Origin of the sequence: Streptomyces sp. NPDC091280, assembly GCF_044768565.1 — a bacterium.
Taxonomy (GTDB): Bacteria; Actinomycetota; Actinomycetes; order Streptomycetales; family Streptomycetaceae; genus Streptomyces.
In genome coordinates, this window is record NZ_JBIVUZ010000001.1 from 337,283 (window position 1) to 392,945 (window position 55,663).

The following is a 55,663-nucleotide window of genomic DNA, read 5'->3' on the forward strand; positions in this document are numbered from 1 at the left end:
GTCGGCGCTCTGCACCGCCTCCGTGACCTCGGCCATCTCCTTCTTCAGATCGAAGCCGTTGCGGATCTCCTTGAGCCCCAGCTCGTCGTTGTCCAGCTGCTTGCGCAGGAACGTCTTGGGGTTGAGGTCCTCGAAGTCGAAGTCCTTGAAGTCCGGGCCGAGTTCCTCGCGGATGTCCGCCTTGGCGCTCTCCGAGAACTCACGGATCTTCCGGATCGTGCGCATGACGTCCTGGATGACCTTGGGGAGCTTGTCCGGACCGAAGACGAGCACGGCGAGGACGACGATCGTCACCAGCTCTAGCGGTCCTATGTCATTGAACACCTGAAGCTCCTTGCGATCCTCGGTCCGCGGCCCTCGGTGGTCGGTGCGCGTCTTCCGTGGTCCGGGCCGGGTCCACGGTACCCGGCGATCCCACCCGACCGGTACTGTCCCGTGGGCTACGAGTGGGTGTACAGCACCGGTTTTCCGGGTTGTTTGCCTAGTGGGACCGGGCGTGGGCCTCTCACCTGTGACGTTTCTGTCAATCGCCGGTCGAGGAGCCCAGAACGAGCGACACGGTCATGCTTCTGCCGCCCCTCAGGAGGGTCAGGCGCAGGTGGTCGCCGGGTCGGTGGGCCCGGGTCCTGACGATGAGTTCGTCGCCGGAGTGCACCCGCTCGCCGTCCACCTCGGTGATCACGTCGCCCGCCCTGAGGCCGGCCCGGGCGCCGGGGCCGCCGGTGGTGACGGCGGGGTCGCCGTCGCTGCCCTTCGTGGCGACGCGGGCGCCGTCCCCGGTGTAGTCCATGTCCAGGGTGACGCCGATGACCGGGTGGGTGGCCTTCCCGGTGTTGATCAGTTCCTCGGCGACCCGCCTGGCCTGGTTGACCGGGATGGCGAAGCCGAGCCCGATGGAACCGGCCTGGCCGTCGCCCGTGTCGATCCCGTCGTCGGCGGACCGGATCGCCGAGTTGATCCCCACGACCCGCCCCTGGGCGTCGAGCAGCGGGCCGCCGGAGTTGCCCGGGTTGATGGGCGCGTCGGTCTGGAGGGCGTCGACGTACGAGACGTCGCTCCCGTCCGCCGCGTCGCCGCCGGCCGTGATGGGCCGGTCCTTGGCGCTGATGATCCCGGCGGTCACGGTGTTGTCGAGGTCGAAGGGCGCGCCGATCGCCACGACGGGGTCGCCGACCCGCACGTTGTCGGAGTTGCCGAGCGGCATCGGCCGGAGCCCGCGCACTCCGGTCACCTGCACCACGGCGAGGTCGTACCCGGTGTCGTGTCCGACGACCTTCGCCCTGGCGGTCTGTCCCCCGCTGAAGCTCACGGATATCCGGCCGTCGCTTCCGGCCGGCCGCACGACATGGTTGTTGGTGAGGATGTGCCCCCGCGTGTCCAGCACGATCCCGGTGCCCGTCCCCGACTCCTCGTCCCCGGTCACATGCAGCGTCACCACACTGGGCAGGGCCCGAGCGGCGATCCCGGCCACACTCCCGGCCGCCCGCGCGCCGTCCTCCGCACCGGCCTGCGGCAGCACGACGTCCCCACCACCGACCCCGTCCCGCTCCAGATACGCCCCTACGACCCCGCCGACGCCCCCGGAGACCAGCGCGAGCACGAGCCCCGAGACGACGAGGAGTCGCCGGGTGCGGGCGCGCCGCTGTTCGTGGGTGAGGCTGGCGGCGCCGGTCTGCTGGAGGGGTGCGGGGAGCGCGGGCGCCCAGGGGTCGTAGCGGTGCCAGGGATCGGCGTCGGGGGCGGTGTCGCGGGCGGTAGCGGTATCGGGGTCGGCGTCGGAGGCGGGGGCGGGGGCGGTGACGGAGGCGGTGACGGGGTCAAGTGGAGCGGGAGTGCCGGAAGTTGCCTCAGGGGCCTGTGAGGCAGGTGTCCCGGAAGGCGTTGTAGGGGCCTGTGGGGCGGCGGCGGGCTCGGAGGTGGCCGCCGGGTGCCGGAGCGGCTGCGTCGGCGCCCAGGGGCCCGGCTCGCCGTGCGGCGGGGTGCCGTCGGGGTCGAGGTCGTCGGGGTCGGCGGCATACAGAGGCTCGGGACGTGGTCGGGGGACGGGACGGTCCGCTGTGCCGTCGCCGGAGTCGTCCACGGCCGTGCCGCCGACCGGAGCGGCCTGCGCGGGGATTCCCGGTGCGAAGTCGCCGTCCGCGCAGGCCACTTCACCGCTGCCGCTGCCGCCGTCGTCACCGCGACCCGGCGTCGCCGGCCGGGCTCGGTTCCACCACTTCGGCTTCGTGGGTTCCGGTTCCGGTGTCCGCTCGTCCATGTGCTCCCCACCGCCCGCCGTGCCACCCCGTACGCCCCGGATTCAACCAGGTCGGCGGGGTGTTGCGCAGGGGCAGGTCAGCGGTGGGGGCGGGAGGAGGCGGAGGGGGCCGGAGTGGGGGACGAGGTGGCGTCGGGTGCGCGCAGCAGACCGGGGGCCGTGACCTCGGGGGCCGTGGACCAGGCCGTGAGGGCGACCGGCGGGGTGGTGGTGAGCGGGCGTATCAGCGGGGACATGACCGCCGCGCCGGCCACCACGGGTGCCGTCAGCGAATGCATGACCTCGTCGTCGCCCCGGACGGCCGCCGGGGACGGCACCCCGGGCAGCAGCGGCGCGGAGACGGAGGTCGGGACGACCGCGGTGTCACCGAGCATGGACCGCTGGCTCGCGCCCTGGGCGAGCAGGGGCCCGACGCCCCGGCGGCGCCCGGAGTCGGCGGTCGCGGCGCCCGTGCCCTGGGTGCGCGCCGGAGTCACGCCGGTGCCACCGCGCGCCTCCGCGGCGGTGTCGCCCGGAGTGACCGTGGCCACCCCGCCCAGGGCGATGGCGGCCAGTGAGACCGCTCCGGCGGCGACGAACGCGAACCGCATGCCGCGCGAGGCGGAGCGGTCGCTGTCGTGCCGGCTGACGTCATGGATGCGGAAGCCCTCGCGGGCGGACCGGGACGGGGACGAAGGGGTCAGCGCCGTGGCCGCGTGCGGGCGCGCGGGGACGTAGCCGAACTCGAAGGCGTCGAGCGGGCCGTCTCTTTTGACGCCGAAGACGCCGATCCCGGCGAAGAGTTCGCCGCCGGGCGGCTCCTCGCCATCGGTGTCGCCGTCTCCCCCGGGAAGGCCCTGGAGGCGGGCCAGGAAGCTCTCGGAGGGCGGCGGCGGGGCCATTTCCGCGAACACGTTCTTCAGTCGGCGCTGCGCGTCGGCCTCGGCCTTGCACTTCGTACAGGTGGCCAGGTGCGCCAGTACGCGCTCGCGCGACTCATGACCGAGCTCCCCGTCCACCAGGGCGGAAAGTCGGTCTCCCAGATGCTGCTCCGCAGGCGTAGGACGTGATCCACTCACGCGGTCGCGCCCCCTCCCCCCAGCGCGGGCACACGCGCCACGAAGGAGCGGCGCTCGGCCCGTGCTTCCGGCGAGCGGTGCGCGAGGGCCTTGCGCAGCTGGGAACGGCCGCGGTGGATCCGGGACCGGACGGTGCCGAGCTTGACGCCCAGGGTCGCGGCGATCTCCTCGTAGGAGAGGCCCTCGATGTCGCACAGGACGACGGCCGCGCGGAACTCCGGCGCGAGGGTGTCCAGGGCCTGCTGGACGTCGGCGTCGAAGTGCGCGTCGTTGAAGACCTGCTGCGGCGAGGGCTCGCGGCTGGGCAGGCGCTCGGCCGCGTCCTCCCCCAGCGCGTCGAAACGGATGCGCTGCTTGCGACGGACCATGTCCAGGAAGAGGTTGGTGGTGATGCGGTGCAGCCAGCCCTCGAAGGTGCCGGGCGTGTAGGTCGACAGGGAACGGAAGACCCGGACGAAGACCTCCTGGGTGAGGTCCTCGGCGTCGTGCTGGTTCCCCGTCAGGCGGTACGCGAGCCGGTACACACGGCCGCTGTGGGTGCTGACGATCTCCTCCCAGGTGGGCGGAGTCCACGCCTGCCCGTCCGCGTCGGTGGAGAAGGTCGCGGTCTGGGCGTGGTCAGCGGCGTGGCTGTGGTCAGCAGCGGTGTCGTTCACGGATTTCGGCCTGCCCGCCGATCCGAGAAAGCGCCGGAGCACTCCTCCCCGATCCACGGGTACAGCCGCACCTCCCCTGTCGGCTCTGGTGGTGTCCAGTGGAGCACCTACCATAGCCACCTCGCCCGTTAGCTCCGGATAAGGGGTTTTACGAGAATTTGATACATGCTCATACCGACCCTCCGCCGGTACGAGCCGATGCTCGGGCACCCGCTCCCGCCGCTGCTCGGCGTCCTGATCCATCCTCATCCCCCGCTCTCCCCTCCGGCCGCGTCCCCCAGTGCATTCCTGCCTCTCTAAACGCCCGGTCCCATCAGCAGGTTCCCGGCACCAACGGATACAGTCACGCCCAGGCAACCACGGGGACAGGAGAGGGTCATTACCGGCAACCGGCAGACGAGCTGGGCGTTCGCCGACGCCTATGTCGCCGAGGACGAAGCACTGCGCTGGGCCCGGGACCGGGCCCGCGAGGCAGGGCTGCGCTCGGTGTCGCCCGGCACGGGAGCCGCGCTGCGGATGCTGGCCGCCACCGTGGACGCGAAGGCGGTGGCGGAGATCGGCACCGGGACCGGCGTGTCCGGAATGCATCTTCTGCACGGCATGCGGCCCGACGGGGTGCTGACCACCGTCGACCAGGAGCCGGACCACCAGCAGTTCGCCCGCCAGGCCTTCCGCGCCTGCGGCTTCGCCAGCAACCGGGCCCGCTTCATCCCGGGCCGCGCCCTGGACGTGCTGCCCCGGCTCGCGGACGCCGGCTACGACCTGGTGTTCTGCGACGGCGACCGGCAGGAGTTCCTGGACTATCTCGCTGAATCGTTGCGCCTGCTGCGTCCGGGTGGCCTGGTGGTCTTCGAGGGCGTCTTCGCCAACGGCCGGACCGTGGACTCGGGCCCGCAGCCGACCGAGGTGCTGCGGCTGCGCGAGGTGCTGCGCGCGGTGCGCGAGAGCGCGGAGCTGGTGCCGTCGCTGCTCCCGGTGGGCGACGGCCTGCTGTGCGCGGTCAAGCGGTAGGGAACCGTGGCAACGCGGGAAAGCAGCGGCCCCGGCACCATCGCGGATGCCGGGGCGGCTGAAGGGGTATGGGCGCGTTCCGCCGCGTCAGCCGACGACCTTCTTGAGGGCGTCGCCCAGGGCGTCGGCCTCGTCAGGGGTCAGCTCGACGACGAGCCGACCGCCGCCTTCGAGCGGAACGCGCATGACGATGCCCCGCCCCTCCTTGGTCACCTCGAGCGGGCCATCGCCCGTCCGCGGCTTCATGGCCGCCATGCTCGTTCCCCTTCCTGAAACCAGCTCATCGTCGCCGACGGCCCCATGGAGGGCACGCGCGGCCCCCAATGAGACACGCGTCACCGGCATCGAACACATTGCTTCCAAGCCATTATCCCGCATCTCAGGACCCGATGACCAACATCAGTCGGCATCGCTTGGGCAACGCGCGCGAGCAAAACCACCCAATTCGCCGATGTGACTGCGATACTGCGCCACCGCGCGGACCCCCGCCGACCGAAACCGGCCCGGAATTCTTTGACGCAGGTCACACGTCCGGTCCGGTGCTCGGACGGCGATCTCCGCCATGCTGTCCTACGGACGTTGGGCGTACCGACCGGTACGCCCGAGCGGCGACACCGGAGGGGACACACCATGGCCGACACCGTGCTCTACGAGGTGAGCGACGGACTCGCGACGATCACGCTGAACCGCCCGGAGGCGATGAACGCGCTGAACATCGCGACCAAGGTCGCCCTCCGGGAGGCGGTAGAGGCCGCGGCGGGCGACGACGCCGTACGGGCGGTGCTGCTGACCGCGGCCGGGGAGCGGGCGTTCTGCGTAGGCCAGGACCTCAAGGAGCACATCACGCTCCTGGCCTCCGACCGGGAGGCCGGGACCGGGGCCACCATGACCACGGTCAAGGAGCACTACAACCCCATCGTGCGGGCGCTGACCGGCATGGCCAAGCCCGTGGTCGCCGGGGTCAACGGGGTCGCGGCCGGGGCCGGCTTCGGGCTCGCGCTGGCCGCGGACTACCGCGTGGTGGCGGACACCGCCGGCTTCAACACGTCCTTCGCGGGCGTGGCGCTGACCGCGGACTCCGGCATCTCCTGGACGCTGCCCCGGGTCGTCGGCCCCGGGCGCGCCTCCGACCTGCTGCTCTTCCCCCGCACGATCACCGCCCAGGACGCGCACGACCTCGGGATCGCCAACCGTCTCGTGCCCGCGGCCGAGCTGCACGCGGAGGCCGCGAAGGTGGCGCGGGCCCTGGCGGACGGCCCGACGGTGGCGTACGCGGCGATCAAGGAGGCCGTCGCCTACGGCTTCTCGCACACCCTTGAGGAGACGCTGGAGAAGGAGGACGAACTCCAGGCCCGCGCGGGCGCGTCGGAGGACCACGCCATCGCCGTGCAGGCCTTCGTCAACAAGGAGACCCCGAAGTACCTGGGCCGCTGAGCCGGCTCAGGTGCGGCGGGCCACACAGTCCGCCAGGTGGTCGTCCACCAGGCCGCAGGCCTGCATCAGGGCGTACGCCGTCGTCGGCCCGACGAATCTCAGGCCCCGCTTCTTCAGGGCCTTCGACAGGGCCGTCGACGCGTCGGTGACGGCCGGGACGTCCCCGAGTGTCTTCGGGGCCGGGCCCGGCTCCGGGGCGTGGGACCAGATGAACTCGTCCAGCTCGCCCGGCGCCCAGTCGGCCAGCACGCGCGCGTTGGCGATCGTGGCGTCCACCTTGGCGCGGTTGCGGATGATGCCCGCGTCGGCGAGGAGGCGTTCGCGGTCGGCGTCCGTGAAGGTCGCCACCTCGGCGATCCGGAAGCCCGCGAAGGCGGCCCGGAAGCCCTCGCGGCGGCGCAGGATGGTGATCCAGGACAGGCCCGACTGGAAGGCCTCAAGGGAGAGCCGTTCGTAGAGGGCGTCGTCGCCGTGGACCGGGCGGCCCCACTCCTCGTCGTGGTAGGTGACGTAGTCGTCGGTGGACAGCGCCCAGGGGCAGCGCAGGGCGCCGTCCGGACCGGCCACGGCGTCGCTCACTGGTGGTCGCCTTCGACGGGCTTCTCGATCGAGACGCGGTGGCTGCGCGCGCCCGCGAGCGCGGACTCCAGGTCGGCGATCCGGGCGTCCCGCTCGGCGAGTTCGGCGCCGATGCGGTTGAGCGCGTCGTCCACCTCGGCCATGCGGTAGCCCCGCGCGGCGAGCGGGAAGCGCAGGGTCTCCACGTCGGCCTGGTCGACGGGCCGGTCCTGGGGCAGGGCGTCGTCGAGGCGCTCGGGGGCGACGTCGGGCAGCGGGGCGTTCTCACCGCCGCCGATCACCGAGAGGGTCACGGCGCCGACCACGACGGCGAGCCCGACGACCAGGAACAGGAACATGAACATCTCTGAGGTCTCCACGGGCGTCGATGTCGGACGTGCCGAAGCCGAATGTGTCAGGGTCCGATCGTGCCATGCGACGCTGACAGTTAGGGTCACAGGCGGCTGAAGACCGGTAGGTACCAGGAAAGGTCACAGGGGATGCTCAGGCTGGGCAGGCGTGAATTCGGCGCGCACGAGCCGGTGATCATGGCGATCGTGAACCGGACCCCGGACTCCTTCTACGACCAGGGGGCGACGTTCCGCGACGAACCCGCCCTCGCGCGCGTGGAGCAGGCGGTGGCCGAAGGGGCCGCCATCATCGACATCGGCGGGGTGAAGGCGGGCCCCGGCGAGGAGGTCACCGCCGAGGAGGAGGCGCGGCGCACGGTCGGTTTCGTGGCCGAGGTGCGGCGCCGCTTCCCGGACGTGGTCATCAGCGTCGACACCTGGCGGCACGAGGTCGGCGAGGCCGTCTGCGAGGCCGGCGCGGATCTCCTGAACGACGCGTGGGGCGGTGTCGACCTCCGGCTCGCGGAGGTCGCCGCGCGGTACGGCGTCGGGCTGGTGTGCACGCACGCGGGCGGCGCCGAGCCGCGGACGCGTCCGCACCGGGTGGCCTACGACGACGTCATGGCGGACGTCCTGCGGGTGACCCTGGGGCTCGCCGAGCGGGCCGTGGCCCTGGGGGTGCCCAGGGAGTCGGTGCTGATCGATCCCGGGCACGACTTCGGGAAGAGCACGCGGCACAGCCTGGAGGCGACCCGGCGGCTCGGGGAGATGGTCGAGACGGGGTGGCCCGTACTGGTCTCGCTGTCCAACAAGGACTTCGTGGGCGAGACGCTCGACAAGCCGGTCAAGGAGCGGGTCGTCGGCACGCTCGCGACCACTGCCGTGTCCGCGTGGCTGGGGGCCCAGGTGTACCGGGTGCACGAGGTCGCGGAGACCCGGCAGGTGCTGGACATGGTGGCGTCGATCGCGGGGCATCGGCCCCCGGCGGTGGCCCGCCGGGGGCTCGCGTAGCGGGGAGCCGTCAGCGGCCGGCTTCCTTCGACACCAGCGCGACCGCCTCGTCCACGTCGTCCGTCACGTGGAACAGGAGGAGGTCCTTCTCCGACGCCTTGCCCTGGGCGACCAGGGTGTTCGTCAGCCAGTCGACCAGGCCGCCCCAGTACGCGCTGCCGAAGAGGACGATCGGGAAGCGGGTGACCTTCTGGGTCTGCACGAGGGTGAGGGCCTCGAAGAGCTCGTCGAGGGTGCCGAGGCCGCCGGGCAGGACCACGAAGCCCTGGGCGTACTTGACGAACATCATCTTGCGGACGAAGAAGTAACGGAAGTTCAGGCCGATGTCGACGTAGGGGTTGAGCCCCTGTTCGAAGGGCAGCTCGATGCCCAGGCCGACGGAGACGCCCTTGGCCTCCAGGGCGCCCTTGTTGGCCGCCTCCATGGCTCCGGGGCCGCCGCCGGTGATCACGGCCCACCCGGCCTCCACGAGGGCGTGTCCGAGCCGTACGCCCGCTTCGTACTCCGGTGAGTCCGGCTTGGTCCGGGCCGAGCCGAACACGCTGATCGCGGGCGGCAGTTCGGCCAGGGTGCCGAAGCCCTCGATGAACTCCGACTGGATGCGCAGAACGCGCCACGGGTCGGTGTGGACCCAGTCCGAGGGGCCGCCCGCGTCCAGGAGACGCTGGTCGGTCGTGCTCGCGGTCACCTGGCCGCGCCTCCGGAGGACCGGTCCCAGGCGCTGTTCCTCCGGTGGCTGCTGCTTGCCCTCGGGGTTGCCTGTAGCCATGTGCGCTCCCTCCACTTGCAGGTGTTTCGTACCTCAGCGTAGGTCTACGCGGGTTACGGAGGGGGGACATACGGATGTCAGGCGGTGAGCCAGTCCCGAAGTCGGCGCTCCGCCTCGGGGACGAGGGCCGCCTCGACCCTCTCGTCGACCTTGTGGGCGAGGAGTTGGGCTCCGGGGCCGTAGTTCACCGCGGGCACTCCGAGGGCGCTGAAGCGGGCCACGTCGGTCCAGCCGAACTTGGGGCGGGCCTCGCCGCCGACGGCCGCCATGAAGGCCGCGGCGGCCGGGTGGGTCAGGCCGGGGCGGGCCCCTCCGGTGTGGTCGTCCACGACGAACTCGTCGACCCCGCAGTCGGCGAAGTACTCGCGCACGAAGGCCTCCGCCTCGGCCTCGCTGCGGTCGGGCGCGTAGCGGAAGTTGACGACCAGGGTGCACTCGTCGGGGATGACGTTCGTGGCCACTCCCCCTTCCACGCGGACCGCGTTGAGGCCCTCGTGGAACCGGAGGCCGTCCACGACCGGTGTGCGGGCCTCGTAGGCGGCGAGTCTGGCCAGTGCCCGGGAGGCCGCGTGGATCGCGTTGGAGCCCATCCACGCGCGCGCGGAGTGCGCTCGTTCTCCCTTGAACTTCAGGAACATGCGCAGCGTGCCCTGGCAGCCTCCCTCGACCTGACCGTCCGTCGGCTCCAGGAGGACCGCGAAGTCGCCCTCCAGCCACTCGGGATGGGCTTCGGAGACGTGCTTGAGGCCGTTGAGCGGGGCGGCGACCTCCTCGTTGTCGTAGAAGACGAACGTCAGGTCGCGGTTGGGGGCGGGGACCGTGGCCGCGAGGCGGAGCTGGACGGCGACGCCGGACTTCATGTCGCAGGTGCCGCAGCCCCACAGGACGCCGTTCTCGTCGAGGCGCGAGGGGATGTTGCCGGCGATCGGGACCGTGTCGATGTGGCCGGCCAGAATGACGCGTTCCGTTCGGCCCAGGTCGGTGCGCGCGACGATGTTGTTGCCGTACCGGTCGACCGTCAGATGGGGCAGCGCGCGCAGCGCGGTCTCCACGGCGTCCGCGAGAGGCTTCTCGCTGCCGCTCTCCGAGGGGAAGTCGACGAGTTGCGCGGTGAGGCGTGCGGCGTCCAGCGTGAGGTCAAGTGGGGTATCGGCCATGCCGTCGACCCTAACGCGAAGGGCGTCTCCACCGTTTGTCCACACCCGGCGCAGCGGCAACAGGAGCCTCCAGTACCTTGTGGGGATGCCTGAGCAGTCCCCCACCCCAAAGAAGCGTCGACGCGGTCGCCTCTTCCGGTTCTCGGCCGCCTTCGTGGTGCTGCTCGCGGTCGCGGGCTACCTGGTGATCCAGTACGTCACCGGCGGCCGGGGCGGCCCCGGTTGCAAGGTGGTCTCCGGCAAGGACGACGGCCAGGAGTTCGACTTCACGCAGGAGCAGACGATGAACGCGGCGACGATCGCCGCCGTCGGCACCGGACGCGGGATGCCCGAGCGGGCCGTGACGATCGCGCTGGCGACCGCCATCCAGGAGTCACAGCTCGTCAACATCACCCACGGGGACCGGGATTCGCTCGGTCTGTTCCAGCAGCGGCCCTCGCAGGGCTGGGGCACCGAGAAGCAGATCATGGACCCGACGTACGCGGCGAGCGTCTTCTACGAGCACCTGGCCAAGGTGGAGGACTACGAGAAGCTCCCTCTCACTGTCGCCGCGCAGCGCGTGCAGCGCAGCGGTTACCCGGAGGCGTACGCCAAGCACGAGCCCGACGCGGCGCTGCTGTCCGCCGCCCTCACCGGGCGGACGGCGGCCACGCTGACCTGTCAGGGCCTCCCGGACACCACCGTGACCGCCACCGGCCCGGACGCCGTACGGGCCGCGCTGGTACGGGACTTCGGGCGCGCGGTGCTCAAGGAGACGGGCGCGGAGGTGACGGGCGACGGGACCTCGTCCAAGGGCACGTCCGGGTCGACGTCGAAGGGCGGGGCCACGGCCACGCCGTCGCCGAGCGGTGGTGCCACGGGCGGGAGCAGCACGGTGACCCTGCCGGTGCGGTCGGGCAGCACGAAGACCGGCTGGCAGCTCGCGCACTGGGCGGTGGCCAACTCCTCGGTGCTGCACATCGACCGCGTGTCGTACGCGGGCCGCGAGTGGGCCGCGGGCAGCGCGAACGACCCGTGGCACGCGACCGGTGCCAAAGCCGCGGGCGGGGTCCGCATCGAGACCGTGAAGCCCACCGGGCAGTAGCCGGGCAGCAGTACGGGTCCTCACCCGTAGGGGTCACGCGCGGTCGATCCGGGTCCGGGGGTGCTCAGGTTTTCGCGTGGTCACCCCGGGGTGTGCCGGAGTCCTTGGAAACAAAGGGCTGCGAGCATGCGGAGGCCTTTCGGGCCGGGCGCTCTTTGTCCGTTTTTATCCGTAACTGATAATGCGACGCATTGCCAACTCTTTACTTTGGCGCTCCGCAACCTTCGCGCGCTTCGAGCGGTAGTCACTGCGTCCGAGCCCGGAGATCAACACAAGGAGCATCATGTCCCTCCCCCTGACCCGCCGGATCGCCCGTGCCGCGCTGCTCGTCGCAGCGGGAGCGGCAGCCGGGGTCGGTGCGGCCGGCTCCGCCAGTGCGGCCCCCTCCCTGCCGGCCACCCCGAACCTGGGCGCGCTGACCGCGCTCGACGGGGCGAGCGTCGGCAACACGGTCGACGGCGCGAGCCAGAACGTCACGGGGGTCGCCGGCAAGTCCGGTGGCCAGACGCTGGAGAAGGCGGTGCCGGCCGCCGGGAAGACCGGCGGGAAGGTCGCCAAGACGGTGGCTCCGGCCGCGCAGCAGGTCGCCGGGGACACGGCGGGCCAGGCCGGCGGCCTGCTCGGCGAGACGGCGAAGACGGCCACGGCGGGTGGCGGGCTGCCGACCGACGCGGTCACCAAGGGCGGTCTGCCCACGGCCCAGGAGCTGCCCCTGAAGGGTCTGCCGCTCGGCTAGCCCACCCGCTGTCCGCCCGCGCGAGAAGGGGTCCGGGGAGTGTTCCCCGGACCCCTTCTCGTGTCGTACGTAGAACCCCGGGCGGGGCGGAGGCGGCGCCTCAGCGCAGCCTGTCCACGGCCGCCCTGACCCGCTCGTCCGTGGCCGTCAGCGCCACGCGGACGAAGTTCTCGCCCGCCGCTCCGTAGAAGTCGCCCGGCGCCACCAGGATGCCCAGGTCGGCCAAGTGGGCCACCGTGGTCCAGCAGGACTCGTCGCGGGTCGCCCACAGGTAGAGGCTGGCCTCGCTGTGCTCGATGCGGAAGCCGTGGGCGGTCAGCGCCTCGCGCAGGAGGCCGCGGCGGGCCTTGTAGCGCTCGCGCTGCTCCTGGACGTGGGTGTCGTCGCCCAGGGCCGCCACGACCGCCGCCTGGGTCGGGGCCGAGGTCATCATGCCGCCGTGCTTGCGGATCTCCAGCAGGGGGCCGAGGACCGCCGGGTCGCCGGCCAGGAAGGCGGCGCGGTAGCCGGCGAGGTTCGAGCGCTTGGAGAGGGAGTGGACGGCGACGAGCCCGTCGTAGGAGCCGCCGTTGACGTCCGGGTGCAGGACCGAGACCGGGTCGGCCTCCCAGCCCAGTTCGAGGTAGCACTCGTCGGAGAAGACGAGGACGCCGTGCTTGCGGGCCCAGGCGACGGTCTCGGTGAGCTCCCGCTTCGAGAGGACCTTGCCGGTCGGGTTGGACGGGGAGTTCAGCCACAGCAGCTTGAGGCCGGCCGGGTCCAGGTCGCGCGGGTCGTCGTAGACCTCGTACTCGGCGCGGGCCAGGCGGGCGCCCACCTCGTACGTCGGGTAGGCGAGGCGCGGGTACGCGACGCGGTCGCCCGGGCCGAGTCCCAGCTGCGTGGGGAGCCAGGCGACCAGTTCCTTGGAGCCGACGATCGGCAGCACGTGGCGGTGGGTGACGTCCCGGGCGCCGAGGCGGCGTTCGACCCAGCCGGTGAGCGCGTCGCGGAGGGCCGGGGTGCCCCAGACCGTGGGGTAGCCGGGCGAGTCGGCCGCGTCGATCAGGGCCTTCTGGATCAGATCGGGGACCGGGTCCACCGGGGTGCCGACCGACAGGTCGACGATGCCGCCCGGGTGCGCCGTCGCCGTCTTCTTGTACGGCTCCAGCTTGTCCCAGGGGAAGGTGGGCAGACGGTCGGAGACTGCGGACACGGTTCCTCGCTCACTTTCTTCGGTACGACCGGTACACCCGGTGAGGCCGGTACACCCGGCACGGCAAATGCCTCGGTCCCGTAGGGCGCTGATCCGGTGTGATCAGGCCGTACGGGACCGAGGCGGCGCGGCTGCGCGGGCCGCTCCTACTGGTTCTGCGGCGGCAGCCCGGCGACGAAGGGGTGGTCGCGCTCGATCAGGCCCAGCTTGCTGGCACCGCCCGGGGAGCCGAGCTCGTCGAAGAACTCGACGTTCGCCTTGTAGTAGTCCTTCCACTCCTCAGGAGTGTCGTCCTCGTAGAAGATGGCCTCGACCGGGCACACCGGCTCACAGGCACCACAGTCGACGCATTCGTCCGGGTGGATGTACAAGGACCGTGAGCCCTCGTAGATGCAGTCGACCGGGCACTCCTCGATGCACGCCTTGTCCTTGACGTCGACACAAGGCTGCGCGATGACGTAGGTCACGCTGTCGTTCCTCCTCGATAGGGCGCTGGCGGGCCTCTGTAGGCTCCGCCGCCAGGCGCGCTGGAGCGCGGCGTCGTCCATGCCCGCACCTAGTATCTCCGTTCCGGGGCGTGATCCATACAGGAGGGGTGAAGTGACCTGTGGAAATCTCTGCGGCCGGACGGCTCGAGGTCCGCATCAACGCGGCTGACGTGGGCAAACGGGTGTCCGTGCGGCGTTCGACCGAGGGTGAAGACACGGCCGAGAAGTTCACCGACACGGTGGGTGTTCTCACATCATGGGACGACGGTGTGGTCACCATCACACGGAAGCGCGGCGAAACCATCCTTATTCCTGAATCCTCGCTGGTGGCGGGCAAGGTCGTGCCGGCCGCCCCGGCCCGCCGTCGGGGACCCGCCGCGAGCTACCGGGAGCTGGCGCTCGTCTCCTCGCGGGGCTGGCGCCCGGTGGAGAGCGAGCGGCTCGGCGAGTGGGAGCTGCGCGCCGCCGCCGGATTCACCCGCCGCGCCAACTCCGTGCTCCCGCTGGGCGATCCCGGTCTGCCTCTCGACGCGGCCCTGACCGCCGTACGACGGTGGTACGGCGACCGCGGCCTGCCCGCGTACGTCCAGACCGCGACCGGCGCCGAGGGCACGCAGGAGCTGCTCTGCGCCGAGCTGGAGCGGCGCGGCTGGACCCGGGCGGTGACGGCCGAGCTGTGGGTCGGGGCGCTGGCCCCGGTCGCCGACCGGGCGGACCCGGCCGGGGTCGTCCTGAGCCGGACGGCCGACGACGCGTGGCTGGCCCGCTACCAGCGCAAGGGGGTGAGCGAGGTGGCCCTGAAGGTGCTGGGCGGCGGACCCTCGGTGTGGTTCGCGACGGTTCCCGGCGAGGGCGCCGAGCCCGCCGCGATCGGGCGCTGCGTCGTCGACGGCCGGTGGGCCGGCTTCGCCGCCGTCGAGGTGGATCCGGCGCTACGGCGACAGGGACTCGCCTCGCTCGTGATGGCCGCGCTGGCCTCGCGGGCGCTGGAGGAGGGCGCGTCGGCCGCGTGGTTGCAGGTCGAGACGGACAACACGGGAGCGCGGGCGCTGTACTCCGGGATGGGGTTCGCGGCGCATCACGCCTACCACCACTACCGCGAGCCGGACTCGACCGGTGACGCGGGTGACACCCGTGATGCCGGTGACGGCGCTCGTGACGGTCGCGACGGTTCGTCGTGAGGGGGTTCGAGTTCGCCATGCCCGGTCCCTGTCCCTCTCCCCCGTCGCCCGAACGGTCGGCGGACGTCCGTGCCCGGTTCGCCGAGGAGGCCCGGTCCGAGCGGCCCGATCTCGCCACGCTGTGCCTGCTGGTGGGGGCGACGGCGGACGGCGCCCTGGACGACCCGGGCCTCGACGCCGCGCAGGTCGAACTCGACGGGCTGGCCGGGCAGTTGCCCTACCGTCCCGGCGGGCCCGCGGCGTGGGCCGACGCGGTGCGTCAACTCCTCGGCGTCCGCTTCGAGTTCCGCGGTACGCCCGGCGACTACCAGCGGCTGGGGTCCTCGCTGCTGCACGAGGTGCTGCGGCGGCGGCGCGGGCTGCCCATCCTGTTGTCCGTGGTGTGGATGGAGGTCGCGCGGCGGGCCGGGGCGCCGGTGTACGGGGTCGCGCTGCCGGGGCACTTCGTGGTGGGGTTCGGGCCGGCGGAGGAACAGGTGCTGGCCGATCCGTTCGACGGCGGGCGGCTGTTGTCGGGCGGCGACGCGGAGTTGCTGGTCGCGGGCGCGACGGGCGCCTCGCTGGAGCCCTCGATGCTGGTGCCCGCGGCGCCGCTGGAGGTCGTCTCCCGGGTCCTGAACAACATCCGGGCGTGGGCCGCGGCCCGGCCGGAGCGGTCCGATGTCGCGTTGTGGGCGGTCGAGTTGGCGCTGCTGCTGCCCTCGCATCCGGCGCGGCTGCGCTACGAGCGGGCCCAACTGCTGGTGCAGCGCGGGGACTACGTCACGGGGGCGGCCGAACTGGAGTCGTACGCCGAGGTGGTGGCCGCGGTGGACGAGCCGACCGCCGACCAGGTCCGGCGCCAGGCCCACTCGGCCCGCTCGATGCTGAACTGACCTACAGCCAGCCCTTCTCCCTGGCCGCCCGCACCGCCTCCGCACGGTTCCGCACCGCGAGCTTCTGGATCGCCGTGGACAGGTAGTTGCGGACCGTCCCCTGCGACAGGTGCAGTGCCGTGGCCAGTTCGGCGTTGGTCGAACCGTCGGCCGCCGCCCGCAGGACCTCGCGCTCCCGGTCGGTCAGCGGGTTGGCGCCCTCGGCGAGGGCCGCCGCCGCCAGGGTCGGGTCGATGACCCGTTCGCCGGCGAGCACCTTCCGTACCGCTTCGGCCAGTTGGGCCGCCGGGGCGTCCTTCACCAGGAAGGCGTCGGCGCCCGCCTCCATCGCGCTGCGGAGGTAGCCGGGCCGGCCGAAGGTCGTCAGGACCACCAGCTTCACCCCGGGCAGCGCTCTGTGGACCTGCGCCGCCGCCTCGATGCCGGTGCAGCCGGGCATCTCGATGTCGAGGAGGGCCACGTCCACGCCGTGGTCCCGGGCCGCCGCCAACACCTCGTCGCCGCGCGCCACTTGGGCGACGACCTCGATGTCGTCCTCCAGGCCGAGCAGTGCGGCCAGCGCCTCGCGGACCATCGACTGGTCCTCGGCGAGCAGGACCTTGATCGTACGGCTCATGCGGGCGATCCTACGTCCGCCGAGGCGACCGGAACGCCTGCGGGCACCCGTGCGACCAGCCGGAAGCCGTGCTTGAGGCGGGTCGTCTCCAGGGAGCCGCCGACCTTCGCGAGGCGCTCGGTGAGACCGGTCAGGCCGTTGCCGGGGCCCTGTCCTGAACCGGCGGAGCCGTTGTCCTCGACGGAGAGTTCGAGCATCGGGCCGTCGAGGGTCTGGCGCCGGACCAGTTCGACGACGCAGCGCTGGGCGCCGCTGTGCCGCACCACGTTGGTGGTCGCCTCGCGCAGGGCCCAGGCGAGGGCGGACTCGCTGTCCTCGGGGACGCCGGTGAGGTCCGGCTCGGCGGGGAGGTCGGCGGTGACGCCGGCGGCCGTCAACGCGACCTGGGCGCCCGCGAGTTCGCCGGGGAGGCGGGGGCGGCGGTAGCCGGTGACCGCCTCGCGGACGTCCACCAGGGCCTGGCGGCTGACCTGTTCGATGTCGGCGACCTGCTGGGCCGCCTTGTCGGGATGGTCGGGGAGCATCCGGCCGGCCAGCTCGCTCTTCAGGGTGATCAGGGACAGGGAGTGGCCGAGCAGGTCGTGCAGGTCGCGGGCCAGGCGCAACCGCTCCTCGTTGGCCGCCAGTTGGGCGACCGTGGCGCGCGCCTTGCGCAACTCGACCGTCGTGCGCACCAGTTGCCGTACGCCCGTCATGGAGTAGCCGATGAGCAGGACCACCAGGAACAGGCCCCAGGCGTCGTCCAGGTCGTGGGCGTGCCAGCCGGCCAGCATCATGGCGACGGTGGTCAGCGGGATCGTCCAGTACGCGGCGCGCAGCGGGAGGGCCACCCCGCAGGACACGGAGACGTAGACGAACAGGCCGATCCAGGAACCGCCGAGGGTGAAGGCCAGGGTGACGGCGAGGACGCCGAGCAGGGCGACCAGGGCGGCGACGGTCCAGCCGGCGTAGGGGCGGCCCATGGTGCGGAAGACGACCGCCAGGTAGGCCGCGACGAAGGCGGTCCAGCCGACCCAGCCGGCCGCCGTGGCCAGGGTGGTGTGGTGGCCCGAGGTCAGGTCGTGCACCGGGGCGCTGAGGAAGACCAGCCACGGCACCACCCACACCAGCTTGCGCATCGCCTCGGAGCGGTTGCGGGGCGGCTGGCCGATCCGCACCAGCCGGTCCGCCTGGGCCTCCTCCTCGGACCGCGGGTCCTGCGTCATCGCGCTCACGCCTTCAGCGTGTCCTTCCGGTACAGCCAGGCCGCCCCGCCCGCGAAGAGCGCGAAGTAGACGACGAGGAGGGTGATGTCCTTGGCGTGGGGCGACTGGCTCTGCTCGATGGCCTGCCCCAGGGCAGCGTACGCGTGCGTGGGCAGCCACTTCGCGATGTCCTGGAGCCAGGTCGGGAAGGTCGTGGACGGGAACCAGAGGCCGCCGAGGATGGACAGTCCGAAGTAGACGATCATCGTGATCGGGCGGACCGCGTCCCCTGAGGCGAGGTAGCCGATGGCGACGCCGAGCGCGGCGAAGACCAGGCTGCCGGCCCAGATCGCGCCGGTCAGCGCGAGCCACTGCCAGGCGTCCAGCCGTACGTCCTTCACCAGGGCGGCGACGAGGAAGACGACCACGATGGACGGCAGGCTGACCACGGCGGCGCTGGCGGTCTTGGCGAGGACGTAGCCGCGCCCGGGCAGGGTGGTCAGCCGCAGCTGCCGTACCCAGCCGTTCTCCCGTTCCTTGGCGATGCGTTCGCTGTTGCCCATCAGGACGGCGGTCAGGGCGCCGAAGGAGGCCATGGAGACCATGACGTACTTGGCGACGCTCAGGCCTGTGCCGTCGACCTTCCCGGTCTGGTTGGAGACCAGCAGGAAGATCACCGAGGGATAGATCACCGAGAAGAACAGGAACTTGCGGTTGCGCAGGGCGCGGGTGAGTTCCAGTTTGATCAGGCTGTTCATGACTGCTTGGCCTCCTCGGCGGTGGTGATGGCGACGAAGGCCTGCTCCAGGCCGAGCCCGGCGACTTCGAGGTTGCGGGGGTAGACACCGAGGCCGTAGAGCGCGTGGACGGTCGCGTCGGCGTCGGTGGACTGGATGCGGATCGTGGAGCCGCCGCCCGCGCCGGAGCCGCTGTGGGACACGGTGACGGAGGTCAGGAAGGGCAGGGCCCTGATCGCCGCCTCGTCGATCTCGCCCTCCAGGTCGAAGGCGATCCTGCGGGCGCCCGCCTTCGCCTTGATCTCGGCGGAGGTGCCGTCGGCGAGCAGCCGGCCGCGGTGCAGGACCAGGACGCGGTCCGCGATGGCGTCGGCCTCTTCGAGGTAGTGGGTGGCGAAGAGGACCGTACGGCCCTGGTCGGCCTGTTCGCGCATGGTGGCCCAGAAGGCCTGCCGGGCGGAGACGTCCATGCCGGTGGTCGGCTCGTCGAGGACGATCAGGTCACTGTCGCCCGCGGTCGCGAGGGCGAAGCGGACGCGCTGCGCCTGGCCGCCGGAGAGCTTGTTGACCTTGCGGTCGGCGATCTGGGCGATGCCCGCGCGGGCGATCACATCGCCGACCTTGTACGGCCGGGGGTGCAGCGCGCAGGCCAGTTTGACCAGTTCACCGACCGTCACCTCGTCCATCAGGCCACCGCTCTGGAGCATCGCGCCGACCCGCCCGGCGACGATCGCCTCGCGCGGGCTGGTGCCGAACACGCTGACCGTGCCGCTGTCGGCGTGCTTGAGCCCGAGCAGCAGATCGAGCGCGGTGGACTTGCCGGCCCCGTTGGGCCCGAGCAGGGCCACCGTCTCCCCCGGGTGCAGCGCGAGCGACAGCCCGTCGACGGCCCGGACACTGCCGTAACTCTTGCTCACCTGGTCGAACCCGACCACCGGGGTGGCGGTGGTCGCCGCTGTTGTCGTCATGGCACCCATCGTCGCCGCCGGGGGGTGCCGCCCGGCAGTGTCGGGGGTCCGGTGTGGCGCATGACAGATGTCATGCGTCCGGCCTGACGTCGCACGACGACGACCGGTGCCGTACGACGAAGGGGGCATCCGGCGTGCTGCCGGGTGCCCCCTTCGTGCGGTCGGGCGCGGTCTAGCTGGGGGTCGTGTCGATGATCCCCACCCGGTCGGTCGTGCTGAGCAGGGCCTGGCGCAGGGCGACGTAGACGTCCTGGGGGGTGACGGCCGTCTTCTGGCCGGTGGCCCGGGTGATCTTGACGTTGTCGAAGACGCTGCCGTAGAGGCCCTTGAGGGCGGTCAGGTCGGGGCTGTCGGTGAGCTTGCCGTTGACCGCCTTGACCCTGAGGAACTTCCACAGGGAGTTCTTCGGGCTCAGCAGGAGCGTGACACCGGTGTCCGTCTTGACCGTGGCGAGGCCGGACATCGCCGGTTCCGCGAAGGCCTTCATCTCGCGGTCGACCTCGGCGTTCGTGACCGTCGGCTGCTTGGTGGTGGTGGGGACCGTCACCGTGGTGGCCGTGTCGGTCTCCACCTCGGTGCGGTAGGCCTCCTCGACGGCGTCGACGGACCCGGAGGCGTCGATGGCCTTGCCCGCCTTGCCGTAGACGGCGACCGCCTTGCCCGACTCGAACTGGATCGTGCCCTCGGTCACCGTGCCGGAGCCGGAGCCGCCGAGGTTCGCCAGGGCCGCCTGGAGCTTCTCCTCGTCGGTCGGCATGTCGGGCTGGATCACCCGGTGCCGGCCGAAGAGCGAGCCGATCACGGAGACCGGGTTGTAGTCGCTGGTGGCGGCCTTGCTGACGGTGGACGCGAAGTCGAACTGGAGGCCCGCCTGGTCCGGCTTCAGCGAGACCGTCCGGCCGCCCACCGACAGCTTCAGCGGCTTGTTCACCCGGGCGCCGAACGCGTCGTCGAGCTTCTTGACGGCGTCGTCACGGGTGCCGCCGCCGATGTCGACGCCGAGCACGGTGGTGCCCTTGGGCACGTCCGTGTGGTTCATGAGCAGCCCGGCGCCGTAGACACCGCCCGCGACGACGACCACGCCGACGGCGAGCAGGACCAGCTTGCTGCGGCCCTTCTTCTTTTTCTTCGCGGCGCCCTTGCCCGCGTTCTTCCCGGCGGGCGCGCTCTGCGACGCGCCGGACTCGGGCAGCTTCGGAGGCGTGTGCGGCAGCGGTCCGTCGGGGTGGGTGCCCGTACCGAACGGCGCGGTGCCGCCGCCCGGGACGACGGGCATACCGCTGGTGACGGTGTGTCCGGAGACCTGGTCGGCGGGGGCGCCGTAGCCGGGCATGCCGGGCTGGGCCAGCTTCTGCGGGGTGAGGATCGCGGTGTCGTCGCTGAGACCGCCGCCGGGGATCGTGCCGGGGAGACTCGCGCCACCGGCCGTGCCGGGACCGGCGAGGCCCATGGCGGGACCGCCGGGGCCCGCGCCCGGACCACCGGGACCGCCCGGACCCGCGGGACCGCCCCGGCCCCTGCCGCGACCGCCCTGTCGGCCGGGAGCCGCGTCGCCGGGGCCGCCGGCTCCGCCTCCCGGGCCGCCCGGTCCGTCCGCGTAGCCGCTGGGCGCGCCGCCCATGGCACCGGGCGGCAGCATCAGGCCGTCGCCGGTGACCGGGCCGCCGGTCGGGCCCGCGGGGCCCTGGGGGCCGCCCTGGCCGCCGAGCCCGTTCGGGCCGTTGAAGCCGCTGGCTCCGCCGGGACCGCCCGGGGCGCCGGGGCCCATGCCCTGCCCGTCGGGTCCGGGGAACTGCTCGATGTGCGCGCCGTGGCCGTTGGTCCCGGTGAAAGCTCCCGGCCCGCCCTGGCCGTTGGGCTCGGGGTAACCGCCCTGGACGCCGGGCCCGGGGAAGCCGCCCTGCTCGCCGCCCTGGCCGTTGGCACCGGGATAGCCGCCCTGCACGCCCTGCACGCCTTGGCCGCCCTGCACGCCTTGGCCGCCGCCGGGGATGCCCCCCTGGTCGCCCCGCCCGTTCTCCGAGAAGTACGGCAGGTCGTCGCGGCGCGGTTCGCCGGAGCCGCCGTTCGGGCGGGAGCCGTTGGCCAGGGCGCTCGCGGCGAGCGCCTCGGTCACGTCGAAGGAACCGGTGCCGCCGCCGTGCCCGGGGGCCACGGGTCCGCCGCCGGTGGCGCCGGCGAACCCGGCACCGTTCGTGGAGCCGTTGGCGCCGCCCGGCCGGGAGGCGCTCGGCAGGCCCATCGCACCGACCACACCGCCGGGCCGGCCACCGGTCGGCCGCGCGGTCCCGGGCGCTCCGGCGGCCGGAGCGGCGGCACTCGGGGTTCCGGCGGCCGAACCGCCCGGAATGCCCGCGCCGTTGGTGCTACCACCGCCCTGACCGCCCTTCGCGGGGCCGGACTTGCGCGGCGCGAACCAGTCGCTGGTCTTCTCCTCGGCCGCGGGCAGGGCGATTTCGGCGGTCGGTTCGACGACGCCCGTGGGCAGCGCGGAACTCGGCAGCTGCGTCTCGGCGGTCGTGGACCCGTCGGCGGGCTCGGTGTCCGTGACGGGGGTGCGCACGACGACCGGCGGAATGGGCCGCGATCCGGGGATGTTGATCCGGATCCGGGTCGTCAGCGTCGTCTCGGTCTTGCGTTCCTCCGGCTGCGCGGCCGAACGCCCCGCGTCCGTACGGTCGTCGGAAGCCGCGGGCGTCCCGTACGGCGGGGTCCCCGAGGGGTACGCGGCTCCGCCGCGCCCGTCGGGCCCGGAGGACGGAGTGTCAGTTTCACGACTCAAGGCAGGTTCTCCCGGTTGGCTCCGCCGCCCGACACCCACGGGCGACTCGGCGGCGCGCACCACCATACTGGCCACTTCTTGGCGGTATCCCACGGCCGCTGGGGAAACCCACACCGGACTCGCACGCGCGCGTCACCGCGAAGTGGTACGTCACTTGCCAAGTCGGACGTCAGGGCCGCTTGGTTGCCGCCCCAAACCCAACGTGGCGCAGATCACAGCAACGGCCATACCGCCGAGCAGGAAGAGGTAGGAACCGACTCCCGCGCCGAAGAGGAAGTCGCCCTCGGGACGGCTGGCGGTGAGCAGGACGACGGTGACCATCCAGCCGGCCGCGGGCGCCACGGCCCCGCCCCGGCCGCCGGCCGCTCTCGCCCCGCCGAGGAAGAGCCCGCCCGCTCCGGCGAGCGCGAGCAGCAGCCCGCCGGGGAACCAGCCGCCCTGCACCAGCGCCCCGGCCGCCCCGACGACCGCGCCGAGCACGAACAGCCCGAGGTAGGCCAACACCCGTAGTGCGGAAGGCCGTTGCAGCGGCTGGGCGAGCAGGCTGCCGCCGCCCTGGTTGGCGCTCGTCACAGTCCCAGCCCTTCGAAGAGGTCGGTCTCGGGCGCCGGACCGCCGGGTTCGCCCTTGGCCAACTCGTAGTACTCGGTGGTGAGGATCGGCTGCGCGAGATGGTTGGAGAGCGCGAAGTAGGGCTCGTCCGGGGCGACTTCGAGCTGGGTGGCGTGCGCGCGCATCGCGGCGGTCTTGGCGGCGGTGTACGCGGTGCCGTCGATCGCGGTGGTGATCCGTCCGTCGTCCACGACACCCGGTACGTCGTCGAGGGTGGCGCTCGCGGTGAAGGGAAGCTCCGGCAGCGCGTCGCGCAGCCGGGCGAAGCCGTCCCGCACGACGGTCCGGGGCGCGCGGTTCCAGTAGACCTTGGCGATCGACTGCCCCGCGTCGGCGGCGAGTTCGGCGGCGCGCAGGGCGACGCGGTGGGCCTGGATGTGGTCCGGGTGGCCGTAGCCGCCGTCCGGGTCGTAGGTGACCAGGACCTGCGGGCGCACCTCGCGGATCACCTCGACGAGGTGGCCGGCGGCCTCGTCGACGTCGGCCCGCCAGAAGCAGTCCGGGTCGTCGTTGTCCGGGGTGTCCATCATCCCGGAGTCGCGGTAGCGGCCCGCGCCGCCGAGGAGACGGAAGTCACCGACTCCCAGCTCGCCCATGGCAGCCGCCAGCTCGCCCGCCCGGTGGTCGCCGAGCGCGGCACCCGTCAGCTGCCGCAGCGCGGGCGGAATGACCTCGCCGCGTTCACCGAGGGTGCAGGTGACGAGCGTCACCAGGGCACCCTCGGCCGCGTACTTGGCCATGGTCGCGCCGTTGTTGATCGACTCGTCGTCCGGATGCGCGTGCACCAGCAGCAGACGACGAGCGGGCAGTTCCGTCATGTGCCCACCCTAAAGGTGAGCCGTCAGAACTTGATGCTGCCGATCATGCTCGCGATGTTCGTCGTGAGATCGCTGATCGTGGGCGCGATGGTCGAGGAGGCCAGATAGAACCCGAGGAGGACACAGACGACCGCGTGCCCGCCCTTCAGCCCTGATTTCTTGACCAGAAGGAAGACGACGATCGCCAGCAGCACCACCGCCGAAATCGAGAGTGCCACGGCGGCTCACCTCCAATGATCCCAGGGACTCGGGGGGTCGGACTATGGGGGCAATGGATCCATGGCTCGGATCCGTAGAGCAAATCCATACAGCAGCCAGCGGGTTCATACCCACACAGCGCTAGTGATCATAACTATCCGCGCTCGCGCATCGCTCGGCGCACAGCCGCACAAGGGGGCGCATGGCCAATATGGTCGGGGCATGACGACCCAGAGCGACTCCTTCCCCCGGCGGCACGCCCGCACCCAACGGTTCACACTCGGCGCGCCGCGCGCGTTCAGCGTGGCACCCGACGGTTCGCGCGTCGTGTTCCTGCGCTCCTCCTCCGGCACGGACCGGGCGAACGCGCTGTGGGTCCTTGATCCGGCGGACGGCGCCGAGCGGGTCGCGGCCGACCCGGGCGCCCTCCTGGGCGGTGCCTCGGAGCGTCTGTCGGCCGAGGAGCGGGCGCGGCGCGAGCGCGCCCGCGAGGGCGGTGCGGGGATCGTCGGCTACGCCACCGACAGCGAGGTCGAGTTGGCGTCTTTCGCCTTGTCAGGGCGGCTTTTCACGGTCGACCTGCGGGCCGGCTCGGCACGTGAACTCGCCGTCCCCGGGCCGGTGATCGACCCCCGGCCGGCCCCCGACGGACGGCACATCGCCTACGTCGCCGACGGTGTCCTGCGGGTCGTGGAGAGCGGGGGCGAGGGCGACCGGGCGCTCGCCGAGCCGGAGTCGGAACAAGTCACCTACGGGCTGGCCGAGTTCATCGCGGCCGAGGAGATGCACCGCACGCGCGGCTTCTGGTGGTCGCCGGAGTCGGACCGGCTGCTGGTCGCGCGGGTGGACGACACGCCGGTGGAGCGCTGGTGGATCGCCGACCCGGCCCACCCGGAGCGCGAGCCGCGGCGGGTCGCGTACCCGGCGGCGGGCACGGCCAACGCGGAGGTACGGCTGTATGTGATCGCGCTGAACGGGGTGCGCACGGAGGTGGTCTGGGACCGGGCGCGGTACCCGTATCTGGCGCGAGTGCACTGGTCAGCGGCGGGTGCGCCGCTGCTGCTGGTCCAGGCCCGGGACCAGCGTGGCCAGCTGTTCCTGGCCGTGGACCCGGACACCGGGGCGACCCGGATGGTGCATGCCGACGAAGATCCAGTTTGGCTTGATCTTTTCCCTGGTGTGCCATGCTGGAGCCCCTCCGGACGGCTGGTGCGGATCGCCGACGAGGGGGGTGCCCGGGTCCTCGCGGTCGGTGAACGCCCGCTCACCGGACCGCAGTTGCACGTCCGCGCGGTGCTGGACGTCTCGGACGACAACGTGCTGGTCACGGCCTCGGCCGGCGAGGCGGCGCCGGTCCCGGAGATCGGCGAGGTGCACGTCTACCGGGTGAACGAACTCGGCCTGGAGCGCGTCTCGCAGGAGCCCGGCGTGCACTCGGCGGTGCGCGCCGGGGGCGTGACCGTACTGCTGTCGGCGGTGCCGGACCGGCCGGGCACGCAGGTCCAGGTGCTGCGCGAGGGCAGGAAGCCGGTGCCGGTCCCGTCGTACGCCGAAGATCCGGGTATGTCCCCGCGCATCACCTTCACCGAGGGGGGCGCACGCCGCGTCCCGTGCGCCCTGCTTATGCCACGGGACTACGACGGCACCGAACCGCTGCCCGTTCTGCTGGACCCCTACGGCGGTCCGCACGGCCAGCGCGTGGTCGCCGCGCACAACGCGCACCTCACCTCGCAGTGGTTCGCCGACCAGGGTTTCGCGGTGCTCGTCGCCGACGGACGGGGCACTCCGGGCCGCTCACCGGCCTGGGAGAAGGCGATCAGGGACGACATCGCGGCGGTCGTCCTGGAGGACCAGGTCCACGCGCTGCACGCGCTCGCGGCCGACTTCCCGCTCGACCTCGGCCGGGTCGCGATCCGGGGCTGGTCCTTCGGCGGCTACCTGGCCGCCCTCGCCGCGCTGCGCCGCCCGGACGTCTTCCACGCGGCGGTCGTCGGCGCGCCGGTCACCGATCTGCGGCTGTACGACACCCACTACCAGGAGCGGTACATCGGGCACCCCGCCGAGCAGCCCGAGGTCTACCGGCGCAACTCGGTGATCGACGACGCGGGCCTGGTGGACGCGGCCGGACCGCACCGCCCGATGCTGATCGTGCACGGCCTCGCGGACGACAACGTGGTGGTCGCCCACTCCCTGCGGCTGTCCTCGGCACTGCTCGCGGCGGGCCGCCCGCACGAGGTGCTGCCGCTGTCCGGGGTGACGCACATGACCCCGCAGGAGACGGTCGCGGAGAACCTGCTCCTGCTCCAACTGGACTTCCTGCGGCGCTCGTTGGGGCTCACCCGCTGACAACGGGCAACGGACCGGGGCGACATGGCGCGCCCCGGTCCGTTTACGGCACCCGCACGGCCGTACGTCATTCAGGTTGACGCGTCCGTATATCGGAACCGGGTCGGCCGAGTTGCCTCCGTGTTACCGCGCCTCCTCGGGCGGTACGACCGTCTTCTCCTCCGCGAAGTGACAGGCCGAGTCGTGGGCCGCGGGCCCGCTCACGAGCCGGAACTCGGCCGGGACGGCGAGCAGCGGCACCTCCAGCGAGCAGCGCTCCCGCGCCTTCCAGCAGCGGGTGCGGAAGCGGCAGCCGGACGGGACGTTCGTCGGGGACGGCACATCGCCGGACAGGATGATCCGCTCCCGGTGCTCCCGCGCGTCCGGGTCGGGCACGGGGACGGCGGACAGCAGCGCCTGGGTGTACGGGTGCGTCGGGTGGTCGTAGATCTGCTCGTCGCTGCCGATCTCCACGATCCGGCCGAGGTACATCACCCCGACCCGGTCCGAGATGTGCCGGACGATGGACAGGTCGTGCGCGATGAAGACGTACGACAGGTCGAACTCGTCCTGGAGCCGGTCGAGGAGGTTGATGACCTGGGCCTGCACCGAGACGTCGAGCGCGGAGACGGGTTCGTCGGCGACGATGACCTCGGGGCGCAGCGCCAACCCCCGTGCGATGCCGATGCGTTGGCGCTGGCCGCCGGAGAACTGGTGCGGATAGCGGTTGATGTACTCGGGGTTGAGCCCGACCACGTCCAGCAGGTCCTGGACCCGCCTGCGCCGGTCGCCCTTGGGCGCCACCTCGGGATGGATCTCGTACGGCTCCCCGATGATGTCGCCGACCGTCATACGGGGGTTGAGCGAGGTGTACGGGTCCTGGAACACCATCTGGATGTTGCGGCGGGCGGCCTTCAGGGCGCGGCCGGACATCGTGCTGATGTCCTCGCCCTTGAACCTGATCGACCCCTCGGTCGGCCGCTCAAGGTTGACCAGCATCTTGGCGACGGTCGACTTGCCGCACCCGGACTCCCCGACGATGCCGAGGGTCTCTCCCCTGTGGAGTGTGAAGTCGACACCGTCGACCGCCTTGACGGCACCGACCTGTTTCTTGAACACGATGCCCTGCGTCAGCGGGTAGTGCTTGACCAGCCCGGTCACTTCCAGGATCGGCTCAACCGTCGACTCGGCCATTGAGGCACTCCCTCCAGAAGTGGCAGGCGCTGCCCCGCTGTCGATCGACCTCGTACAGCTCGGGTTCATCGGTGCGGCACATGTCCTGGGCCATCGGACAGCGGGGGTTGAAGGCGCAGCCGGCCGGGATGTGCATCAGGTTCGGCGGCAGGCCCTTGATGGCGTAGAGCTCCTGGCCCTTCTGGTCCAGGCGCGGGATGGAGTCGAGCAGACCGCGGGTGTAGGGGTGGGCGGGCGCCTTGTAGATGTCGTGCACGGGGGCCGACTCGACGATCCGTCCCGCGTACATGACGGCGATCTTGTCGGCCACGTCGGCCACGACCCCGAGGTCGTGGGTGATGAGGATGAGCCCCATGTTGAGCTCGCGCTGCAACTCGGCGAGCAGGTCCATGACCTGGGCCTGGACGGTGACGTCGAGGGCGGTGGTGGGTTCGTCGGCGATGATGAGCGCGGGCTCCAGGGCGAGCGCCATGGCGATCATGATGCGCTGGCGCATACCGCCGGAGAACTGGTGCGGGTAGTCGCGCACCCGCTCCTTGGCGGCCGGGATCCGCACCCGTTCCATGAGTTCGACGGCCTTGGCGCGGGAGTCCTTCCGCGACATCCCCCGGTGCACGACGAACATCTCGCCGAGCTGGTCGCCCACGGAGAGCACGGGGTTGAGCGAGGACAGCGCGTCCTGGAAGATCATCGCCATCTCGGCGCCCCGGACCTTGCGCCGCTCCTCCTCCTTGAGCTTGAGCAGGTCCTTGCCCCGGAAGAGGATCTCCCCGCCGGTGATCTTCCCCGGCGGCACGTCGAGGATGCCCATCACGGCCTGCGCGGTCACGGACTTCCCTGACCCCGACTCCCCCAGCACGGCGAGGGTCTCCCCCTCGTCCACGCTGTAGTTCACCCCGTTGACGGCCTTGGCGACCCCGTCCCTGGTCCTGAACTCCACGTGCAGATCCCGCACTTCGAGCAGCATGGCGGCGGTCACCTCAACTTCGGGTCGAGGGCGTCGCGCACCGCGTCGCCGAGCATGATGAACGCGAGGACGGTGATCGCCAGGGCCCCGGCCGGCCAGAGGAGCATGTGGGGGGCGTTGCGGATGTAGGCGGAGGCCGAGGAGATGTCGATGCCCCAGCTGACCGTGGGCGGCTTCAGGCCCACGCCGAGGTAGGACAGGGTCGCCTCCAGGGAGATGTACGTGCCGAGCGCGATGGTGGCCACGACGATCACCGGGGCCACCGCGTTCGGGGTGATGTGGCGCAGCAGGAGGCGGGAGTTGGAGGCGCCGAGGGCCCGCGCGGCCTGCACGTAGTCGTTCTGTTTGGCCGTGATGACCGAGCCGCGCGCGATGCGGGAGATCTGCGGCCAGCCGAGCAGCACCATGAAGCCGATCACCGGCCAGACCGTGTTGCTGGTGACCACGGAGAGCAGGACCAGGCCGCCGAGGACCACCGGGATCGCGAAGAAGATGTCGGTGAGGCGGGACAGGATCGAGTCCCAGATCCCGCCGAAGAAGCCGGCCAGTCCGCCCAGCACCGAGCCGAGGACGGCGACCCCGAGTGTGGCGAGGACGCCGACCGTGACCGACGTCCGGGTGCCGTAGACGGTGCGGGTGTAGACGTCGCAGCCCTGGCCGTCGTAGCCGAAGGGGTGGCCCGGCTGGGAGCCCTCCTGGGCCTTGGCGAGGTCGCACTTGAGGGGGTTGCCGGAGGCAATCAGGGACGGCCAGAGGGAGATGACGATCAGGAACAGGATGACGAGCGCGGAGATGATGAAGACGGGGTTGCGGCGCAGGTCGCGCCAGGCGTCGGACCAGAGGCTGCGGGGTCTGTCCTGGGGGCCGGTGCCTTGGGGGCCGCCGGGCGCCCGTCCGCCGGAGGCGGCTGATGACTGCTGCTCCAGGGTCTCCGCCTCGCTGGTCGCGAGGTCCATCGCGCCGCCCATGCCGGTCCCGGCGATGCTGAGATCTTCCGGGGGACCACCCCCAGGCCCCCGGTGCTCCGGTTCGAACGGCTGCTCAGGCATAGCGGATCCTCGGGTCGAGTACGGCGTACAGGAGGTCTACGAGCAGGTTGGCGACCAGGAAGACGAGGACGAGGATCGTCACGAAGCCGACCACGGTCTGGGTGTTCTGCCGCACGATCCCCTGGTAGAGCTGGAAGCCGACGCCGTGGATGTTGAAGATCCGCTCGGTGACGATCGCGCCGCCCATCAGCGCGCCGATGTCGGTACCGATGAACGTGACCACGGGGATGAGTGAGTTGCGCAGCAGGTGGCGGGTGATCACCCGGCGTCTCGGCAGGCCCTTCGCCACGGCCGTGCGGACGTAGTCGGAGCGCCGGTTCTCCGCGATGGACGTCCGGGTCAGCCGGGTGACGTAGGCGAGGGAGACCGAGGCGAGGACGAGCCCGGGGACGATCAGTTCGCCGAAGGTCGCGTCCGTGGAGACCGACGGTTTGATCCAGCCCCACTCGACGCCGAGCAGCAGTTGCAGCAGCAGACCGGTGACGAAGGTCGGGATGGAGATGACGACGAGGGTCAGCAGCAGCACGCCGGTGTCGATCGGACGGCCGCGCCGGAGGCCGGTGACGACCCCGAGCGCGATGCCCACGACCACCTCGATGACGATCGCCACGAGGGTCAGCCGGATGGTGACGGGGAACGCGGTCGACATCAGCTCGGTGACCTTCTGGCCGTTGAACGCCGTACCGAAGTCACCGGTGAAGACGTTCCCCATGTAGGTCAGGTACTGCTGCCACAGCGGCTTGTCGAGGCCGAACTCCCGCTTGAGCTGGGCGGCCGTCGCCGGGTCGCACTGCCGGTCGCCGCACAGGCCCGCGATGGGGTCGCCCATCACGTTCACCATGAGGAAGATCAGCAGGGTGGCGCCGATGAAGACCGGGATCATCTGGAGCAGACGCCGGACGACGTACCGTCCCATCGGGGGTCAGCCGACCTTGATCTCGTTGTAGACGGGGACGCTGAACGGGTTGAGCGCCACGTCCGAGAGCCGGTCGGAGTAGCCCGCGCTGCCGTTCTGGTACCAGAGCGGGATGGCGGCCATGTTGTCCCGGACGACTTCCTCGGCCTGCTGGAAGAGCTTGATGGCCTTGCCGGTGTCGGTCTCCGCGTTGGCCTGGTTCACGAGCTTGTCGAAGTCCTTGTTGGACCACTGGCCGTCGTTCGAGGAGGCGTTGGTGTAGTAGAGCGGCTGGAGGAAGTTCTGGATGAGCGGGTAGTCCATCTGCCAGCCGGCCCGGAACGGCCCGGTCATCTTGTGCTGGCCGATCTGGTTGCGGAAGTCGGCGAAGGTGCCGACCGGGTTGCCGACGCACGCCTTGTCGTTGCCGAGCGCGTTGTTGATGGAGTTGCACACGGCGTCCACCCACTCCTTGTGCGAGCCCGTGTCCGCGTTGTACGTGATCTTGACCTGGCCGCCGGGGATCCCGCCGCCCTCCTGGACCAGCTTCTTGGCCTCGGTGGGGTTGTATTTGCAGGAGTCCCCGCACAGACCGTCCTGGAAGCCGCCCGCAGTGCCGAGCACCGGGGAGGTCCAGTCGGTGGCCGGGGTGCGGGTCTTCTGGAAGATCGTGTTGGTGATCTGGTCCCGGTTGATCGCCATGGACAGCCCCTGGCGGACCTTCTCCGAACCGCTCTTGTTCCAGTCCTTGTCGTAGTACGGGAACGCGAGGGTCTGGATGATCCCGGCGGGGGTGTTGATGTACCGGCCGCCGAGGTCGCTCTTGACGTTCTTGAGCTGCGAGGCCGGGATGTCGTCGACGAGGTCGAGGTTGCCGGCCATCAGGTCGGTGTAGGCGGTGTTGTTGTCGGTGTAGACCTTGAGGGTCACCCCGCCGTTCTGCGCCTTGTCCTCCCCCGTGTAGCCGTCCCACTTCTTGAGCTGCATCTGCGAGCCCTTGGTGTACGACTCGATGGTGTAGGGCCCGTTGCCGACCGGCTTCTTCAGCCAGGCCGCGTGGTCCGAGAAGAACGTCGACGGCAGCGGGGAGTAGGCCGCGTAGCCGAGGGTGTCGGGGAAGGTGGAGAACTTCTGGGTGAGCTTGATCGTGAAGGTGTCGGTGCCGGTCACCTTGAGCCCGGAGAGCGTGGTCGCGGACTGCGAACCGCTGTCGGGGTGGACCTTGTCGTAGCCCTCGATGTACCCGAAGAAGTACGCGTTCTTCTGGTTGTTCTTGAGGCTGGCGCCGTAGTTCCACGCGTCGACGAAGGACTTCGCGGTGACCGCCTCGCCGTTGCTGAACTTCCAGCCGCTCTTCACGGTCACCGTGAAGTTCTGCGAGTCGGTGGTCTCGATCTTGTCGGCCAGCATGTCCTGGGCCTTGCCGGTCTTCGGGTCGTAGCGCTTCAGACCGCGGAAGACCATGTCGAGGACCTTGCCGCCCTGCACCTCGTTGGTATTGGCCGGCTCCAGCGGGTTCTGCGGGTCCCCCCAGGAGGCACTGAGCACCGCGCTGCCGTCACCGCCGCTGCTGCCGCTGCCGCTGCTCCCACAGGCGGTCGCCGCGAGGGCTACCGCCGCCGCGCAAGCGGCCCATTTGGCGTGTGTGGCTCCACGCATCGAGTGCCTCCTCAGGAAAGCCGATCCAGGCCGATCCAGATCGATCCATTACCGGCCAATATCTGCACAAATCGAGCACCGCGCACACGCAGCCACCCGAATGCAGCACAGGCCGCGGGCGAGAGGGGTGACACCACGGGCCGCAGCGGTCCCGGCCGACCTGCCCCGGCCCCACCAGGCACGCTTCAGTGGCGTGGACCAATAAACCTCCGATCGGTCGGTCAACTCCCCATTTCCGCAGGCCACATGGGCTTTCACGCGCCGTTGACGGGCGCCGACCGGCGCTGATAGACACACTCTTCAACCCAGCCCGGCGTCACCTGGTCAAGCGCGAGGTCAGGACCATGAGCACTCAGGACCGGAACGGCACAGAGCACTCACGCCCCACAAGACCGCGGCCCCGCCGCTTATCCCGGCTCGCGGCCGGAGCGGCCGGCGCACTGGCGCTCACGGCGGCGTCGGCCGCCCCCCTGGGCCCGGCACCGCAGCGGGCCGAGGCCGCGAGCGCGAAGAGCGACAAGGTCCTCACCGTCGCCGTCGCACAGAGCGTGGACTCCCTGAGCCCGTTCCTGGCGAGCCGCCTGGTCAGCACCAGCATCGGCCGGCTGATGTACGACTACCTCACCAACTACGACCCCGAGGACAACCACACCATCCCGGGTCTGGCCACCAAGTGGACCTCGTCGCCGGACAAGCTGACCTGGACGTACACCATCCGCTCGGACTCCAAGTGGTCCGACGGACAGCGGGCCACCGCCGAGGACGCGGCCTGGACGTTCAACACGATGATGACCGACCCGGGCGCCGCCACCGCCAACGGCAGCTTCGTCACCAACTTCGCGAAGGTGACCGCCCCGAGCCCCACCCGGCTGGTCGTCCGGCTCAAGAAGCCGCAGGCCACCATGACCGCGCTCGACGTGCCGATCGTGCCCGAGCACATCTGGTCGAAGGTCGGCGACCTCTCCAAGTTCAACAACGACAAGACCTTCCCGATCGTCGGCAACGGCCCGTTCGTCCTCACCGCCTACAAGGCCGACAGCTACGTCCGCCTCAAGGCCAACAAGTCCTTCTGGCGCGGCGCCCCGAAGTTCGACGAACTGGTCTTCCGCTACTACAAGGACCAGGACGCGGCGGTCGCCGCCCTGCGCAAGGGCGAGGTCTCCTTCGTCGCCGGCTCCCCCTCCCTGACCCCCGCCCAGGCCGCGTCCCTGAAGACCGAGAAGAACATCAAGGTCAACAACGCCCCCGGCCGCCGCTTCTACGCCCTCGCCACCAACCCCGGCGCCCAGGCGAAGAACGGCACCCACTTCGGCGACGGCGACCCCTCCCTCCTCGACGAACGGGTCCGGCACGCCCTGTTCATGGCGGTCGACCGCAAGACCCTCATCGACAAGGTCTTCCAGGGCAACGCCGTCGAGGGCCAGGGCTACATCCCGCCGCGCTTCTCCACCTACTTCTGGAAACCCTCGGCGAGCCAGGAACTCGCCTACGACCCGGCGAAGGCGGCCCGGCTCCTCGACCAGGCGGGCTACAGGAAGAACGGCGACGGCGAACGGGTCGGCAAGAACGGCAAGCCGATCAGCTACCGCCTGCTGTGCCACGCCACCGACCCCAACGACAAGGCGGTCGGCCAGTACCTCAAGGAGTGGTGGGGCAAGCTCGGCATCGGCGTGAGCGTCGACTGCCTCGACAACGTCACCGACCCCTGGCTCGCGGGCAGGTACGACCTCGCCTTCGACGGCTGGTCCGTCAACCCCGACCCGGACTTCGTGCTGTCCATCCACACCTGCGCGGCCCTTCCGGCCACCCCCAAGGACATCGGCGCCACCGACAACTTCATCTGCGACAAGACGTACGACACGCTCTACGCCCAGCAGTTGGCCGAGTACGACCCGGTCAGGCGCGCCGACATCGTCAAGCGGATGGAGTCCCGGCTGTACGACCTCGGGTACATGAACGTGCTGGCGTACCCGAACGCCGTCGAGGCCTACCGCACCGACCAGATCAAGTCCATCGACACGATGCCGCTGAGCGGCGGCAACATCTACGGGCAGGACGGCTACTGGAGTTGGTGGTCGGCGGTGCCCGCGGCCACCGACGGCACGTCGTCGGGCGGGCTCTCGGGCGGGGCGATCACCGGGATCGTCGTCGGAGGGCTGGTCGTGATCGGTGGGGCGGTCCTGTTCACGCTGCGGCGCCGGGCCACCGCCGAGGACCGGGAGTAGCCCATGGGTCCAACCCCGACCGCCGTGCGCGGGACGGCCGTTGATGACGGCTGAGATCACCTCGGAGCCGGTGCGGGAGGAGCCCGGACCGGGAGCGGGCAGCACCCGGACCGGCTATGTCCGTTACCTGGCGGGGAAGTTGGGCGGCGCCGTCGTCTCGCTGCTGGCGGTCCTGGTCACCGGGTTCTTCCTGTTCCGGCTGATCCCCGGCGACCCGGTCAAGACGATGACCGGTGGCCGCCCGATCTCCACCGCCCAACTGAACGAGTACCGCAGGGAGTTCGGGCTCGATCTGCCGCTGTGGGAGCAGTTCACGGACTACTGCGGCAAGGCGCTCACCGGCGACCTCGGGACGTCGTACCAGTTCCGGGCGCCGGTGATCGACAAGATCGGCGAGGCGCTGCCCAACACCCTGCTGCTCACCGGGACCGCCTTCGTGCTGTACACCGCGCTCGGCATGTTCCTCGGCACCAGGTCGGCCTGGCGCAACGGCAGCCTCTCGGACCGGCTCAACACCGGTCTGGCGCTGACCCTCTACTCCGTCCCGTCGTTCTGGCTGGGCCTGCTGCTGATCATCGTGTTCTCGGTCGGCGTGGGCCCGGTGCCCGGGCTCTTCCCGACCGGCGGCATGGAGACGGGCGGCAAGGAGGGCTTCGCGTACGTGCTGGACGTGGCCCACCATCTGGTGCTGCCCGTGGTCACGCTGGTCGCGGTCGAGTACGGGCAGACCCTGCTGGTGACCCGCTCGGCGCTGCTCGACGAGATGGGCAGCGACTATCTGACGACCGCGCGGGCCAAGGGACTCCGGGACGACCTCGTCCGGCGCCGGCACGCGGTCCCGAACGCGCTGCTGCCGACCGTCACCCTCGTCTTCGTCAACCTCGGCCGTACGGTCGCGGGCGTGATCCTGGTGGAGACGGTCTTCTCCTGGCCGGGCCTCGGCGGGCTGTTCTACCAGGCCCTGAGCGTGCCCGATCTGCCCCTGGTCCAGGGCCTGTTCCTCTTCTTCGCCGCGGCGGTGATCATCATGAACACACTCGCAGACCTCGTCTATCCACTGCTCGACCCCCGGGTGGGCCGATGACCACTCCCCCCGTCGCACCGGCCGGCCCGCGGGCGCTCGCGTGGCGGCGCCGGCGCCGGTCCGCCGTACGGTTCTGGACGCGGTACCGCACCCACCGCGCCGGGCTGGTCGGTCTGGCCGCGCTCGCCCTGTTCGCGCTGCTCGCGCTCACCGCCCCGCTGACGGTCGGCGCGGACGTGTCGAGCGTGACCGACGCGCCGGGCCGGCCGCTGGAGAGCCCGAGCGCCCGATTCCCGCTGGGCACCGACCAGTTCGGCCGCGACCTGCTGGGGCTCGTCGTCTGGGGCGCGCGGGTCTCCCTGCTCGTCGGACTGCTCGCGGCGGTGCTGTCGGTGGCGATCGGCGCGGTGGTGGGGATCACCGCCGGGCACTTCAGGGGCGCGTACGGCACCGTGCTGATGCGGATCACCGACTGGTTCCTGGTCATGCCGACGCTGGTGCTGGCCATCGCGCTGGCCACCGTCATGTCCCGCTCCCTCGGCACGGTGGTCCTGGCGATCGGCGTGACCACCTGGCCGACCACGGCCCGGCTGGTGCGGGCGCAGACACTGGCGGTGGAGTCACGGCCGTACATCGAACGGGCCCGGGCGCTCGGCGGCGGCCACTGGCATGTGATGACCCGGCACGTGCTGCCCAACGTCATGCCGCTGGTCCTGGCGCAGACGACCCTGATGATCTCCGCCTCCATCCTCGCCGAGGCGACCCTGGCCTTCCTGGGGCTCGGCGATCCGACGGTGGTGTCGTGGGGCGGGCTGCTCCAGGACGCCCGGGAGGCGGGCGCGGTCAGTGCCGGCGACTGGTGGTACCTGGTGCCGCCGGGCATCGCCGTCGCCGTGGTCGCGCTGGCGTTCACGCTGTGCGGGCGCGCGGTGGAGTCCGCCCTCAACCCCCGGCTGGGGGTGGCGGGTTGACGCTCCTGGAGGTACGGGACCTGCACGTGACCTACCCGGGCGGGGTGGCCGCCGTGCGGGGCGTCGACCTGTCCCTGGCGGCGGGCCGGAAGGTGGGCGTGGCGGGCGAGTCGGGCTCGGGCAAGTCGACCCTGGCGCTGGCGCTGCTGCGGCTGCTGCCGCCGGGGACCCGGGTCTCGGGGGAGATCCTGCTGAACGGCGAGGACGTGCTGACGATGCGGTGGGGGCGGGTGCGGGCGGTCCGCTGGGCCGGTGCCTCGATCGTGTTCCAGGGCGCGATGCACTCCCTGAACCCCGTGCACCGCGTCGGCGACCAGATCGCGGAACCGGTGCTGCTGCACCAGGGCGCGACGGCCGCGCGGGCCAGGCTGCGGACCGGGGAACTGCTCGAACAGGCCGGACTGCCGGCGGCCCTCGCGAGCGCGTATCCGCACGAACTCTCCGGCGGCCAGCGGCAACGCGTCATGATCGCCATGGCGCTCGCCTGCGACCCGCGGCTGATCATCGCCGACGAGCCGACGACAGCGCTCGACGTCATGATCCAGGCCCAGATCCTCGGCCTGATCCAACACCTCGTCACCGACCAGGAGGTGGGCCTCGTCATGATCAGCCACGACCTCGCGATCCTCGCGGACACCTGCGACCGCCTGGTGATCATGTACGCGGGCCGCGTCATCGAGGAGGGCCCCGCCCGAGAGGTCCACGAGAACGCCCTCCACCCCTACGGCAAGGCGCTGTCGGCCTCCTTCCCGCACATCGGGGACCCCGCGTCCCGCTTCGCCCCCCGCGGTCTGGCGGGCGACCCGCCCGACCCGGCGGACCTGCCGGCGGGCTGCGCCTTCCAGCCGCGGTGCGGGGAGGCGCTGGACGTGTGCGCGCGCGAGGACCAGTTCCTGCGGGAGGCCGGTCAGGGGCGGCGGGCGGCCTGTGTGCATGTGCCGGTGCCGGCCGAGGGCTCCGGTGCGGGCCGGGCCGCCTCATGACGGCGTCGGCGCCCCTGCTCAGCGCGCGGGGGCTGCGCGTGGCCTTCCCGGGGCGGCGCGGGGGTGCGCCCGCACGGGCCGTGGACGGGGTCGATCTCGACATCCGGGCGGGGGAGATCGTCGCCCTCGTCGGTGAATCCGGGTGCGGGAAGACGACGTTGGCCCGCTCCCTGCTCGGGCTGGTGCCACCGACCGGCGGGCGCGTCACCTTCGACGGCGAACCGCTCCTGTACTCCTCGCGGGCCCTGCGGGCCTATCGGCGGCGGGTCCAACTCGTCCTCCAGGACCCGAGCGGATCACTCAACCCACGGCACACGGTGTACGACGCGGTGGCCGAGGGACTGCGCATCCACGGCGGTGTCCGGGACGAACAGGCCGTGGTCTCAAGGGCGTTGAGCCGGGCCGGGCTCCGGCCGCCCGAGCGCTTCCTGCTGCGCTACCCGCACGAGCTGTCCGGTGGCCAGCGCCAGCGGGTGGTGATCGCCGGCGCGCTCGTCCTGGAACCCGAACTCCTCGTCGCCGACGAGCCGGTGGCCTCGCTGGACGCCTCCGTGCGCGGCGAGATCCTGGCGCTGCTGCTGCGGCTGCGCGCCGAACTCGGCCTGGCCGCGCTGGTGGTGACCCACGATCTGGGGCTGGCGTGGAACATCGCCGACCGGGTCGCGGTGATGTACCTGGGCCGGATCGTGGAGACGGGCGACGCCGAGCAGGTGCTGACGGCACCTCGACATCCGTACACACAGGCCCTGTTGTCGGTACTGCCCGAGGCGCCCGGCGATCCCGTGGTGCTGTCCGGTGAACCCCCGGACCCGTCCCGCATCCCGGGCGGCTGCCGGTTCCGGGCGCGCTGCCAGATCCTGGCGAGCGGCGCGGCGGAACGGGCGGGGGTGGCCCACCGGTGCCGGACCGAGGACCTGGAGGTGCTGGGCGGCGGAGGTGAGGCGCAGGTGGCCTGCCACTGGGCGCGGGCCCGGCCAACGGCCTGATGCCCGTACGGGCCGACCAACTAGGGTGCCGCCATGTCTGATCCCTCCCCCTTCACCGCCCCCACCCGCTTCGACGGGGCGCCCGACCGGGTCGCTGTCGTCGTTCCGGGCGTCGGGTACTCGCCCGCCAGACCGCTGCTGCACTTCGCTCGTGAGGTGCTGATCCAGCACGGGTGGACGGTCCAGGAGCTGTGGTGGCGGGTCCCGGACGACTTCTCGCGGTTCACCGTGGACGACCGGATCTCCTGGGTGGAGCGGCAGGTCACCCGGGCCGTGGACGCCGAGGCGGGGGCCTGTCGCCTGCTCGTCGGCAAGTCCCTGGGCTCACTCGCCTGCGGTCTCGCGGCGGATCGGGACATCGCGGCGGCGTGGCTCACCCCGCTCCTGACCGTCGGCCATGTGGCCCGTTCCCTTCGGCGGGCCGAAGCGCCGACGCTGCTCGTCGGCGGGAGCGCGGACCCGCAGTGGGATGCGCGGGTCGCCGAGTCCCTGCGCCACGGCGTCCTGGAGGTTCCCTCGGCGGACCACTCGCTGGAACTCGCGGGCGACGCCACGGGATCCGTCGACGTACTGCGGCAGGTCGTCGCCCGGCTCGACCAGTTCGTCGGCTCGCTCCGTCCCTAGGCGGTGTCGCCGCCGAGCGGGCGGGGCCCGCACCGGTGGGGGTACGACGACGGGGGCGCCGGGAACCAAGCTGGTTCCCGGCGCCCCCGCGAGACACACCGCGGACGGCTCAGGCCGCGTGCACCACGTCCTTGACCTCGGCGAAGTGGCACGCCGAGTCGTGGGCCGCCGGAGTGTCGGAGCCCTTGAAGCGCTCCGGGATCGCCAGCAGGGGCTCCTCCTGGGCGCACTTGTCCTGGGCCTTCCAGCAACGGGTGCGGAAGCGGCAGCCGGACGGCGGGTTGGCCGGGGAGGGCACGTCACCGGTGAGGATGATCCGGTCGCGGTGCTCGCGGGCCTCCGGGTCCGGCACGGGTACGGCCGACAGCAGCGCCTGGGTGTAGGGGTGCGTCGGGTACTCGTAGATCTGCTCGTCGGTGCCGATCTCGGCCATCCTGCCGAGGTACATCACGCCCACCCGGTCCGAGATGTGCCGGACGATGGACAGGTCGTGCGCGATGAAGATGTAGGACAGGTTGAACTCGTCCTGGAGTCGCGCCATCAGGTTGATGACCTGTGCCTGCACCGACACGTCGAGCGCGGAGACCGGCTCGTCGCAGATGATGACCTCGGGGTTGAGCGCGAGGCCGCGGGCGATGCCGATGCGCTGGCGCTGGCCGCCCGAGAACTGGTGCGGGTAGCGGTTGATGTACTCCGGGTTGAGACCCACGACGTCCAGGAGGTCCATCACCTTGCGGCGACGGTCACCTTTCGGTGCCACCTCGGGGTGGATGTCGAAGGGCTCGCCGATGATGTCGCCCACCGTCATACGGGGGTTGAGCGAGGTGTACGGGTCCTGGAAGATCATCTGGATGTTCCGGCGGACGGCCTTGAGGGCCCTGCCGGACAGCCGGGTGATGTCCTGGCCCTTGTAGAAGACCTCGCCCGCCGTCGCCGTCTCCAGGCTCATCAGGAGCTTGGCGACCGTCGACTTGCCGCAGCCGGACTCGCCCACGATGCCCAGGGTCTCGCCCTGGTGCAGGTCGAAGGAGACACCGTCGACGGCCTTCACCGCGCCGATCTGGCGTTTTATCACGATCCCCTGAGTGAGCGGGAAGTGCTTGACGAGGTTGCGCACCTGAAGGATCGGTTCGCCCCGCTCGACGTTCGCGTCGAGAGCGGCGACCGCCTCCTCCTCCGAGTGCACCTGCGCCACCTCGACCTCGGAGACGTGGGGCGTCGCGTCCTGGGGCCCGTCGGCCTTGGCCGGGTCAGCCATGGATCGTCTCCTTCCAGAAGTGGCACGCGCTGGCGCGGCCGGGCAGTTCCGTACCGTCCGCCTCGGTCACCGGGACCAGCGGCGGGAACTCCGTACGGCAGATGTCCTGCGCCTTGTCGCAGCGCGGGTTGAAGGCACAACCCTGGGGCACCTTCAGCAGGTTGGGCGGCAGGCCCTGGATCGCGTAGAGCTCCTGGCCCTTCTGGTCCAGGCGCGGGATGGAGTCCAGCAGACCCCGGGTGTAGGGGTGCGCCGGGCGCTTGTACAGCTCGTGCACCGGTGCCGTCTCCACGATGCGGCCCGCGTACATCACCGCGATCTTGTCGGCGACGTCCGCGACCACACCGAGGTCGTGGGTGATGAGGATGAGCCCCATCCGGTACTCGCGCTGCAACTCCGCGAGCAGGTCCATGACCTGGGCCTGCACCGTCACGTCGAGGGCCGTGGTCGGCTCGTCGGCGATGATCAGGTCCGGCTCCAGGGCGAGCGCCATCGCGATCATGATGCGCTGGCGCATACCGCCGGAGAACTGGTGCGGGTAGTCGTTCACCCGCGCCGCGGCGGCCGGGATCTTCACCCGGTCCATCAGCTCGATGGACTTGGCCTTGGCGTCCTTGCGGGACATTCCCTGGTGCACCCGGAACATCTCGCCGAGCTGGAAGCCCACGCTGAGCACGGGGTTGAGCGAGGAGAGCGCGTCCTGGAAGATCATCGCGATCCGGGCGCCGCGCAGCTTGCGCCGCTCCTCCGCGCCCATGGTCAGCATGTCCTGGCCGTAGAAGCGGATCTCCCCCTGCGGGATCCGGGCCGGCGGCATGTCCAGGATGCCCATGATCGCCTGCGCGGTCACGGACTTGCCGGAGCCGGACTCGCCGAGCACGGCGAGCGTCTCTCCGGAGTCGACGGTGTAGTTGACACCGTTGACGGCCTTGACCACACCCTCGCGGGTCTTGAACTCGACGTGCAGATCGCGCACTTCGAGCAGTGGGCCGGTCTTGTCGTGGTCGCCGGGGCGCTGGGCCGGAACGGCGTCCGTCGGGTCGATGATGGTCACGTACGCCTCCCTCAGCGCATCTTGGGATCGAAGGCGTCGCGCACCACGTCGCCGAGCATGATGAAGGCCAGGACCGTGATGCTCAGGGCACCGGCCGGGAACATCAGCGCGTGCGGCGAGGTCAGGAACCTGTCCTGGGCGTCACTGATCATCACGCCCCAGGAGATGTTGGGGTACTGGATGCCGATGCCCAGGTAGGACAGTGCGGCCTCGGCGCTGATGTACACACCGAGGTTCATGGTGGTGATGACGATGACGGGGGCGAGCGTGTTCGGCAGGATGTGCCGGAACGCGATGCGCCACGATCCCGCGCCCAGTGCCCGCGCGGCCGTCACGTAGTCGTTGTACTTGTTGGCGATGACCTCGCCGCGCATGATCCGGAAGACCTGCGGCCAGCCGAGGATCGCCATGATGAACGACACCGACCAGACGTCGCCGCCGCCCCAGATCGACATGATCAGCAGACCGCCGATGATCAGCGGCAGACCCGCGAACACCTCGGTGACCCGGGACAGCAGCGCGTCGGCCCAGCCGCCGATGAGACCGGCGAGCATGCCCACCAGACCACCGATCAGCGTGGTGACGGTGGTGGTCACGACACCGACGACGACCGAGTTGCGGGCGCCGTAGACGGTCCGCGTGTAGATGTCGCAGCCCTGTACGTCGTAGCCGAAGAGGTGCCCGGAGGAGGGCCCGTTCATCGAGTTCTGCAACTGGCAGAAGCCGTCGGAGAACGGGGAGCGCGCCGTGAACAGGCTGGGCGCGACGGCCAGCGCGAGCAGCAGCAGGATGATCAACGAGGTCACGATGAACAGGGGCCGCTTGCGCAGATCCGCCCAGCCGTCCCTGAGCAGGCTCGCCTGCCGGGCCGCCGCCTTCTCCTCCGCCTCGATCTCCTTGGCGATGGCGGCCTCGTCGGTGGTGGGCCTTTCTATCGTCTTCTCACTCATAACGGATCCTCGGGTCGAGCACGGCGTACAGCAGGTCTACGAGGAGGTTGGCGACCAGGTAGATCAGTACCAGGAGGGTCACCAGACCGACCACGACGGGCCGCTCGCGCAGATAGACGGACTGGGCCAACTGGCCGCCGATGCCGGGCATGTTGAACACGCGCTCGGTGATGATGGCGCCGCCCATGAGAGCGCCCAGGTCGAAGCCAAGGAAGGTGACGACCGGGATCAGGGAGTTGCGCATGGCGTGCACGCCGATGACCCGCCGCGTGGGCAGGCCCTTGGCTATCGCCGTACGGACGTAGTCGGCACGGACCGACTCCATCATGCTCGTGCGGACGAGTCGGGCGATGTACGCCATCGACGTCGAGGCGAGCACGACGGCCGGGAGGATGTAGCTCTGCGGCCAGCCGTGCTCGATGCCGGCGACCGGTGTGATCTTGAGGTTCACACCGAACTCCAGCTGTAGCACGGAGCCGAGCACGAAGACCGGGATCGAGATCAGGACCAGCGTCGAGACCAGCACGACGTTGTCGATGAACTTGCCCTTCTTCAGGGCGGAGAAGATACCGGCGATGATCCCGATCACGGCTTCGAGAGCGAAGGACGTCAGGCCCAGCTTCACCGTGACGGGGAACCGCTCGGAGACGATGTCGGAGATGGCCCGCCCGTTGTAGGTCTCACCGAGGTCACCGGTGAGCACACCGCTGATGTAGTGCCAGTACTGCTGGTACAGCGGCTCGTTGAGGTGGTAGTGCGCGCGCAGGATCGCCGCGATGTTGGGGTCGGCGCGCTTGTCGCCGGCCAGGGCCTGGATCGGATCGCCGGGCAGAGCGAAGACCAGGCAGAAAATGATGAACGTGACGCCTATGACCACAGGGATCACCTGTAGGAGGCGGCGCGCGACGTATCGGCCCATGGGTGCTCCAGAGGGGGGTGCTCGACCCGACCGCGGCCGGGGGGAGGGCACGGTCGGACGGTAGACGGCAGCAGAGGTGAGCAGGGGAAGGCTATTCCTCCCCCTGCTCACCCCGTACTGCTGTGTCAGAACTGCTCAGAACCGGTTCAGCTGAGCTTGACCGTGTCCCACAGGATCTGGTGACCGGCGATCTTCATCGACTTGATCTTGTCGCTGTAGCCGGCGTTCAGCGTGTAGAAGTACACCGGGATGTACGGCAGGTCCTTGAGCAGGACGTCGTCCGCGGCCTGGTACTTCTTGATGGCGTCCTCGTGCGTCGGGGCCTGGTCGCCCTCGACGAGCAGCTTCTCGAACGTCTCGTTCGTGTAGCCCGAGTAGTTGGAGCCGTTGGCGATGGCGTCCTTCGAGAAGATCGGACGGAGGTAGTCCTCCATGTCCGGGTAGTCCATGCTCCACGCCATGCGGAACGCGCCCTGGTACTTCTTGGCGTCCAGGTCGTTCAGGATGGTCTGGAACTGCTCGAACGGCTTGGCCGTCACCTTGATGCCGAGGGCCTGCTGGATCTGGTTCGAGACGGCCTCGACCCACTCCTTGTGGCCGCCGTCCGCGTTGTAGCCGATCTCCAGCGTGTTGCCCGGCAGACCACCGCTCTGCTTGTAGAGCTCCTTGGCCTTGGTCGGGTTGTACGTGCAGGCCTCACCACAGGCGCCCTTGCGGTAGCCGTCGATGATGGGGCTGATGTAGTCGTCCGCGGGCGTACGGGCGCCGAGGAAGATCTTCGACGAGATCGTCGCGCGGTCGATCGACATCGAGATGGCCTTGCGGAGGTCCGCGTTCTGGAAGGCCTTGTTGTACTTGATCGGGAAGCCGATGTAACCGACGGCCGAGTCGGCCTCGTCGATGTAACGGCCGTCCAGGTCCTTGTGGTACGTCGGCAGGCCCGAGGTCGGGATCGTCAGCAGGCTGTCGAGGTTGCCGGCGACGAGGTCCTTGTACGCGGTGTCGACGTTCGAGTAGATCTTGAAGTTGACACCCTTGACCTCGATCTTCGAGGCGTCCGGGTACTTGGCGTACTTCGTGGTGTCGATCTCTTGGTTGTGCTTGAACTTGCCCTTCATCTCGAAGGGCCCGTTGCCGATCGGAGCCTCGCCGAAGCCCTTCGGGTCCTTGAAGAACACCTTGGGCAGGGGCACGAACGCGGTGAAGGAGAGCTGCGAGGGGAAGGCCGAGAACGCGCCGTCCAGGGTGACCTGGAGCGTGCTGTCGTCGACCACCTTGAGACCGGACAGCTTGTCGGTCTTGGGCGTCTTGCCCTCACCCGGGTTGAGGTCCGCGTAGCCGGCGATGTGGCTGAACAGCGGGTTGGTCTGCTGGGCGTTGGTCTGGTTCGCGCCGTAGTTCCACGCGTCGGCGAAGGACTGGGCGGTCACCTTCTCGCCGTTGTGGAAGGTGTAGCCGGACTTGAGCTTGATCGTCCAAACCTTGTTGTCCTTGGACTCGATCGACTCGGCCATGGCGTTGACGACCTTGTTGTCGGCGTCAAGCCTGGTCAGCCCGGTGAACAGGGCGTTGATGACCTGTCCGCCCTCGGTCTCGTACGTGTTGCTCGGAACCAGGCTGTTCTGCGGCTCGCCGATCTCCACCGAGATGACGCCGTTGCCCTTGCTGCCGCCGGAGCTGTTGTCGTCACCGCCGCCGCCACAGGCCGTTGCGCCCAACGCCACAACTGCGGCTATCGCAACCCACTTGGCGCTCTTGGCACCACGCATGGGGGCTCCTCCTCATGAGTCCAATGGTTCATCACCTGGGAGAGCGCATGACACATCACCGTCACCGGTGCCTGAAAAGGTCAAGTGCTCCCCGCGCTCGATGAGTCGCCGCCAACAGCGAGTGACCCGTGATCCGAGCTCTACGCGCCTAACTATCTGCCATGACGGGTGACCGAGCCACATTCACAAGGTCTCGGTTCGATCACACCTCGCGCGTACATCTTCCAAAATCCGGACAAAGGGTTTGGTGAAAGATCCCTGCGAAACGGACTTGTTACATATTTATCGGGCTTGAATGTCCGCATGCCGAACGCGGAGCGCGTGAAAATCCAGTTGCGGTTCAGCGACCGCTGTGCAGTCGACACGCCCGCAGGTCCGGGGCCTTCAACGGCAGCGGACAGGGCATGGACAGGATCACGCCAACGGAAGAGTAGTGCGGATCGGTCGGCCTGTACGGATTCCTGACCAGGACGAGGGATAACCCTTTATCGGGCCCTCCTCCGCAGTTGAGAACCCGTCAAGAATGCGGGTTCTCCCGCCGTGCGGTTTCGCCGGATGTGACAGGCTGAATCCGTGGTGGATCGGTCATTCGGGGACATGTCCCTCGCCGCGTTGTACGACGGCCTCAATCCATGGGGTCCGGGCGACGACTTCTGCCTGGACCTGGTGATGTCCGCGCGGGCCGTGCTCGATGTCGGCTGCGGTACCGGGACGTTGCTGCACCGGGCCCGCGCCAAGGGACACGGCGGGCGGTTGACGGGAGTCGATCCCGCCGCCGCCATGCTCGTTCAGGCCCGTCGGCGCGAGCCCGGTGTCGAGTGGGTGCTCGGCGAGCTGCGGACCACGGCCTGGCACGGCGCGTTCGATCTCGTGGTGATGACCGGGCACGCCTTCCAAGTCCTGGTCCGGGACGAGGAGTTGCGCGTGGCGCTGCGGGCCGTACGGGAGGCGCTCGCGCCCGGCGGACGGTTCGTGTTCGAGACCCGCAACCCGGCGGCCCGCGCCTGGGAGACCTGGACGCCCGACCGGGTGCGCCGGCTCACCGACCCGGACGGCGGTGTCGTACGGGTGTGGCACGAGGTCGAGACGGTGTCGGCCGGGGCGGACCGGGTGACGTTCACCGAGACCTTCGCGGGCGGGCGCTGGGCCCGTCCCCAGGTCAGCCGGTCGACCCTGCGCTTCCTGGACCCCGCCGCCCTGTCGGGGTTCCTCGCCGGGGCCGGGCTGACGGTCGCCGAGCAGTACGGCGACTGGGAGCGCGGACCGCTCACCCCCGCGAGCCCCGAGATCGTCACCGTGGCCCGACCCACGCACTGAGCCCGGACACCCCCAAGTAGCGGGCGTCCGGGCTCAGTTGGGCCGTAGCGGCGGGCGTCAGCCGTGCTTGGCGCGGCTCGCCGAGCGACCGCGCTCCTTCTGGTCGAGGACGACCTTGCGGATGCGGACGGCCTCCGGGGTCACCTCGACGCACTCGTCGTCGCGGCAGAACTCCAGGGACTGCTCCAGGGAGAGCTTGCGCGGCGGCACGATCGCCTCGAAGGAGTCGGCGGCGGCCGAGCGCATGTTGGTGAGCTTCTTCTCCTTGGTGATGTTCACGTCCATGTCGTCGGCGCGCGAGTTCTCGCCGACGATCATGCCCTCGTACACCTCGGTGCCGGGGTCGGTGAACAGCACACCGCGCTCCTGGAGGTTCGTCATCGCGAAGGCGGTGACGGCACCGGCGCGGTCGGCGACCAGCGAACCGTTGTTACGGGTCGTCAGCACACCGAACCACGGCTCGTGGCCCTCGTGGATGGAGTGGGCGATGCCCGTGCCGCGCGTACCGGTCAGGAACTCGGTGCGGAAGCCGATGAGACCGCGCGAGGGGACGACGAACTCCAGGCGGACCCAACCGGAGCCGTGGTTGGACATGTTGTCCATCCGGCCCTTGCGGACACCCATGAGCTGCGTGACCGCGCCCATGTGCTCCTCGGGCACGTCGATCGTCATGCGCTCGACCGGCTCGTGCACCTTGCCGTCGATGATCTGCGTGACGACCTGCGGCTTGCCGATGGTCAGCTCGAAGCCCTCGCGGCGCATCTGCTCGACCAGGATGGCCAGCGCCAGCTCACCGCGACCCTGCACCTCCCAGGCGTCCGGGCGCTCGGTGTCGAGCACGCGCAGCGAGACGTTGCCGATCAGCTCGCGGTCCAGGCGGTCCTTGACCTGACGGGCCGTCACCTTGCGGTCCTTGACGGCCGACTTGGCCTGGGCGCCCTTGCCGGTGCCGCCGCGGCCGACCAGCGGCGAGGTGTTCGTACCGATGGTCATGGAGATCGCCGGCTCGTCGACCGTGATGAGCGGCAGCGCGATCGGGTTCTCGGTGTCGGCGAGGGTCTCGCCGATCATGATGTCCGGGATACCGGCCACGGCGCAGATGTCACCGGGGCCCGCCATCTCGGCCGGCTTGCGGGTGAGCGCCTCGGTCATCAGCAGCTCGGTGATGCGCACGTTGGACATGGTGCCGTCGCGCTTGATCCAGGTGACGGTCTGGCCCTTGCGCAGCTCGCCCTGCTCGACGCGGAGCAGCGCGATACGGCCGAGGAAGTTGTCCGCGTCCAGGTTGGTGACGTGCGCCTGGAGCGGGGCCTCCTCGTCGTACTGGGGGGCCGGGACGTGCGAGAGGATCGTGGAGAAGAAGGGCTCCAGGTTGTCGCTGTCCTGCGGGACGGTGCCGTCCTCGGGCTTGGTCAGCGAGGCCACGCCGTCGCGCGCGCACGCGTAGACGATCGGGAACTCGATCTGCTCCTCGTCCGCGTCCAGGTCCAGGAACAGGTCGTAGGTCTCGTTGACGACCTCTTCGATCCGGGAGTCCGGGCGGTCCGTCTTGTTGATGCAGAGGATGACGGGCAGCCGCTGCTGGAGCGCCTTGCGCAGCACGAAGCGGGTCTGCGGCAGCGGGCCCTCGGAGGCGTCGACGAGCAGCACCACCGCGTCCACCATCGACAGACCGCGCTCGACCTCGCCACCGAAGTCGGCGTGGCCCGGGGTGTCGATGATGTTGATGGTGATGACGTCGCCGCCATCCTTCGGGTGGTACTTGACGGCCGTGTTCTTGGCCAGGATCGTGATGCCCTTCTCACGCTCCAGATCGTTCGAGTCCATCATGCGGTCGTCGAGCGATTCGGCGGCGTGCGCGGCGAAGGCACCGGCCTGCTTCAGCATGGCGTCGACGAGGGTCGTCTTCCCGTGGTCGACGTGGGCGACGATGGCGACGTTGCGGATGTCGTGGCGCGTGGCCATATTGCGGCGTACTCCCGGAGAGTGAGGAAGGCCTGCGCGTACGTCTGTGTTACGCGGACCCTGCCGGGCTGGACACGCCACGGCCTTACCCCATCGTACGTGGCGTACGGGGACGGGGCCTCCGCAGGGCCTTACGGGTGGCGGCGGGAGCGGTCAGGCGCCCCTCGCGGCGGCCGATCCGGCGGGGCACAGCCTGACCGCGGCGACCTCGCCCGCGGCACTCCGGGAGGCCTCGGAACAGGGCAGGAACCCGCCGCCGTAGCTGTCCCAGGTGCGCACGTGACCGCGCACGGGCGGGTTCAGCCCGCAGGTGTAAGTGAAGTCGGCCTCAATCAGGTCGAGCGACTCCCAGGTGTAGTAGGGCTGCCGGGGGCCCACGATCTCGTCGAAGAAGTCCGTCTCCCCCTGCCCCGCCGTGTCGGCCGGCCCGGCGAGCGGGTCCTCCGTGCCGAGGTGGGCGCGCAGCGCCCTGATCACACGGGCGGGGCCGACGCCCCGGGGCGGGTGGGTCACGGTGGGGCGGTAGACGGTGTCGGAGACGGGTTCGATGACGCCCTGGTAGCCGCCGTCGGCGTACGTGATCCTGTCGGGCAGCCCGGTCAGCCGCTCGACGTGCCGGACGCCGGACCACGCGTAGGTCCCGTGCGCGCAGATCGTGGCGGCCCCGGCGGCGGACCGCCCGCCGTCGGTGGCCACGGCGCCGCAGCCGGCCGCGCCCAGCATCACCATCGCGGCCACCACCGCGCTCCGCCCCCGCACAACCCCACCCCCCGTACGACAGCCGCCGCCCCGCATGACCTGCGGGACGGCGGCCGTGCTCGTCGTGTTCGCGCGATGCTAGCCCTTGGACGGGCTCGCCGAGGGGTGGGCCCCCTTCTTCAGGAAGCCCATGTCCTCGTAGACCGGGGTCTGGAAGCCGAAGGAGCCGGCGTTGACGACGGTCCTGCGGGCGGCGGTGAGCTGGGGGCGCTGGTAGAGGGGGATGGAGCCGGCCGCCGCCCAGATGCGGGCGTCGGCCTTGCGGACCAGGGCGGCGGACTCGTCCTCGTCGAGGGTGGAGGCGGCCTGGTCGAAGAGCTGGTCGACCTGGTCGGTGCCGACGCGGGTGTAGTTCTGCTCGACGTTGAGGGAACCGTCCGCGGCCGGGACCGGCTTGGCGAAGATCGGGCGGGCGTCGGTGGCGGGGAAGGCGGACGCGGGCCAGGAGTAGAGCGCGAGGTCGTACTCGCCGGACGCGATGTGGTCCTTGAAGTAGCTGTCGTCGGAGACCTTGGTGATCTCGGTGCGGATGCCGACCTTCGCCAGCATCCGGGAGATGCTGTCGGCGACCGCGCTCAGCGACTCCGAGCCGGTCCCGGAGGGGAGCACGAAGCGGAGCGTGAGCGGCTTGCCGTCCTTGGCAAGGGTGCCGGTCCGCGCGCCCGCCGGGGCGGCCGTGCCCTTCGGGGCGTACGCGCCGGGCGCCCCGCCCTGCTTCACCTTGCGGCCGTCGTACTGCTTGCCGTCGGCGAGGTGCTTGGAGCCCTCGTCGCCGTGCTCGTGCTTCTTGGTGTGGTCCTGGGAGTCCTTGTTGTCCTCGCCGACGATGTACTGCCCGTCGGACCCGCCCTCGGACGCGGTCTCGTCGTCGGCCTTCTTGCTCTTCTTCCCCTCGGCGCCGGCCGCCTTCCCGCCCTTCTCCTTGACCGGTCCGCCGGCCACCCAGCCGGCGTCGGTGAGCAGCGCCTGCGCCTCCGTGGTGTCGTGGTCGCCGAGCGCCCCGCTGTTGTCGGCGTACGCGGTCTGGCCGGCCAGCGCGAGGTGGCTGCCGACCGGCACGGCGGGCAGGCCGAGCGGGGTGAGGACGATCTTGGCGAGCGCCTCCCGGTCGAGCGCGCGGGCCACCGCGCGCCGGACGCGCTCGTCGGCGAGGGGGCCCTCGGAGCCGTTCAGGGCGAGCTGGGTGTAGGCGGGCTCGAAGGAGCGGCGGACGGTGAAGGCGCGCAACTCGTCCTGCTGGCGCAGGTACTTGGCGAGGGCCTTGCGCTCCTTCTTGCCGAGCTTCTTCTCCTTGGGGCTCTCGCCCTTGTTCTCGCTCTTGTTCTCGCTCTTGTTCTCGTCCTTGCCCTCCGTGCCGCCGGTGGCGCTCGCGCTCGCGCCCTGGAGCGGGGTGCCGGTGCCCCTGGCCCGGTCCGCGAGCGCGATCCGGCTCGCGTCGGCGGGGTCGACCGTGGCGAGGTCGACGGTGCCGTCGGCGAGCGCGGCGGCCCGCTTGTCCAGCGGTACGGCGGTCAGCACCAGCTGGGAGAGCTTCGCGGGCCGGCCCCACCAGTGCGGGTTGCGGGCGAGGACGATCTCCTTGTCCTTGCGGTCGACCTTCTGTACCGCGAAGGCGCCGGCGGTGACCTTCAGCTTGCGGCGGGCGCCGTCGTTGAAGGCGTCCGGGGTGCCCATGACGTCCTTGGGGTACAGCGGTGAGAACAGTGACTTCCAGTCGGCGTAGGGCCTGCTGAAGGTGACCTTGACCTCAAGGTTGTTGGCGCCGCGCTCGATCTTCTCGATGCGGTCGTAGCCGGCGTTGCGGGCGGTCCAGTACGCGGAGTCCTTGCCGGACAGGGCGCGCCACTGGGCGGCGAAGTCGGCGGCGCCGATCTCGCGGCCGTCGCTCCACACGGCCTGCTGGGCGAGCTTGTAGAGGACGACCTGCTTGGGCGAGGTGTCGACGACCTTCGCGGACTCCAGGTAGTCGGCGTCGCGCTGCGGGCGGCCCTGCGCGTCGAGCCGGAACATGGCGGGCAGCACGGCCTGGGCGACGCGGGTGGTGGCGTCGTCGGCGTCCGACTGGAAGGCGTTGAGGGTCTCGGGCACGTCGTCGACGGCCCAGCGCAGGGTGCCGCCGTCGGCGACCAGGTCACGGCCGACGGGCGCGATGTCCTGTGCGGCCAGCGGCTTGCCCGACTCGTCGTCGGAGCCGCACCCCGACAGGAGGGGCACCGCGAGCGCGCCCGCGGTGAGGAAGGCGACCGAGCGCATGACCGCGCGCAGTCCGACGCCGTCGTGGGACATCACTGCTACCTCCGGTAAGCCGCGGGCTTCTGATCGCTTTTGGTGGTATTTGGAGCTGATCAGATCTATGCGGCCACTGAAGAGGAAACGGTTCGGCCTGACGGGACGACACGTCGAGGGGCGCCGGGAAGCCCACCCGTGCGGCGCAATGTTCGAATCTGCCCCCGTACACACCAACGCACCCCGGCCAATCCGTGCACACCGCTTCCCACCGGCCGGTGTGGCGCGCAACACTCGCAGGCGCATGAACGTTGCCGTCCAGGGTCGACACCCGCGGAAGCGAGGTCACGTCATGTCCGTGCACGACGAACTGACATCAGTCCAGCGCTGTCTCGAAGACCTGTTCAGGTCGGTGGGACGGCTGGAACAGCAATTCGGCAGCGGCGGCCTGGAAATGCGCAGGGTCAAGGCCGACGCCGACCGGCTGCGCGAGAGCGTCGCACTGCTGCGCGACGCCGCACCAGGGATCGAGCGCCCCCGGCGCCCCGATCTCGTCCCCATCTCCGACACCCCCTACGACAACACCCTGTGGACGGATACGGACGACGAAGGACTCGGCGCCCATCACCGCCACGCACCCTGAACCGACCGGAGTCCTGACTTGGCCACTGGTACGGAACCCCATCCGAACAGCGGCGGCGTACGCACCGGTACGCGCGCCGCCATCGACGCCCCACATCTGCGGACCGACCGCTGGTGGCTGGCCCCCGCCGTCACCGCCGCCGGACTGCTCGCCTTCGTCGTCTACTCGACCTGGCGGGCCTTCGCGGACTCGAACTACTACTCGGCGCCCTACGTCTCGCCGTTCTACTCGCCCTGTCTGGCCGAGCGCTGCCGGACGATGCACGCGGGCCCCAACGCCGACCTCTTCGGGAGCTGGTGGGGCATCTCCCCAGCCATCATCATCCTGATCTTCCCGCTCGGCTTCCGCCTGACCTGCTACTACTACCGCAAGGCCTACTACCGCGGCTTCTGGGCATCGCCCCCGGCCTGCGCGGTGGCCGAGCCGCACAAGAAGTACTCCGGCGAGACCCGCTTCCCCCTCATCCTCCAGAACGTCCACCGGTACTTCTTCTACGCGGCGCTCCTGGTGGCGGGCACGCTCACCTACGACACCGTGCTGACCTTCCGCGACGAGCACTACCACTGGGGCCACATGGGCCTGGGCACCCTCGTCTTCCTGGTCAACATCGTGCTGATCTGGGCCTACACCCTCTCCTGCCACTCCTGCCGGCACATCGTCGGCGGCAAGCTCAAGCACTTCTCGAAACATCCCGTGCGCTACCGGGCCTGGCAGTTCGTCGGGAAACTGAACAACCGTCATATGCAGCTCGCCTGGGCGTCGTTGATCAGCGTGGCGCTCGCGGACTTCTACGTGTACCTGGTCGCCTCCGGCGCTTTCAACGATCCGAGGTTCTTCTGATGTCCGTGGTCGAGCGACAGGAGTGGGACGTCGTCGTGGTCGGCGCCGGCGGCGCGGGCCTGCGGGCCGCCATCGAGGCACGCGAACGCGGTGCCCGTACGGCGGTGATCTGCAAGTCGCTGTTCGGCAAGGCCCACACGGTGATGGCCGAGGGCGGCATCGCGGCGGCGATGGGCAACGTCAACTCCGGCGACAACTGGCAGGTCCACTTCCGCGACACCCTGCGCGGCGGCAAGTTCCTCAACCAGTGGCGCATGTCGGAGCTGCACGCGAAGGAAGCCCCGGACCGCGTCTGGGAGTTGGAGACCTGGGGCGCCCTCTTCGACCGCACCCAGGACGGCCGGATCTCGCAGCGCAACTTCGGCGGCCACGAGTACCCGCGCCTCGCCCACGTCGGCGACCGCACGGGACTTGAGCTGATCCGCACGCTCCAGCAGAAGATCGTCTCCCTCCAGCAGGAGGACAAGAAGGAGACCGGCGACTACGAGTCCCGCCTGAAGGTCTATCAGGAATGCACCGTGACACGGGTGTTGAAGGACGGCAGCCGGGTCTCCGGGGTCTTCGCCTACGAGCGCGAGACGGGCCGCTTCCTCGTCCTGGAAGCGCCCTCCGTGGTGATCGCGACCGGCGGCATCGGCAAGTCCTTCAAGGTGACGTCCAACTCCTGGGAGTACACGGGCGACGGCCACGCGCTGGCCCTGCTGGCGGGCGCGCCCCTCCTCAACATGGAGTTCGTGCAGTTCCACCCGACGGGCATGGTCTGGCCGCCGTCCGTGAAGGGCATCCTCGTCACGGAATCCGTCCGCGGGGACGGCGGAGTCCTGCGCAACTCCGACGGCAAACGCTTCATGTTCGACTACATCCCGGACGTCTTCAAGGAGAAGTACGCCGAGTCGGAGGCCGAGGGCGACCGCTGGTACGAGGACCCGGACCACAACCGCCGGCCACCGGAGTTGCTGCCGCGTGACGAGGTCGCCCGCGCCATCAACTCCGAGGTGAAGGCGGGCCGCGGCTCACCCCACGGCGGAGTCTTCCTCGACGTGTCGACCCGTATGCCGGCGGACGTGATCCGGCGCCGACTCCCCTCCATGTACCACCAGTTCAAGGAACTGGCCGACGTCGACATCACGGCGGAGCCGATGGAGGTCGGCCCCACCTGCCACTACGTGATGGGCGGCATCGCCGTCGACTCGGACACAGCGGCGGCCCGCGGGGTACAGGGACTGTTCGCGGCCGGCGAGGTGGCCGGCGGAATGCACGGCTCCAACCGGCTGGGCGGCAACTCCCTCTCCGACCTGCTGGTGTTCGGCCGCCGGGCGGGCTGGCACGCGGCGGACCACGCGGCCGACCTGGCGGACCGCCGCCCGCCGGTCGACGACACCGAGGTGGACCTCGCGGCGGCGGAGGCCCTGCGCCCCTTCTCCGCCGAGGGCCCCGAACCCGGCAAGGAGAACGGCCGCCCATCGGAGAACCCGTACACCCTCCACCAGGAACTCCAGCAGACCATGAACGACCTCGTCGGCATCATCCGCCGCGAGGCCGAGATGGAACAGGCACTGGAGAAACTCGCCGACCTGCGCGTACGGGCTCGCCGCGCCGGAGTGGAGGGCCACCGCCAGTTCAACCCCGGCTGGCACCTCGCACTCGACCTCCGCAACATGCTGCTGGTCAGCGAATGCGTGGCCCGGGCCGCGCTGGAGCGCACCGAGTCGCGCGGCGGACACACCCGCGAGGACCACCCCGGCATGAACCGGGACTGGCGCCGCGTCAACCTGATCTGCCGGCTCACCGATCCCACGGGCGCCTCGGGAGCGACGGACCCGGTGTCCGCCCAGATCGACCTGACCCGCGAGACGACCGACCCCATCCGCGCCGACCTGCTCGCCCTCTTCGAGAAGGAAGAGCTGGTCAAGTACCTTGCCGAAGAGGAGCTGTACGAGTGAGCAGCAGCTACGAGGCCCGCTTCAAGGTGTGGCGCGGCGACGTCGAGGGCGGCGGTCTGGAGGACTTCGCGGTCGAGGTCAACGACGGTGAGGTGGTGCTCGACATCATTCACCGGATCCAGGCCACGCAGGCCTCCGACCTCGCCGTGCGGTGGAACTGCAAGGCGGGCAAGTGTGGTTCGTGCTCGGCGGAGATCAACGGCCGGCCCCGGCTGATGTGCATGACCCGCATGTCGGTGTTCACCCGCGAGGAGACGATCACGGTCACTCCGCTGCGCGCCTTCCCGGTGGTCCGCGACCTCGTCACGGACGTGGGCTTCAACTACCAGAAGGCCAGGGAGGTTCCGGCGTTCGTACCGCCCGCGGGGGTCGCGCCCGGCGAGTACCGGATGATGCAGGAGGACGTCGACCGCTCGCAGGAGTTCCGCAAGTGCATCGAGTGCTTCCTGTGCCAGGACACCTGCCATGTGGTCCGTGACCACGAGGAGAACAAGCCGGCGTTCGCCGGTCCCCGATTCCTCATGCGGGTCGCGGAGTTGGACATGCACCCGCTGGACGCGGCGGCGGACTCCGGCCTGGACCGCAAGAAGACCGCGCAGGACGAACACGGCCTGGGCTACTGCAACATCACCAAGTGCTGCACCGAGGTCTGCCCCGAGGGCATCCACATCACGGACAACGCGCTGATCCCCCTGAAGGAAAGGGCGGTCGACCGGAAGTACGACCCGCTGGTGTGGCTGGGCTCGAAGATCAGGAGGCGTTCTTCGTAGGGTGGCGCGGGTGCGCGGGGCGCTGGGCGCGCCACTGGAGCAGGAAGCCGAGCAGGATCAGGGCGAGCGCCGTCGCCCCGCCCACGCCGTCCAGTCCCCGCGAGCCCGCCCACCAGCGCATGCTCATCCCCGTACCGATGCCCAGCGCCGCGATCAGCGTGCCGTATCCCCACAGCTCCGGCCGTACGACCCTGCCTCGTGTCGTCGGCGGCGTCCAGCCGGTCGTCACCGCGACGACTCCGATCACCGCCGCCACCAGCCAGACCGCCGCGGCCAGCCCCGTGAACACCATCGCGCACCCCCGTCGGACTCACCGAATCACCGCATCATCGCACCTCCACCGGTGAACCGCACGTGTCTGTAAGGCAGTTGAACGCCGGCTCAGCGCACCCAGCCCGCCCGGTACGCCGTCCAGTCCGCCTCCGTCGCGGCGAAGTCGACGTACAGGGCGACACCGAAGTTCGCGCGGTCCGCGTCGGTGCGGGACAGGCCCAGGCGTACGCCCCGGACGGCGGCGGGGACGGTCTCGGCGGCACCCCGGTGGCCGAAGCGGTTCTCGTGGAAGAAGGGCAGGCCCATGAGGAGGTCGGTGGAGTCGGGGGTGACCTCCAGG

General features: G+C 70.6%; 53 protein-coding genes (2 of these 53 cut by a window edge). 19 read left to right on the forward strand and 34 right to left on the reverse strand.

Translation table 11 applies throughout. The features are described 5' to 3' along the window. From ACIQPR_RS01560 to sigE, 4 genes are all read right to left on the reverse strand, one after another. Positions 1 to 324 carry the 5' portion of a sec-independent translocase gene (locus tag ACIQPR_RS01560; RefSeq protein ID WP_403640251.1) on the reverse strand. It extends 123 nt beyond the left edge of the window, so 324 of the gene's 447 nt are visible here — the first part of the coding sequence; it begins with the start codon at positions 322 to 324; the stop codon falls past the left edge of the window. A gap of 199 nt (positions 325 to 523) precedes the next feature. After that, entirely contained in the window at positions 524 to 2,257 is a 1,734-nt protein-coding gene (locus ACIQPR_RS01565; RefSeq protein WP_403640253.1) for a trypsin-like peptidase domain-containing protein, read from the reverse strand. Positions 2,258 to 2,334: 77 nt separating this feature from the next. Then, complete coding sequence (locus tag ACIQPR_RS01570; protein ID WP_403640256.1) at positions 2,335 to 3,315, reverse strand: zf-HC2 domain-containing protein; 981 nt, start codon at positions 3,313 to 3,315, stop codon at positions 2,335 to 2,337. After that, entirely contained in the window at positions 3,312 to 4,013 is a 702-nt protein-coding gene (gene sigE / locus ACIQPR_RS01575; RefSeq protein ID WP_019072074.1) for an RNA polymerase sigma factor SigE, read from the reverse strand. The genes ACIQPR_RS01570 and sigE overlap by 4 nt, the downstream gene beginning before the upstream one ends. A 270-nt stretch (positions 4,014 to 4,283) precedes the next feature. Between sigE and ACIQPR_RS01580 the strand changes: the two genes are divergently transcribed. Continuing rightward, positions 4,284 to 4,982, forward strand: coding sequence for an O-methyltransferase (locus tag ACIQPR_RS01580; RefSeq protein ID WP_403642815.1), 699 nt, complete (start codon positions 4,284 to 4,286; stop codon positions 4,980 to 4,982). An 87-nt stretch (positions 4,983 to 5,069) separates the two neighbouring features. Here ACIQPR_RS01580 and ACIQPR_RS01585 read toward each other — a convergent pair whose 3' ends face one another. Beyond that, positions 5,070 to 5,237, reverse strand: a complete 168-nt coding sequence (locus ACIQPR_RS01585; protein WP_003966491.1) for a DUF3117 domain-containing protein — start codon at positions 5,235 to 5,237, stop codon at positions 5,070 to 5,072. A 375-nt stretch (positions 5,238 to 5,612) separates the two neighbouring features. Between ACIQPR_RS01585 and ACIQPR_RS01590 the strand changes: the two genes are divergently transcribed. Then, on the forward strand, positions 5,613 to 6,416 hold the full coding sequence (locus tag ACIQPR_RS01590; protein WP_403640258.1) for an enoyl-CoA hydratase/isomerase family protein: 804 nt from the start codon (positions 5,613 to 5,615) through the stop codon (positions 6,414 to 6,416). A gap of 6 nt (positions 6,417 to 6,422) precedes the next feature. On the opposite strand, the gene ACIQPR_RS01595 is transcribed toward ACIQPR_RS01590, so the two are convergent. After that, positions 6,423 to 6,995, reverse strand: a complete 573-nt coding sequence (locus tag ACIQPR_RS01595; RefSeq protein ID WP_403640261.1) for a DNA-3-methyladenine glycosylase I — start codon at positions 6,993 to 6,995, stop codon at positions 6,423 to 6,425. Next, positions 6,992 to 7,339, reverse strand: a complete 348-nt coding sequence (locus ACIQPR_RS01600) for a DivIVA domain-containing protein (RefSeq protein ID WP_403642817.1) — start codon at positions 7,337 to 7,339, stop codon at positions 6,992 to 6,994. The genes ACIQPR_RS01595 and ACIQPR_RS01600 overlap by 4 nt, the downstream gene beginning before the upstream one ends. 135 nt (positions 7,340 to 7,474) lie before the next feature. On the opposite strand from ACIQPR_RS01600, the gene folP reads away from it, so the two are divergent. Continuing rightward, complete coding sequence (gene folP, locus ACIQPR_RS01605; RefSeq protein ID WP_403640264.1) at positions 7,475 to 8,335, forward strand: dihydropteroate synthase; 861 nt, start codon at positions 7,475 to 7,477, stop codon at positions 8,333 to 8,335. Positions 8,336 to 8,345: 10 nt separating this feature from the next. Here folP and ACIQPR_RS01610 read toward each other — a convergent pair whose 3' ends face one another. Then, positions 8,346 to 9,104 (reverse strand): TIGR00730 family Rossman fold protein, encoded by a 759-nt coding sequence (locus tag ACIQPR_RS01610; protein ID WP_403640267.1) that lies wholly within the window; start codon positions 9,102 to 9,104, stop codon positions 8,346 to 8,348. A gap of 77 nt (positions 9,105 to 9,181) precedes the next feature. After that, on the reverse strand, positions 9,182 to 10,261 hold the full coding sequence (gene dapE / locus ACIQPR_RS01615; protein ID WP_403640270.1) for a succinyl-diaminopimelate desuccinylase: 1,080 nt from the start codon (positions 10,259 to 10,261) through the stop codon (positions 9,182 to 9,184). 85 nt (positions 10,262 to 10,346) lie between these two features. Between dapE and ACIQPR_RS01620 the strand changes: the two genes are divergently transcribed. Both ACIQPR_RS01620 and ACIQPR_RS01625 read left to right on the forward strand, forming a co-directional pair. Beyond that, complete coding sequence (locus ACIQPR_RS01620; RefSeq protein ID WP_403640273.1) at positions 10,347 to 11,345, forward strand: heavy metal transporter; 999 nt, start codon at positions 10,347 to 10,349, stop codon at positions 11,343 to 11,345. 283 nt (positions 11,346 to 11,628) lie between these two features. After that, entirely contained in the window at positions 11,629 to 12,081 is a 453-nt protein-coding gene (locus tag ACIQPR_RS01625) for an ATP-binding protein (RefSeq protein WP_403640276.1), read from the forward strand. 100 nt (positions 12,082 to 12,181) lie between these two features. Here the strand turns inward: ACIQPR_RS01625 and ACIQPR_RS01630 are convergent, their stop codons facing one another. Together ACIQPR_RS01630 and fdxA are read right to left on the reverse strand one after the other, a co-directional pair. Further along, positions 12,182 to 13,276: a bifunctional succinyldiaminopimelate transaminase/glutamate-prephenate aminotransferase gene (locus ACIQPR_RS01630; RefSeq protein WP_403640278.1), complete on the reverse strand. Its 1,095-nt coding sequence runs from the start codon at positions 13,274 to 13,276 to the stop codon at positions 12,182 to 12,184. A 146-nt stretch (positions 13,277 to 13,422) separates the two neighbouring features. Then, positions 13,423 to 13,743 (reverse strand): ferredoxin, encoded by a 321-nt coding sequence (gene fdxA / locus ACIQPR_RS01635; protein WP_006346810.1) that lies wholly within the window; start codon positions 13,741 to 13,743, stop codon positions 13,423 to 13,425. A 140-nt stretch (positions 13,744 to 13,883) separates the two neighbouring features. Between fdxA and ACIQPR_RS01640 the strand changes: the two genes are divergently transcribed. Further along, positions 13,884 to 14,945 (forward strand): GNAT family N-acetyltransferase, encoded by a 1,062-nt coding sequence (locus tag ACIQPR_RS01640; protein ID WP_403640281.1) that lies wholly within the window; start codon positions 13,884 to 13,886, stop codon positions 14,943 to 14,945. Positions 14,946 to 14,962: 17 nt separating this feature from the next. Beyond that, on the forward strand, positions 14,963 to 15,820 hold the full coding sequence (locus ACIQPR_RS01645; protein WP_403640284.1) for a tetratricopeptide repeat protein: 858 nt from the start codon (positions 14,963 to 14,965) through the stop codon (positions 15,818 to 15,820). 1 nt (position 15,821) lies between these two features. On the opposite strand, the gene ACIQPR_RS01650 is transcribed toward ACIQPR_RS01645, so the two are convergent. From ACIQPR_RS01650 to ACIQPR_RS01685, 8 genes are all read right to left on the reverse strand, one after another. Then, positions 15,822 to 16,436: a response regulator gene (locus ACIQPR_RS01650; RefSeq protein WP_403640285.1), complete on the reverse strand. Its 615-nt coding sequence runs from the start codon at positions 16,434 to 16,436 to the stop codon at positions 15,822 to 15,824. Beyond that, positions 16,433 to 17,641: a sensor histidine kinase gene (locus ACIQPR_RS01655; protein WP_403642820.1), complete on the reverse strand. Its 1,209-nt coding sequence runs from the start codon at positions 17,639 to 17,641 to the stop codon at positions 16,433 to 16,435. Before ACIQPR_RS01655 ends, ACIQPR_RS01650 begins: the two co-directional genes overlap by 4 nt. A gap of 5 nt (positions 17,642 to 17,646) precedes the next feature. Further along, complete coding sequence (locus tag ACIQPR_RS01660) at positions 17,647 to 18,378, reverse strand: ABC transporter permease (protein ID WP_403640287.1); 732 nt, start codon at positions 18,376 to 18,378, stop codon at positions 17,647 to 17,649. Next, a complete protein-coding gene (locus tag ACIQPR_RS01665; protein ID WP_403640290.1) occupies positions 18,375 to 19,325 on the reverse strand; it encodes an ABC transporter ATP-binding protein in 951 nt (316 codons plus the stop codon). The genes ACIQPR_RS01660 and ACIQPR_RS01665 overlap by 4 nt, the downstream gene beginning before the upstream one ends. 172 nt (positions 19,326 to 19,497) lie before the next feature. Continuing rightward, positions 19,498 to 22,107, reverse strand: coding sequence for a hypothetical protein (locus ACIQPR_RS01670; protein ID WP_403640293.1), 2,610 nt, complete (start codon positions 22,105 to 22,107; stop codon positions 19,498 to 19,500). Positions 22,108 to 22,257: 150 nt separating this feature from the next. After that, on the reverse strand, positions 22,258 to 22,680 hold the full coding sequence (locus tag ACIQPR_RS01675) for a DUF6113 family protein (RefSeq protein ID WP_403640296.1): 423 nt from the start codon (positions 22,678 to 22,680) through the stop codon (positions 22,258 to 22,260). After that, positions 22,677 to 23,537, reverse strand: coding sequence for an N-acetyl-1-D-myo-inositol-2-amino-2-deoxy-alpha-D-glucopyranoside deacetylase (gene mshB, locus ACIQPR_RS01680; protein ID WP_403640299.1), 861 nt, complete (start codon positions 23,535 to 23,537; stop codon positions 22,677 to 22,679). Before mshB ends, ACIQPR_RS01675 begins: the two co-directional genes overlap by 4 nt. A 23-nt stretch (positions 23,538 to 23,560) precedes the next feature. Continuing rightward, positions 23,561 to 23,755: a hypothetical protein gene (locus ACIQPR_RS01685; protein ID WP_019058412.1), complete on the reverse strand. Its 195-nt coding sequence runs from the start codon at positions 23,753 to 23,755 to the stop codon at positions 23,561 to 23,563. A 202-nt stretch (positions 23,756 to 23,957) separates the two neighbouring features. Between ACIQPR_RS01685 and ACIQPR_RS01690 the strand changes: the two genes are divergently transcribed. Then, on the forward strand, positions 23,958 to 26,081 hold the full coding sequence (locus ACIQPR_RS01690) for a prolyl oligopeptidase family serine peptidase (protein WP_403640302.1): 2,124 nt from the start codon (positions 23,958 to 23,960) through the stop codon (positions 26,079 to 26,081). A gap of 123 nt (positions 26,082 to 26,204) precedes the next feature. On the opposite strand, the gene ACIQPR_RS01695 is transcribed toward ACIQPR_RS01690, so the two are convergent. From ACIQPR_RS01695 to ACIQPR_RS01715, 5 genes are read right to left on the reverse strand one after another with little or no spacing between them, the layout of a single operon-like run. After that, positions 26,205 to 27,254: an ABC transporter ATP-binding protein gene (locus tag ACIQPR_RS01695; protein WP_403640304.1), complete on the reverse strand. Its 1,050-nt coding sequence runs from the start codon at positions 27,252 to 27,254 to the stop codon at positions 26,205 to 26,207. Further along, complete coding sequence (locus ACIQPR_RS01700; protein WP_403640307.1) at positions 27,235 to 28,221, reverse strand: ABC transporter ATP-binding protein; 987 nt, start codon at positions 28,219 to 28,221, stop codon at positions 27,235 to 27,237. The genes ACIQPR_RS01695 and ACIQPR_RS01700 overlap by 20 nt, the downstream gene beginning before the upstream one ends. An 8-nt stretch (positions 28,222 to 28,229) precedes the next feature. Further along, entirely contained in the window at positions 28,230 to 29,270 is a 1,041-nt protein-coding gene (locus tag ACIQPR_RS01705; RefSeq protein WP_403640309.1) for an ABC transporter permease, read from the reverse strand. Next, positions 29,263 to 30,186 (reverse strand): ABC transporter permease, encoded by a 924-nt coding sequence (locus ACIQPR_RS01710; protein ID WP_403640311.1) that lies wholly within the window; start codon positions 30,184 to 30,186, stop codon positions 29,263 to 29,265. Before ACIQPR_RS01710 ends, ACIQPR_RS01705 begins: the two co-directional genes overlap by 8 nt. A gap of 6 nt (positions 30,187 to 30,192) precedes the next feature. Next, positions 30,193 to 31,824 carry an ABC transporter substrate-binding protein gene (locus ACIQPR_RS01715; RefSeq protein ID WP_403640313.1) on the reverse strand — a complete coding sequence of 544 codons (1,632 nt, stop codon included), beginning with the start codon at positions 31,822 to 31,824 and terminating at the stop codon, positions 30,193 to 30,195. Positions 31,825 to 32,168: 344 nt separating this feature from the next. Between ACIQPR_RS01715 and ACIQPR_RS01720 the strand changes: the two genes are divergently transcribed. The 6 genes from ACIQPR_RS01720 to ACIQPR_RS01745 are packed head-to-tail and all read left to right on the forward strand — an operon-like array spanning position 32,169 to position 38,637. Next, positions 32,169 to 34,049, forward strand: a complete 1,881-nt coding sequence (locus tag ACIQPR_RS01720) for an ABC transporter substrate-binding protein (protein WP_403640315.1) — start codon at positions 32,169 to 32,171, stop codon at positions 34,047 to 34,049. A gap of 43 nt (positions 34,050 to 34,092) precedes the next feature. After that, on the forward strand, positions 34,093 to 35,133 hold the full coding sequence (locus ACIQPR_RS01725; RefSeq protein ID WP_403640318.1) for an ABC transporter permease: 1,041 nt from the start codon (positions 34,093 to 34,095) through the stop codon (positions 35,131 to 35,133). After that, a complete protein-coding gene (locus ACIQPR_RS01730) occupies positions 35,130 to 36,044 on the forward strand; it encodes an ABC transporter permease (protein WP_403640321.1) in 915 nt (304 codons plus the stop codon). The genes ACIQPR_RS01725 and ACIQPR_RS01730 overlap by 4 nt, the downstream gene beginning before the upstream one ends. Further along, positions 36,041 to 37,027: an ABC transporter ATP-binding protein gene (locus ACIQPR_RS01735; protein WP_403640324.1), complete on the forward strand. Its 987-nt coding sequence runs from the start codon at positions 36,041 to 36,043 to the stop codon at positions 37,025 to 37,027. Before ACIQPR_RS01730 ends, ACIQPR_RS01735 begins: the two co-directional genes overlap by 4 nt. Then, entirely contained in the window at positions 37,024 to 38,013 is a 990-nt protein-coding gene (locus ACIQPR_RS01740; protein ID WP_403640327.1) for an ABC transporter ATP-binding protein, read from the forward strand. Before ACIQPR_RS01735 ends, ACIQPR_RS01740 begins: the two co-directional genes overlap by 4 nt. A 33-nt stretch (positions 38,014 to 38,046) precedes the next feature. Next, positions 38,047 to 38,637, forward strand: coding sequence for an alpha/beta hydrolase (locus ACIQPR_RS01745; RefSeq protein WP_403640330.1), 591 nt, complete (start codon positions 38,047 to 38,049; stop codon positions 38,635 to 38,637). A gap of 109 nt (positions 38,638 to 38,746) precedes the next feature. Here ACIQPR_RS01745 and ACIQPR_RS01750 read toward each other — a convergent pair whose 3' ends face one another. From ACIQPR_RS01750 to ACIQPR_RS01770, 5 genes are all read right to left on the reverse strand, one after another. Beyond that, positions 38,747 to 39,895: an ABC transporter ATP-binding protein gene (locus ACIQPR_RS01750; RefSeq protein ID WP_403640333.1), complete on the reverse strand. Its 1,149-nt coding sequence runs from the start codon at positions 39,893 to 39,895 to the stop codon at positions 38,747 to 38,749. Continuing rightward, positions 39,888 to 40,949 carry an ABC transporter ATP-binding protein gene (locus tag ACIQPR_RS01755; protein ID WP_403640336.1) on the reverse strand — a complete coding sequence of 354 codons (1,062 nt, stop codon included), beginning with the start codon at positions 40,947 to 40,949 and terminating at the stop codon, positions 39,888 to 39,890. Before ACIQPR_RS01755 ends, ACIQPR_RS01750 begins: the two co-directional genes overlap by 8 nt. 11 nt (positions 40,950 to 40,960) lie before the next feature. Further along, positions 40,961 to 41,899, reverse strand: coding sequence for an ABC transporter permease (locus ACIQPR_RS01760; protein WP_403640339.1), 939 nt, complete (start codon positions 41,897 to 41,899; stop codon positions 40,961 to 40,963). Beyond that, positions 41,892 to 42,818, reverse strand: coding sequence for an ABC transporter permease (locus ACIQPR_RS01765; RefSeq protein ID WP_403640341.1), 927 nt, complete (start codon positions 42,816 to 42,818; stop codon positions 41,892 to 41,894). Before ACIQPR_RS01765 ends, ACIQPR_RS01760 begins: the two co-directional genes overlap by 8 nt. 146 nt (positions 42,819 to 42,964) lie before the next feature. Next, complete coding sequence (locus ACIQPR_RS01770; RefSeq protein WP_403640344.1) at positions 42,965 to 44,587, reverse strand: ABC transporter substrate-binding protein; 1,623 nt, start codon at positions 44,585 to 44,587, stop codon at positions 42,965 to 42,967. A 573-nt stretch (positions 44,588 to 45,160) separates the two neighbouring features. On the opposite strand from ACIQPR_RS01770, the gene ACIQPR_RS01775 reads away from it, so the two are divergent. After that, positions 45,161 to 45,904 (forward strand): class I SAM-dependent methyltransferase, encoded by a 744-nt coding sequence (locus ACIQPR_RS01775; RefSeq protein ID WP_403640347.1) that lies wholly within the window; start codon positions 45,161 to 45,163, stop codon positions 45,902 to 45,904. 57 nt (positions 45,905 to 45,961) lie between these two features. Here ACIQPR_RS01775 and typA read toward each other — a convergent pair whose 3' ends face one another. The 3 genes from typA to ACIQPR_RS01790 all read right to left on the reverse strand — a co-directional run bounded on the left by typA (position 45,962) and on the right by ACIQPR_RS01790 (position 50,914). Further along, positions 45,962 to 47,869, reverse strand: a complete 1,908-nt coding sequence (gene typA, locus ACIQPR_RS01780; RefSeq protein WP_403640350.1) for a translational GTPase TypA — start codon at positions 47,867 to 47,869, stop codon at positions 45,962 to 45,964. Between the two features lie 153 nt (positions 47,870 to 48,022). Continuing rightward, positions 48,023 to 48,598, reverse strand: a complete 576-nt coding sequence (locus tag ACIQPR_RS01785) for a hypothetical protein (RefSeq protein ID WP_403642823.1) — start codon at positions 48,596 to 48,598, stop codon at positions 48,023 to 48,025. 108 nt (positions 48,599 to 48,706) lie between these two features. Next, positions 48,707 to 50,914 (reverse strand): ABC transporter family substrate-binding protein, encoded by a 2,208-nt coding sequence (locus tag ACIQPR_RS01790; protein ID WP_403640353.1) that lies wholly within the window; start codon positions 50,912 to 50,914, stop codon positions 48,707 to 48,709. Positions 50,915 to 51,206: 292 nt separating this feature from the next. Here ACIQPR_RS01790 and ACIQPR_RS01795 point away from each other — a divergent pair, with 292 nt between their 5' ends. The 4 genes from ACIQPR_RS01795 to ACIQPR_RS01810 are packed head-to-tail and all read left to right on the forward strand — an operon-like array spanning position 51,207 to position 55,050. After that, positions 51,207 to 51,497: a hypothetical protein gene (locus tag ACIQPR_RS01795; RefSeq protein ID WP_318018641.1), complete on the forward strand. Its 291-nt coding sequence runs from the start codon at positions 51,207 to 51,209 to the stop codon at positions 51,495 to 51,497. An 18-nt stretch (positions 51,498 to 51,515) separates the two neighbouring features. Further along, on the forward strand, positions 51,516 to 52,337 hold the full coding sequence (locus tag ACIQPR_RS01800; protein ID WP_403640356.1) for a hypothetical protein: 822 nt from the start codon (positions 51,516 to 51,518) through the stop codon (positions 52,335 to 52,337). After that, positions 52,337 to 54,280, forward strand: a complete 1,944-nt coding sequence (locus ACIQPR_RS01805) for a fumarate reductase/succinate dehydrogenase flavoprotein subunit (RefSeq protein WP_403640359.1) — start codon at positions 52,337 to 52,339, stop codon at positions 54,278 to 54,280. The genes ACIQPR_RS01800 and ACIQPR_RS01805 overlap by 1 nt, the downstream gene beginning before the upstream one ends. Beyond that, a complete protein-coding gene (locus tag ACIQPR_RS01810) occupies positions 54,277 to 55,050 on the forward strand; it encodes a succinate dehydrogenase/fumarate reductase iron-sulfur subunit (protein ID WP_403640361.1) in 774 nt (257 codons plus the stop codon). The genes ACIQPR_RS01805 and ACIQPR_RS01810 overlap by 4 nt, the downstream gene beginning before the upstream one ends. Here ACIQPR_RS01810 and ACIQPR_RS01815 read toward each other — a convergent pair. Together ACIQPR_RS01815 and ACIQPR_RS01820 are read right to left on the reverse strand one after the other, a co-directional pair. Then, positions 55,031 to 55,342: a hypothetical protein gene (locus ACIQPR_RS01815; RefSeq protein ID WP_403640363.1), complete on the reverse strand. Its 312-nt coding sequence runs from the start codon at positions 55,340 to 55,342 to the stop codon at positions 55,031 to 55,033. The two genes, ACIQPR_RS01810 and ACIQPR_RS01815, sit on opposite strands and share 20 nt — an antisense overlap. A gap of 89 nt (positions 55,343 to 55,431) precedes the next feature. Beyond that, positions 55,432 to 55,663 carry the final stretch of a hypothetical protein gene (locus ACIQPR_RS01820; RefSeq protein WP_403640365.1) on the reverse strand. 899 nt of this gene lie beyond the right edge of the window, so only the last 232 of its 1,131 coding nucleotides appear in the window; its start codon lies off the right edge, out of view; it ends in the stop codon at positions 55,432 to 55,434.

What these genes read in the sequence shown, in the direction of transcription:
- ACIQPR_RS01815 (WP_403640363.1), bottom strand. Translation starts at nt 55,342, where the DNA reads ATGGTGTTCACGGGGCTGGCCGCGGCGGTCTGGCTGGTGGCGGCGGTG.
- ACIQPR_RS01690 (WP_403640302.1), top strand. Translation starts at nt 23,958, where the DNA reads ATGACGACCCAGAGCGACTCCTTCCCCCGGCGGCACGCCCGCACCCAA.
- ACIQPR_RS01705 (WP_403640309.1), bottom strand. Translation starts at nt 29,270, where the DNA reads ATGCCTGAGCAGCCGTTCGAACCGGAGCACCGGGGGCCTGGGGGTGGT.
- mshB (WP_403640299.1), bottom strand. Translation starts at nt 23,537, where the DNA reads ATGACGGAACTGCCCGCTCGTCGTCTGCTGCTGGTGCACGCGCATCCG.
- folP (WP_403640264.1), top strand. Translation starts at nt 7,475, where the DNA reads ATGCTCAGGCTGGGCAGGCGTGAATTCGGCGCGCACGAGCCGGTGATC.
- ACIQPR_RS01655 (WP_403642820.1), bottom strand. Translation starts at nt 17,641, where the DNA reads ATGACGCAGGACCCGCGGTCCGAGGAGGAGGCCCAGGCGGACCGGCTG.
- ACIQPR_RS01765 (WP_403640341.1), bottom strand. Translation starts at nt 42,818, where the DNA reads ATGGGCCGATACGTCGCGCGCCGCCTCCTACAGGTGATCCCTGTGGTC.
- ACIQPR_RS01600 (WP_403642817.1), bottom strand. Translation starts at nt 7,339, where the DNA reads ATGTTCATGTTCCTGTTCCTGGTCGTCGGGCTCGCCGTCGTGGTCGGC.
- ACIQPR_RS01725 (WP_403640318.1), top strand. Translation starts at nt 34,093, where the DNA reads ATGACGGCTGAGATCACCTCGGAGCCGGTGCGGGAGGAGCCCGGACCG.
- ACIQPR_RS01770 (WP_403640344.1), bottom strand. Translation starts at nt 44,587, where the DNA reads ATGCGTGGTGCCAAGAGCGCCAAGTGGGTTGCGATAGCCGCAGTTGTG.
- ACIQPR_RS01660 (WP_403640287.1), bottom strand. Translation starts at nt 18,378, where the DNA reads ATGAACAGCCTGATCAAACTGGAACTCACCCGCGCCCTGCGCAACCGC.
- ACIQPR_RS01700 (WP_403640307.1), bottom strand. Translation starts at nt 28,221, where the DNA reads ATGCTGCTCGAAGTGCGGGATCTGCACGTGGAGTTCAGGACCAGGGAC.
- ACIQPR_RS01645 (WP_403640284.1), top strand. Translation starts at nt 14,963, where the DNA reads ATGCCCGGTCCCTGTCCCTCTCCCCCGTCGCCCGAACGGTCGGCGGAC.
- ACIQPR_RS01585 (WP_003966491.1), bottom strand. Translation starts at nt 5,237, where the DNA reads ATGGCGGCCATGAAGCCGCGGACGGGCGATGGCCCGCTCGAGGTGACC.
- ACIQPR_RS01805 (WP_403640359.1), top strand. Translation starts at nt 52,337, where the DNA reads ATGTCCGTGGTCGAGCGACAGGAGTGGGACGTCGTCGTGGTCGGCGCC.
- ACIQPR_RS01665 (WP_403640290.1), bottom strand. Translation starts at nt 19,325, where the DNA reads ATGACGACAACAGCGGCGACCACCGCCACCCCGGTGGTCGGGTTCGAC.
- ACIQPR_RS01750 (WP_403640333.1), bottom strand. Translation starts at nt 39,895, where the DNA reads ATGGCTGACCCGGCCAAGGCCGACGGGCCCCAGGACGCGACGCCCCAC.
- ACIQPR_RS01715 (WP_403640313.1), bottom strand. Translation starts at nt 31,824, where the DNA reads ATGCGTGGAGCCACACACGCCAAATGGGCCGCTTGCGCGGCGGCGGTA.
- ACIQPR_RS01590 (WP_403640258.1), top strand. Translation starts at nt 5,613, where the DNA reads ATGGCCGACACCGTGCTCTACGAGGTGAGCGACGGACTCGCGACGATC.
- ACIQPR_RS01730 (WP_403640321.1), top strand. Translation starts at nt 35,130, where the DNA reads ATGACCACTCCCCCCGTCGCACCGGCCGGCCCGCGGGCGCTCGCGTGG.
- ACIQPR_RS01785 (WP_403642823.1), bottom strand. Translation starts at nt 48,598, where the DNA reads ATGGTGATGCTGGGCGCGGCCGGCTGCGGCGCCGTGGCCACCGACGGC.
- ACIQPR_RS01610 (WP_403640267.1), bottom strand. Translation starts at nt 9,104, where the DNA reads ATGGCTACAGGCAACCCCGAGGGCAAGCAGCAGCCACCGGAGGAACAG.
- ACIQPR_RS01620 (WP_403640273.1), top strand. Translation starts at nt 10,347, where the DNA reads ATGCCTGAGCAGTCCCCCACCCCAAAGAAGCGTCGACGCGGTCGCCTC.
- dapE (WP_403640270.1), bottom strand. Translation starts at nt 10,261, where the DNA reads ATGGCCGATACCCCACTTGACCTCACGCTGGACGCCGCACGCCTCACC.
- ACIQPR_RS01745 (WP_403640330.1), top strand. Translation starts at nt 38,047, where the DNA reads ATGTCTGATCCCTCCCCCTTCACCGCCCCCACCCGCTTCGACGGGGCG.
- ACIQPR_RS01710 (WP_403640311.1), bottom strand. Translation starts at nt 30,186, where the DNA reads ATGGGACGGTACGTCGTCCGGCGTCTGCTCCAGATGATCCCGGTCTTC.
- ACIQPR_RS01565 (WP_403640253.1), bottom strand. Translation starts at nt 2,257, where the DNA reads ATGGACGAGCGGACACCGGAACCGGAACCCACGAAGCCGAAGTGGTGG.
- ACIQPR_RS01760 (WP_403640339.1), bottom strand. Translation starts at nt 41,899, where the DNA reads ATGAGTGAGAAGACGATAGAAAGGCCCACCACCGACGAGGCCGCCATC.
- ACIQPR_RS01790 (WP_403640353.1), bottom strand. Translation starts at nt 50,914, where the DNA reads ATGTCCCACGACGGCGTCGGACTGCGCGCGGTCATGCGCTCGGTCGCC.
- ACIQPR_RS01720 (WP_403640315.1), top strand. Translation starts at nt 32,169, where the DNA reads ATGAGCACTCAGGACCGGAACGGCACAGAGCACTCACGCCCCACAAGA.
- ACIQPR_RS01740 (WP_403640327.1), top strand. Translation starts at nt 37,024, where the DNA reads ATGACGGCGTCGGCGCCCCTGCTCAGCGCGCGGGGGCTGCGCGTGGCC.
- typA (WP_403640350.1), bottom strand. Translation starts at nt 47,869, where the DNA reads ATGGCCACGCGCCACGACATCCGCAACGTCGCCATCGTCGCCCACGTC.
- ACIQPR_RS01795 (WP_318018641.1), top strand. Translation starts at nt 51,207, where the DNA reads ATGTCCGTGCACGACGAACTGACATCAGTCCAGCGCTGTCTCGAAGAC.
- ACIQPR_RS01625 (WP_403640276.1), top strand. Translation starts at nt 11,629, where the DNA reads ATGTCCCTCCCCCTGACCCGCCGGATCGCCCGTGCCGCGCTGCTCGTC.
- ACIQPR_RS01695 (WP_403640304.1), bottom strand. Translation starts at nt 27,254, where the DNA reads ATGGCCGAGTCGACGGTTGAGCCGATCCTGGAAGTGACCGGGCTGGTC.
- ACIQPR_RS01650 (WP_403640285.1), bottom strand. Translation starts at nt 16,436, where the DNA reads ATGAGCCGTACGATCAAGGTCCTGCTCGCCGAGGACCAGTCGATGGTC.